The organism is Furfurilactobacillus entadae (genome assembly GCF_045862745.1).
In the GTDB taxonomy this organism is placed as follows: Bacteria; Bacillota; Bacilli; order Lactobacillales; family Lactobacillaceae; genus Furfurilactobacillus; species Furfurilactobacillus entadae.
Genome location: NZ_BQXN01000002.1, coordinates 56395 through 113910, shown reverse-complemented (window position 1 = coordinate 113910; position 57516 = coordinate 56395). Strand labels below are relative to the sequence as shown.

Annotated in this window: 60 protein-coding genes, 1 other RNA gene, 1 pseudogene and 1 other annotated feature (2 of these 63 cut by a window edge); of the genes and pseudogenes, 11 read left to right on the top strand and 51 right to left on the bottom strand. The window is 46.3% G+C overall.

Annotated features, from left to right (window positions below; genetic code table 11):
* Positions 1-1244, bottom strand: partial view of a DEAD/DEAH box helicase gene (locus ACKTR5_RS01725; protein ID WP_407878673.1) — the 5' portion only. It extends 97 nt beyond the left edge of the window; 1244 of the gene's 1341 nt are visible here — the first part of the coding sequence; its start codon is at positions 1242-1244; its stop codon lies beyond the left edge, outside the window.
* A 69-nt stretch (positions 1245-1313) separates the two neighbouring features.
* Here ACKTR5_RS01725 and ACKTR5_RS01720 point away from each other — a divergent pair, with 69 nt between their 5' ends.
* A complete protein-coding gene (locus tag ACKTR5_RS01720) occupies positions 1314-1961 on the top strand; it encodes an IMPACT family protein (RefSeq protein ID WP_407878672.1) in 648 nt (215 codons plus the stop codon).
* A 43-nt stretch (positions 1962-2004) separates the two neighbouring features.
* On the opposite strand, the gene ACKTR5_RS01715 is transcribed toward ACKTR5_RS01720, so the two are convergent.
* The 4 genes from ACKTR5_RS01715 to ACKTR5_RS01700 all read right to left on the bottom strand — a co-directional run bounded on the left by ACKTR5_RS01715 (position 2005) and on the right by ACKTR5_RS01700 (position 7082).
* The gene (locus ACKTR5_RS01715) at positions 2005-3840 is read right to left on the bottom strand and encodes an APC family permease (RefSeq protein WP_407878671.1); all 1836 of its coding nucleotides are present in this window, start codon (positions 3838-3840) and stop codon (positions 2005-2007) included.
* Between the two features lie 347 nt (positions 3841-4187).
* On the bottom strand, positions 4188-5822 hold the full coding sequence (gene groL, locus ACKTR5_RS01710) for a chaperonin GroEL (RefSeq protein ID WP_407878670.1): 1635 nt from the start codon (positions 5820-5822) through the stop codon (positions 4188-4190).
* Between the two features lie 69 nt (positions 5823-5891).
* A complete protein-coding gene (groES, locus tag ACKTR5_RS01705) occupies positions 5892-6176 on the bottom strand; it encodes a co-chaperone GroES (protein ID WP_407878669.1) in 285 nt (94 codons plus the stop codon).
* 246 nt (positions 6177-6422) lie between these two features.
* The gene (locus tag ACKTR5_RS01700; RefSeq protein ID WP_407878668.1) at positions 6423-7082 is read right to left on the bottom strand and encodes a redox-sensing transcriptional repressor Rex; all 660 of its coding nucleotides are present in this window, start codon (positions 7080-7082) and stop codon (positions 6423-6425) included.
* Positions 7083-7422: 340 nt separating this feature from the next.
* Here ACKTR5_RS01700 and abc-f point away from each other — a divergent pair, with 340 nt between their 5' ends.
* The gene (abc-f, locus tag ACKTR5_RS01695) at positions 7423-9369 is read left to right on the top strand and encodes a ribosomal protection-like ABC-F family protein (RefSeq protein ID WP_407878666.1); all 1947 of its coding nucleotides are present in this window, start codon (positions 7423-7425) and stop codon (positions 9367-9369) included.
* A 75-nt stretch (positions 9370-9444) separates the two neighbouring features.
* Here abc-f and tsaD read toward each other — a convergent pair whose 3' ends face one another.
* From tsaD to ACKTR5_RS01590, 21 genes are all read right to left on the bottom strand, one after another.
* Positions 9445-10485, bottom strand: coding sequence for a tRNA (adenosine(37)-N6)-threonylcarbamoyltransferase complex transferase subunit TsaD (tsaD, locus tag ACKTR5_RS01690; RefSeq protein WP_407878665.1), 1041 nt, complete (start codon positions 10483-10485; stop codon positions 9445-9447).
* A complete protein-coding gene (gene rimI, locus ACKTR5_RS01685; RefSeq protein ID WP_407878664.1) occupies positions 10469-10951 on the bottom strand; it encodes a ribosomal protein S18-alanine N-acetyltransferase in 483 nt (160 codons plus the stop codon). Before rimI (ACKTR5_RS01685) ends, tsaD begins: the two co-directional genes overlap by 17 nt.
* Positions 10944-11543: a ribosomal protein S18-alanine N-acetyltransferase gene (rimI, locus tag ACKTR5_RS01680; protein WP_407878663.1), complete on the bottom strand. Its 600-nt coding sequence runs from the start codon at positions 11541-11543 to the stop codon at positions 10944-10946. Before rimI (ACKTR5_RS01680) ends, rimI (ACKTR5_RS01685) begins: the two co-directional genes overlap by 8 nt.
* Positions 11527-12252: a tRNA (adenosine(37)-N6)-threonylcarbamoyltransferase complex dimerization subunit type 1 TsaB gene (tsaB, locus tag ACKTR5_RS01675; RefSeq protein ID WP_407878662.1), complete on the bottom strand. Its 726-nt coding sequence runs from the start codon at positions 12250-12252 to the stop codon at positions 11527-11529. Before tsaB ends, rimI (ACKTR5_RS01680) begins: the two co-directional genes overlap by 17 nt.
* Positions 12253-12441: 189 nt before the next feature.
* Entirely contained in the window at positions 12442-13434 is a 993-nt protein-coding gene (gene galE, locus ACKTR5_RS01670) for a UDP-glucose 4-epimerase GalE (protein WP_407878661.1), read from the bottom strand.
* A gap of 89 nt (positions 13435-13523) precedes the next feature.
* Entirely contained in the window at positions 13524-14291 is a 768-nt protein-coding gene (locus tag ACKTR5_RS01665) for an acyl-[acyl-carrier-protein] thioesterase (protein WP_407878659.1), read from the bottom strand.
* Entirely contained in the window at positions 14288-15172 is an 885-nt protein-coding gene (gene rsmI / locus ACKTR5_RS01660) for a 16S rRNA (cytidine(1402)-2'-O)-methyltransferase (protein WP_407878719.1), read from the bottom strand. Before rsmI ends, ACKTR5_RS01665 begins: the two co-directional genes overlap by 4 nt.
* A gap of 26 nt (positions 15173-15198) precedes the next feature.
* Entirely contained in the window at positions 15199-15549 is a 351-nt protein-coding gene (locus ACKTR5_RS01655; protein ID WP_407878658.1) for a DNA replication initiation control protein YabA, read from the bottom strand.
* A gap of 36 nt (positions 15550-15585) precedes the next feature.
* Positions 15586-16614 (bottom strand): DNA polymerase III subunit delta', encoded by a 1029-nt coding sequence (holB, locus tag ACKTR5_RS01650; RefSeq protein ID WP_407878657.1) that lies wholly within the window; start codon positions 16612-16614, stop codon positions 15586-15588.
* A gap of 34 nt (positions 16615-16648) precedes the next feature.
* A complete protein-coding gene (locus tag ACKTR5_RS01645) occupies positions 16649-16978 on the bottom strand; it encodes a cyclic-di-AMP receptor (RefSeq protein ID WP_407878655.1) in 330 nt (109 codons plus the stop codon).
* Between the two features lie 17 nt (positions 16979-16995).
* A complete protein-coding gene (tmk, locus tag ACKTR5_RS01640; protein ID WP_407878653.1) occupies positions 16996-17652 on the bottom strand; it encodes a dTMP kinase in 657 nt (218 codons plus the stop codon).
* A gap of 168 nt (positions 17653-17820) precedes the next feature.
* Positions 17821-18597, bottom strand: a complete 777-nt coding sequence (locus tag ACKTR5_RS01635) for a tyrosine-protein phosphatase (protein WP_407878651.1) — start codon at positions 18595-18597, stop codon at positions 17821-17823.
* A 2-nt stretch (positions 18598-18599) separates the two neighbouring features.
* Positions 18600-19358 (bottom strand): CpsD/CapB family tyrosine-protein kinase, encoded by a 759-nt coding sequence (locus ACKTR5_RS01630; protein WP_407878650.1) that lies wholly within the window; start codon positions 19356-19358, stop codon positions 18600-18602.
* A gap of 16 nt (positions 19359-19374) precedes the next feature.
* A complete protein-coding gene (locus ACKTR5_RS01625; protein ID WP_407878649.1) occupies positions 19375-20268 on the bottom strand; it encodes a YveK family protein in 894 nt (297 codons plus the stop codon).
* Between the two features lie 176 nt (positions 20269-20444).
* Complete coding sequence (locus ACKTR5_RS01620; RefSeq protein ID WP_407878648.1) at positions 20445-20690, bottom strand: YaaL family protein; 246 nt, start codon at positions 20688-20690, stop codon at positions 20445-20447.
* Positions 20691-20699: 9 nt separating this feature from the next.
* Positions 20700-21299 (bottom strand): recombination mediator RecR, encoded by a 600-nt coding sequence (gene recR / locus ACKTR5_RS01615; RefSeq protein ID WP_407878646.1) that lies wholly within the window; start codon positions 21297-21299, stop codon positions 20700-20702.
* Between the two features lie 21 nt (positions 21300-21320).
* Positions 21321-21626, bottom strand: coding sequence for a YbaB/EbfC family nucleoid-associated protein (locus tag ACKTR5_RS01610; RefSeq protein WP_407878644.1), 306 nt, complete (start codon positions 21624-21626; stop codon positions 21321-21323).
* A gap of 49 nt (positions 21627-21675) precedes the next feature.
* Entirely contained in the window at positions 21676-23502 is a 1827-nt protein-coding gene (gene dnaX / locus ACKTR5_RS01605) for a DNA polymerase III subunit gamma/tau (protein ID WP_407878642.1), read from the bottom strand.
* 111 nt (positions 23503-23613) lie between these two features.
* Positions 23614-23702, bottom strand: an RNA gene (gene ffs, locus ACKTR5_RS01600) — signal recognition particle sRNA small type.
* A 90-nt stretch (positions 23703-23792) separates the two neighbouring features.
* The gene (locus ACKTR5_RS01595; RefSeq protein ID WP_407878641.1) at positions 23793-24299 is read right to left on the bottom strand and encodes a nucleoside deaminase; all 507 of its coding nucleotides are present in this window, start codon (positions 24297-24299) and stop codon (positions 23793-23795) included.
* On the bottom strand, positions 24292-24903 hold the full coding sequence (locus ACKTR5_RS01590; protein WP_407878639.1) for a class I SAM-dependent methyltransferase: 612 nt from the start codon (positions 24901-24903) through the stop codon (positions 24292-24294). Before ACKTR5_RS01590 ends, ACKTR5_RS01595 begins: the two co-directional genes overlap by 8 nt.
* 228 nt (positions 24904-25131) lie before the next feature.
* Here ACKTR5_RS01590 and nrdH point away from each other — a divergent pair, with 228 nt between their 5' ends.
* The 4 genes from nrdH to ACKTR5_RS01570 all read left to right on the top strand — a co-directional run bounded on the left by nrdH (position 25132) and on the right by ACKTR5_RS01570 (position 29317).
* Complete coding sequence (nrdH, locus tag ACKTR5_RS01585; protein ID WP_407878637.1) at positions 25132-25356, top strand: glutaredoxin-like protein NrdH; 225 nt, start codon at positions 25132-25134, stop codon at positions 25354-25356.
* Positions 25357-25447: 91 nt separating this feature from the next.
* Positions 25448-27613, top strand: coding sequence for a class 1b ribonucleoside-diphosphate reductase subunit alpha (gene nrdE, locus ACKTR5_RS01580; protein WP_407878636.1), 2166 nt, complete (start codon positions 25448-25450; stop codon positions 27611-27613).
* A gap of 17 nt (positions 27614-27630) precedes the next feature.
* Positions 27631-28608 carry a class 1b ribonucleoside-diphosphate reductase subunit beta gene (gene nrdF, locus ACKTR5_RS01575; protein ID WP_407878634.1) on the top strand — a complete coding sequence of 326 codons (978 nt, stop codon included), beginning with the start codon at positions 27631-27633 and terminating at the stop codon, positions 28606-28608.
* Between the two features lie 133 nt (positions 28609-28741).
* Positions 28742-29317, top strand: a complete 576-nt coding sequence (locus tag ACKTR5_RS01570; protein WP_407878633.1) for an LOG family protein — start codon at positions 28742-28744, stop codon at positions 29315-29317.
* 169 nt (positions 29318-29486) lie between these two features.
* Here ACKTR5_RS01570 and ACKTR5_RS01565 read toward each other — a convergent pair whose 3' ends face one another.
* From ACKTR5_RS01565 to ACKTR5_RS01450, 24 genes and pseudogenes are all read right to left on the bottom strand, one after another.
* Positions 29487-31028 (bottom strand): lipopolysaccharide biosynthesis protein, encoded by a 1542-nt coding sequence (locus ACKTR5_RS01565; RefSeq protein ID WP_407878631.1) that lies wholly within the window; start codon positions 31026-31028, stop codon positions 29487-29489.
* A 6-nt stretch (positions 31029-31034) separates the two neighbouring features.
* On the bottom strand, positions 31035-32153 hold the full coding sequence (locus tag ACKTR5_RS01560) for a glycosyltransferase (protein ID WP_407878629.1): 1119 nt from the start codon (positions 32151-32153) through the stop codon (positions 31035-31037).
* A 5-nt stretch (positions 32154-32158) separates the two neighbouring features.
* Positions 32159-33301: a hypothetical protein gene (locus ACKTR5_RS01555; protein WP_407878627.1), complete on the bottom strand. Its 1143-nt coding sequence runs from the start codon at positions 33299-33301 to the stop codon at positions 32159-32161.
* A 19-nt stretch (positions 33302-33320) separates the two neighbouring features.
* Positions 33321-34313: a Stealth CR1 domain-containing protein gene (locus ACKTR5_RS01550; protein ID WP_407878626.1), complete on the bottom strand. Its 993-nt coding sequence runs from the start codon at positions 34311-34313 to the stop codon at positions 33321-33323.
* An 8-nt stretch (positions 34314-34321) separates the two neighbouring features.
* On the bottom strand, positions 34322-35137 hold the full coding sequence (locus ACKTR5_RS01545) for a GT-D fold domain-containing glycosyltransferase (protein WP_407878624.1): 816 nt from the start codon (positions 35135-35137) through the stop codon (positions 34322-34324).
* 254 nt (positions 35138-35391) lie between these two features.
* Positions 35392-36159 (bottom strand): glycosyltransferase family 2 protein, encoded by a 768-nt coding sequence (locus ACKTR5_RS01540; RefSeq protein ID WP_407878622.1) that lies wholly within the window; start codon positions 36157-36159, stop codon positions 35392-35394.
* A 125-nt stretch (positions 36160-36284) separates the two neighbouring features.
* Positions 36285-36708, bottom strand: a pseudogene (locus ACKTR5_RS01535) (sugar transferase).
* 186 nt (positions 36709-36894) lie between these two features.
* The gene (locus tag ACKTR5_RS01530) at positions 36895-37824 is read right to left on the bottom strand and encodes an NAD-dependent epimerase/dehydratase family protein (RefSeq protein WP_407878621.1); all 930 of its coding nucleotides are present in this window, start codon (positions 37822-37824) and stop codon (positions 36895-36897) included.
* Between the two features lie 538 nt (positions 37825-38362).
* Positions 38363-40960: a bifunctional lysylphosphatidylglycerol flippase/synthetase MprF gene (gene mprF, locus ACKTR5_RS01525; RefSeq protein WP_407878619.1), complete on the bottom strand. Its 2598-nt coding sequence runs from the start codon at positions 40958-40960 to the stop codon at positions 38363-38365.
* Between the two features lie 183 nt (positions 40961-41143).
* Entirely contained in the window at positions 41144-41509 is a 366-nt protein-coding gene (gene rplL / locus ACKTR5_RS01520; RefSeq protein ID WP_407878617.1) for a 50S ribosomal protein L7/L12, read from the bottom strand.
* A gap of 71 nt (positions 41510-41580) precedes the next feature.
* Positions 41581-42090: a 50S ribosomal protein L10 gene (gene rplJ, locus ACKTR5_RS01515; RefSeq protein ID WP_407878615.1), complete on the bottom strand. Its 510-nt coding sequence runs from the start codon at positions 42088-42090 to the stop codon at positions 41581-41583.
* A 23-nt stretch (positions 42091-42113) separates the two neighbouring features.
* Positions 42114-42243: a sequence feature (ribosomal protein L10 leader region), on the bottom strand.
* Between the two features lie 37 nt (positions 42244-42280).
* Positions 42281-42973 (bottom strand): 50S ribosomal protein L1, encoded by a 693-nt coding sequence (gene rplA, locus ACKTR5_RS01510; protein WP_407878613.1) that lies wholly within the window; start codon positions 42971-42973, stop codon positions 42281-42283.
* Positions 42974-43089: 116 nt separating this feature from the next.
* On the bottom strand, positions 43090-43515 hold the full coding sequence (gene rplK, locus ACKTR5_RS01505; RefSeq protein ID WP_407878612.1) for a 50S ribosomal protein L11: 426 nt from the start codon (positions 43513-43515) through the stop codon (positions 43090-43092).
* A 112-nt stretch (positions 43516-43627) separates the two neighbouring features.
* Positions 43628-44179 (bottom strand): transcription termination/antitermination protein NusG, encoded by a 552-nt coding sequence (gene nusG, locus ACKTR5_RS01500; protein WP_407878610.1) that lies wholly within the window; start codon positions 44177-44179, stop codon positions 43628-43630.
* A 119-nt stretch (positions 44180-44298) separates the two neighbouring features.
* Positions 44299-44475 (bottom strand): preprotein translocase subunit SecE, encoded by a 177-nt coding sequence (gene secE, locus ACKTR5_RS01495; RefSeq protein WP_407878608.1) that lies wholly within the window; start codon positions 44473-44475, stop codon positions 44299-44301.
* A gap of 11 nt (positions 44476-44486) precedes the next feature.
* Complete coding sequence (rpmG, locus tag ACKTR5_RS01490) at positions 44487-44636, bottom strand: 50S ribosomal protein L33 (protein ID WP_407878606.1); 150 nt, start codon at positions 44634-44636, stop codon at positions 44487-44489.
* Between the two features lie 104 nt (positions 44637-44740).
* Positions 44741-45334 carry an RNA polymerase sigma factor gene (locus ACKTR5_RS01485; RefSeq protein ID WP_407878604.1) on the bottom strand — a complete coding sequence of 198 codons (594 nt, stop codon included), beginning with the start codon at positions 45332-45334 and terminating at the stop codon, positions 44741-44743.
* 298 nt (positions 45335-45632) lie between these two features.
* On the bottom strand, positions 45633-46514 hold the full coding sequence (rlmB, locus tag ACKTR5_RS01480) for a 23S rRNA (guanosine(2251)-2'-O)-methyltransferase RlmB (protein WP_407878603.1): 882 nt from the start codon (positions 46512-46514) through the stop codon (positions 45633-45635).
* On the bottom strand, positions 46504-46926 hold the full coding sequence (locus ACKTR5_RS01475) for a Mini-ribonuclease 3 (protein ID WP_407878601.1): 423 nt from the start codon (positions 46924-46926) through the stop codon (positions 46504-46506). Before ACKTR5_RS01475 ends, rlmB begins: the two co-directional genes overlap by 11 nt.
* Positions 46919-48334 carry a cysteine--tRNA ligase gene (gene cysS / locus ACKTR5_RS01470; protein WP_407878599.1) on the bottom strand — a complete coding sequence of 472 codons (1416 nt, stop codon included), beginning with the start codon at positions 48332-48334 and terminating at the stop codon, positions 46919-46921. The genes ACKTR5_RS01475 and cysS overlap by 8 nt, the downstream gene beginning before the upstream one ends.
* A gap of 135 nt (positions 48335-48469) precedes the next feature.
* Positions 48470-49957 carry a glutamate--tRNA ligase gene (gltX, locus tag ACKTR5_RS01465; protein ID WP_407878597.1) on the bottom strand — a complete coding sequence of 496 codons (1488 nt, stop codon included), beginning with the start codon at positions 49955-49957 and terminating at the stop codon, positions 48470-48472.
* Positions 49958-50187: 230 nt separating this feature from the next.
* Positions 50188-51423 carry a PIN/TRAM domain-containing protein gene (locus ACKTR5_RS01460; RefSeq protein ID WP_407878596.1) on the bottom strand — a complete coding sequence of 412 codons (1236 nt, stop codon included), beginning with the start codon at positions 51421-51423 and terminating at the stop codon, positions 50188-50190.
* 48 nt (positions 51424-51471) lie between these two features.
* The gene (radA, locus tag ACKTR5_RS01455) at positions 51472-52842 is read right to left on the bottom strand and encodes a DNA repair protein RadA (protein ID WP_407878594.1); all 1371 of its coding nucleotides are present in this window, start codon (positions 52840-52842) and stop codon (positions 51472-51474) included.
* Between the two features lie 137 nt (positions 52843-52979).
* Positions 52980-53525, bottom strand: coding sequence for a dCTP deaminase/dUTPase family protein (locus ACKTR5_RS01450; protein ID WP_407878593.1), 546 nt, complete (start codon positions 53523-53525; stop codon positions 52980-52982).
* 153 nt (positions 53526-53678) lie between these two features.
* On the opposite strand from ACKTR5_RS01450, the gene ACKTR5_RS01445 reads away from it, so the two are divergent.
* Positions 53679-53948: an N-acetyltransferase gene (locus ACKTR5_RS01445; protein WP_407878591.1), complete on the top strand. Its 270-nt coding sequence runs from the start codon at positions 53679-53681 to the stop codon at positions 53946-53948.
* 28 nt (positions 53949-53976) lie between these two features.
* The gene (gene rpiA / locus ACKTR5_RS01440; protein WP_407878717.1) at positions 53977-54657 is read left to right on the top strand and encodes a ribose-5-phosphate isomerase RpiA; all 681 of its coding nucleotides are present in this window, start codon (positions 53977-53979) and stop codon (positions 54655-54657) included.
* A 78-nt stretch (positions 54658-54735) separates the two neighbouring features.
* On the opposite strand, the gene ACKTR5_RS01435 is transcribed toward rpiA, so the two are convergent.
* A complete protein-coding gene (locus ACKTR5_RS01435; protein WP_407878589.1) occupies positions 54736-55398 on the bottom strand; it encodes a phosphatase PAP2 family protein in 663 nt (220 codons plus the stop codon).
* A 252-nt stretch (positions 55399-55650) separates the two neighbouring features.
* Here ACKTR5_RS01435 and ACKTR5_RS01430 point away from each other — a divergent pair, with 252 nt between their 5' ends.
* The 3 genes in view from ACKTR5_RS01430 to ACKTR5_RS01420 are tightly spaced (at most 14 nt apart) and all read left to right on the top strand, a layout consistent with a single transcriptional unit that may run on beyond the window.
* On the top strand, positions 55651-56493 hold the full coding sequence (locus ACKTR5_RS01430) for a sulfite exporter TauE/SafE family protein (RefSeq protein WP_407878587.1): 843 nt from the start codon (positions 55651-55653) through the stop codon (positions 56491-56493).
* On the top strand, positions 56493-56876 hold the full coding sequence (locus tag ACKTR5_RS01425; RefSeq protein ID WP_407878586.1) for a DUF1634 domain-containing protein: 384 nt from the start codon (positions 56493-56495) through the stop codon (positions 56874-56876). Before ACKTR5_RS01430 ends, ACKTR5_RS01425 begins: the two co-directional genes overlap by 1 nt.
* 14 nt (positions 56877-56890) lie before the next feature.
* Positions 56891-57516: the 5' end (the start) of an LCP family glycopolymer transferase gene (locus ACKTR5_RS01420; protein WP_407878585.1), read on the top strand. Its footprint extends 709 nt past the window's final position; 626 of the gene's 1335 nt are visible here — the first part of the coding sequence; its start codon is at positions 56891-56893; its stop codon lies off the right edge, out of view.

Genomic DNA, 57516 nt, shown 5'->3' with positions numbered 1-57516 from the left:
CATGCGCAAACAAGGCCAGTCGGGCGGTCAGCACTTCGTCCCGCACGGCCTGCCATTTGGACTAACGCCGCACTTGAAAAGACCGGGTCATCCGCACCTAAAATCAACACATCAATGCCCGGTAACGTGACCCCCCGCTCTAAGATCGTAGTCGTGATCAACCCCTGAACTTGCCGTTCACGCATTGCTGTCACTTTTTCCAGTCGCTCAGGATCCGTTGCGTGGACCGTCGCAAACGTTAACTTTGGAAAGACACGGGTCAAGATTTTTGCCACGACCGCTAGTTGGGCCACATGTGGGACAAACAGTAAGAAACGTTGCTCACGCTTGATGAATTGGCTTAACACCCGTAACATCCCGGCTGGCAAGTGGTGCCGTGCTAGCTGGTGGCGCCAATTAATCGCCAACCGAACGGTCAATTCTGGCAGAACATGTCCGTGAAAACGTAAGGGTAAGTAACTCAACGTGAGCCGTCCGTGGTGAACATCACGCAATAGTGCCCGGCTTGGTGTTGCTGTCAGATACAACGTCGCGCCCGTTAGTTTTCTAGCGGTTGCGACTGCCACCGCCAAGCGCGGGTTGTGTGCAAATGGAAACGCATCGACTTCATCCACGACGATAACATCAAAGGCGTGGTAAAATCGATAGAGTTGGTGCGTCGTGCACACCGTCAGCTGGCGATACGCATACGGCTGTGTTTGCCGTCCATGCAACACTGCAATTGGGACGCCTGCAAACGCCCGTTTTAACCGTGGCGCAAGCTCCAAGCACACATCGACGCGGGGTGAGGCGACCGCAATTCGGTCACCACGCGCCAGGGCATCCGCCAACCCAGGAAACAACATCTCCGTTTTTCCAGCCCCGGTCACCGCCCACAACAAGTGCTGGCGGCGTTGCTGAAAGACGGTCACGATTACTTGAGCACACGCCGTTTGTAACCGGGTCAGTTCGCCCTGCCATGTTAACGGATGGACTGGCGGCTTAAACGCATTTTGTTCCGGTAACCCCACCAGTTGTTGCCGACTGGTGACCCGCCCAAGCGTTAAGCACGCGGGGCAAAAATAGGTTCCGGTCGGCAGGCGGACCTGGTCGCTTACATGCCACGTCTGGCACCGCTCACAACGAATCCGCCGGCCGTGCTGACTCATGGCCGGCCGTCGCTGCAAGGATGCCACTTGGCGCAGATCAACGTCACTCAATTCATCGGATAGTAACTGCCGTCCATATAATTGTTCTGGATTCATGGTTGCCCCCTTTTACATCTATCAGTACATACGTTAAGTCCCCTAAAAATATTTTCACGAGGTTATTTTATGTCAGTCCCCCCATTTTTATCCCTTGCTGAACCACACGAAGCAGAGCAAACCATTAAAAAATCACGGTTTATCGGTAACGCGGCACCAATCACCTCAGAAGAGGACGCGCAGGCCTTTCTGACCAGCGTTAGCGACGCCCTTCCAAAGGCCAACCACCATACGTTTGCTTACGTTATCGGCGACCACGATGAAATCACCCGCCAAAGTGACGGCGGTGAGCCCAGTGGCACGGCAGGATCGCCGCTCCTAAACGTCATTACCCGACTTGGCTTGCACAACGTGATCATTGTGGTCACCCGCTTCTTTGGTGGCATCAAGCTCGGTGCCGGCGGACTCATTCGGGCTTACGGCAGCACGGCCAGCCTGGCCGCAGCCGGTTCCGTGGTTGCCCGGCAACGGCTAGCACGTTACCAAATTACGCTCAGTTATCAACAGGCCGAACCACTCACACCGTGGCTCACCGACCGTGTCGTCACCGTCGTGGATACTGCTTACGCGGTCGCCGTGACGTTTACCGTGCTGGTTAACGCGGCAGACGCCACGTTTGTCACCGATCTCACCAGTAAAACCAACGGTCAAGCGCAAATCGTTGATACCGGGGAGACGTTTGCGTTTGTTCCTTATGATCCAGAAACGACCAAATAAAAGCAGCCCTCCATCACTGATGAAGGGCTGCTTTTATTAGACACTATTGTTTTAAGTGGTAATTGTACGTGGACACGATGATGTTTTCACGTGAATTCAACACCGTCCGTAACCGCAAACTGGTTTGGTTATGCAGAATGTTTTGCCATGGTCGCCGTGGAACGAACTGTGGAACCAGCACCGTAGTACTGTAATTTCGTTCCGCCGCCCGTTTCGCAATGACATCACAGAACCGCAGCACAGGTCCAGAAACTGACCGGTACGAGGAGTGGATGTCCACAAACCGAACGTTTGGGAAGTCCCGTTTGAACTCAGCAACGGTCTCCCGTTCCTTATTTGGGTTTTGGTCAAACGACACGTGCATCGCAATGACGTAATCCCCAATGGATTCCGCGTAGTCGATGGCACTTTTGGTCACCCGCGTCACGTTCGAAACCAACACGATTACCGTCGCCCCATCATAGTGATGTGGCTTGGCCTCTGCATTTTCAGCAACCCGCAATTGGGCAGCCACCGTTTTATAATGGGAGTGAATTTTATGGAACATCCACAGTAAGCCCACCATAACGATTGGGTAAGGCCACACGTTACTAAACCGGGTCATGAACAAGAAGATGGCAATGGCGGCGGAGATAAACGCCCCAATAAAGTTAATGAACGCTTTGCCTTGCCAGAACCCTTCCCGTTCACGCCGCCAGTGAATGATCATTCCTGATTGTGATAACGCAAACGGAACGAACACCCCGACAGCATACAGTGGGATCAGTAACGTTGTTTGGGCGTCAAAGATCACGATCAACGCAATCGCCCCTAATGCCAACGTGATGATCCCATTGGAATAACCCAACCGGTCCCCACGGTCCATGTAAGCATGGGGCAGGTTTTTATCCTTAGCCAGGTTGTACGCCAAGATTGGGAACGCTGAGAACCCGGTGTTGGCGGCAACAGCTAAGATCATGGCCGTCGACGTTTGCAACAGGTAGTACAGTAAGCCGTGGCCAAATACACCGGCCCCAATTTGAGAAAGGACCGTTTGTGTTGCCATTGGCTTGATACCCAACCAGTAGTTGATAAACGTAATGCCAGCAAAGAACAGGGCCAAAATTGTGGCCATGATGGCCAACGTTGCAGCGGCATTGTTTGTCTTTGGTTTTTTAAAATTCGGCACCGCATTACTGATGGCTTCGACCCCGGTCAGTGAAGATGATCCAGAACTAAACGCCTTGATGAACAGTAACGCCGTCATGCCCTTAACGGGCGCTCCAACGGCGGCAGTAGCGTGGTAGGCAACCTGTCCCGTAACGATGTTGTAAATCCCGACAATGATCATCAGTAAGATCATGCCGACGAAGAAGTACACCGGAATGGTCAGGAAGTTGGCTGACTCACTCATCCCCCGAAGGTTCAGGGTCATAACGAACAGCACGATGACAACGGAAATCAAGACCTGATGGTGATACAACGACGGAATCGCCGACGTGATTGCCTCGGTTCCTGACGTCACGGAAACCGCCACGGTCAACATGTAGTCAACTAACAGTGACCCCCCAGCAACAAGTCCCGCGGGCCGTCCCCAGTTAGTTGAAGCCACCACATAGGCGCCACCACCAGATGGATACGCGTGAATAATTTGTTGATAGGACAGCGTGATCGCCAATAACAGAATCAAAACGATTCCGGCAATCGGCAGTGAGAACCAAATGGCGGCTGCGGATAAGGTTACCAACACCGTCGTAATTTGTTCTGTCCCATACGCCACAGATGACAATGCATCTGAGGACAAGAGCGCCAAGGCTTTAAACTTCGTTAGGGCCTGGCCACCCTCATCCAATGTTTTTAGCGGCTTACCAATTAACAGTCGCTTTAAATAGCGCCACATAAAGAAACTCCTTTAATATCGCCCATTTCACTTAAAAATAGACGCTTTAATTATTTGAATTATCAGCCTGCTTAAGGATCAAAGCTGGCTAAAAACGGCAAAAAAGCCACAACATGGCCGCGGCTTTCTAGCTCACTCATTCTACACTACATTTTGAACAAACACCAAACAAACCTGCGTCTTTTCTCAATGAATTAGCTGATAAATAATTAATAAAAAGCTGTCACTTTTCACATTACTATCCATCATTACGGGCACTAAAAGTGGCGTAAAGCGCGATAAATAAGGGGCTAACACCCATTGGTGTCAGCCCCTTATTTATTAAACAATTTATTATGGTACTAAAACTACATCATTCCGCCCATTTGAGCAGCTTGTGCCGCAGCAGCGGCGTCAGCAGCACCGTTGTCTTGCTTTGGTTCTTCAGCAACAACTGCTTCTGTTGTCAGTAACAATGATGAAACTGAGGCAGCATTTTGCAGTGCTGACCGGGTAACCTTGGTTGGATCCACGATTCCGGCTTCAACCATGTCAACCCATTCATCAGTTGCAGCGTTGTAACCAACGCCTGGCTTTTGTGACTTCAGCTTTTCAACGATTACTGAGCCTTCCTTACCGGCATTAGCAGCAATCTGACGAACTGGTTCTTCCAGGGCACGCAACACAATGTTGATCCCTGTTTGAACATCGCCTTCTTCTGTCAATGCAGCAACGGCGGCAATCACGTTGACCAAGGCAGTCCCACCACCAGATACGAAACCTTCTTCAACAGCGGCCCGTGTTGCATTCAACGCGTCTTCGATCCGGTAACGGCGTTCCTTTAATTCCGTTTCCGTAGCGGCACCAACGTTGATCCGCGCAACACCACCGGATAATTTAGCCAACCGTTCTTGCAACTTTTCTTTATCAAAGTCAGACGTTGTGGCTTCCAGTTCGCTCTTGATGTTAGCAACCCGTTCTTCAACGGCCGCCTTGTTACCTGCACCTTCAACGATGGTCGTGTTGTCCTTAGTAACCGTAACCTTACCTGCTTGACCCAACTGTTCAACGGTTGTGTCCTTCAAGTTCAGGCCAAGGTCATCAGTCACAACGGTTCCGCCAGTCAAGGCAGCGATGTCTTCCAGTTGTGCCTTCCGCCGGTCACCAAAACCAGGCGCCTTAACGGCAACCACGTTGAACGTTCCCCGCATCTTGTTCAATACCAGCGTTGGGAGTGCTTCACCGGTAATGTCATCGGCGATGATCAACAAAGCACGGCCCTGTTCAACAACTGATTGCAGTAATGGCAAGATGTCTTGGATGTTCGCAATCTTCTTGTCGGTAATCAGGATGTATGGGTTGTCTAAGTCAGCTTCCATCTTGTCGTTGTCGGTAACCATGTATTGACTCATGTACCCACGATCAAACTGCATTCCTTCAACAACATCGGACGTTGTTTCGATTCCCTTAGATTCTTCAATGGTGATCACACCATCGTTACCAACCTTTTCCATTGCGTCGGCAATCAACGTCCCGACTTCTGGATCAGCGGCTGAAATGGACGCAATCTGGGCAATGTCAGACTTAGTCTTCACATCGTGGCTCATCTTGTGCAAGGCATCAACGGCGGCATTAGTTGCCTTTTCGATCCCGGTACGAATCCCAACAGGGTTTGCACCAGCCGTAACGTTCTTCATCCCTTCGTTAACGATGGATTGCGTCAACACCGTGGCGGTCGTTGTTCCGTCACCGGCGATGTCGTTTGTCTTGGAAGCAACTTCTGCCACCAACTTAGCACCCATGTTTTCGAAATGATCCTTTAATTCAACGGCCTTGGCAATCGTCACCCCATCATTTGTGATGGTTGGTGAACCATATGTTTGTTCCAAAACGACGTTCCGTCCCTTTGGTCCAAGTGTTGTCTTTACTGTGTTCGCTAATTTATCGACCCCAGCGAGCATTGCGCTCCGGGCGTCTTCTGAAAACTTCAAATCTTTAGCCATTTTTCTGCCACCTCAACTGTATTTTAGTGTGCTGACACATGCTTATTTCGGTTAGTTAACGCTGCGTTGTTATTCAACAACCGCAACGATGTCTTTTTCATGGAGAACCAGGTAGTCATTACCGTTATCTGAAACTTGGGTTCCCGCATACTTGTCAAACATCACAACGTCGCCCGCTTTAACAAGTGGGGCAACCGTCGTTCCGTTATCCAAAATCCGGCCAGTTCCAACTGAGATAACCTTCCCAGTTGTTGGCTTTTCCTGTGCATTACTTGCAAGGACAATGCCACCAATGGTCTGTTCTTCTTCTTCTGAAGCTTGTAAAATAACGCGATCTCCTAATGGTTTTAACACGTTGATTCCCTCCAATATCATTATTATAATCAGAGCTTTTAGCACTCTTATACGTTAAGTGCTAACAACATGCTCTATGATAACCATGCCGCTTTCTGAATGCAAGTGTTTTGGTCAAACTTAGTCAAAAAGTTTTTGCCCAAGCCACTGACGCCCCATTCACCAAGACATACGGCAACGTGAGCCAAATATTTTTTGACAATAAAAAAACATCTGGCTCATTGTCCAAATGTTATTAAACCGTGCTTATTCGTCGTCCTCTTCCCCATCGTCGCCACCTTCGTAATGGTCGATGAAGTAAATCAAGGTTTGTAATTCGTTTGTTAAATCGACGTTTTGAACCCGAATGTTGTCAGGAACCGTTAACCGCCGTGGCGTAAAGTTCAAAATTCCCTGAACACCAGCTTCAACCACTTGATTCGTCACGTCTTGCGCTGTGTCTTCTGGCACACTCACAATTGCAATTTCAATTTGTTGATCCCGCAACTGTTGTACCATCTCATCCAGTGGATAAATTGGCACACCACTTTGAACTGTATTAATGATGGCTTCGTTCACATCAAAAGCGGCACTGATCCGAACGTTACTGTTTTGGTGGAAGTTAAAGTTGAGCAATGCATGCCCAAGGTTCCCAACCCCGATCAACGCAACGTTAGTCAGTTGATCCTGATTTAAGATTCGTTTGAAGAATTCAAGTAATTTAGGCACGTCATAGCCGTAGCCCCGTTTTCCTAGTGCACCAAAATAGGAAAAGTCCCGCCGAATCGTGGCGGAATCCACCTTCACTGCTTCTGACAATTCTGTTGATGAGACGCGCATCTTATCTGCGTTGAGGAGAATGTTCAAGTATCGATAATAAATTGGCAACCGTTTTGCCGTTGCCCGTGGAATTCGTTGTTCAGCCACAGCAGTCACTCCTTTTCTTTCCGCACTTTGCGGGTTATCCTTGTGAAACTCGTTGTAAGGTAAATTATAGCATAGGGCCCCTTATTGTGAAGCATATTTCATATCAGCATTCGGGTATTTCATAAAATCACAAGGGCATTTCACCATTTTTCAATGCGCAAAAGTGGCTTAAACCGGCGTTTCTTTTACTGATTAATTTTTAGACCACTTCTCGAGTGGTTACACGCGTTTATCCACCAATCATTAGTTCATTTCACGAACTTTTTGTCCCTTTCGCAATCCCACCCCACAACATGCTAAAATAGAACAAAGACTTTTATGATGTAGGAGACCTCAATTTATGCAAGTGCTTCAGGTGCAACAAGTTGCGCGACGTTTCGGCGCTGATACTTTATTTCAACACGTTTCAATGACCATTAACGACCGCGACCGTGTCGGTTTGGTGGGCCGGAATGGTGCCGGAAAATCCACCCTGCTGAAAATGATTGCTGGCATTACGGAACCTGATGAGGGAACCATTTCTTCTTCAAAGGGCGCCACCATTGGCTACCTTCCTCAGGACGCCGGCTTAACCTCGAGCAACACCGTCTGGGACGAAATGCTCACCGTTTTTGCTCAGCAGCAGCGCCAGGAAGCCCAGTTGCATCAACTCGAAGCCCAAATTGCCGACCCCGCGGCTGATCATACCAGTGCAGATTACACCCACTTACTAACCGACTACGACCAGTTGCAGCACGACTTCACAGAAAATAACGGTTATGGCTATCAGGCCACGATTCGTGGTGTTCTCCATGCCTTTCATTTCGATGAAGACACGTACGACCGTAACGTCACCAGTTTTTCTGGTGGGCAAAAGACCCAGCTTGCACTTGCAAAACACCTTCTTCAACGCCCAGACTTGCTGATTTTGGATGAACCAACAAACCATTTGGACATCCAAACGCTAAGTTGGCTAGAGGATTACCTGAAAACGTACCCGGGAGCCGTCCTCGTCGTTTCCCATGACCGGTACTTTCTTGACCATGTCGTGACCACCGTCTACGACATGAACCAACACACGTTGACCCATTACACAGGAAACTACTCAGCTTATTTAAGCCAGAAGGCAACACGGCTCACCACTGAACAACGGGCGTACGACAAGCAGCAGACCCAAATCAACGCCCTTGAAGATTTCGTTAACCGTAACATCGTCCGTGCCTCAACCACCAAGCGGGCCCAAGCCCGGAGAAAACAGCTTGCAAGCATGGATCGGTTGGAGGCACCCAAAGATGACGATCGCTCCATCCGCATTCGGTTTGAACCATCTGGTGAAAGTGGCAAAGAGGTGCTCAAGGTCCAGGATGTCAGCATTGGCTACACGAGCGACCATCCGCTGGCCGAACACATTAATTTAGACGTCGTTAAACAACATGCGGTCGGCATCGTTGGTCCCAACGGGGTTGGTAAATCAACCCTCTTGAAATCCATTTTGGGCCAACTGCCACTGCTTGCTGGAACTGTCAAACTTGGTGCCAGCTTGAGCATTGGTTATTATGATCAAGAACAAGCAATCCTGCACGATGACAAGACGGTCCTTAGTGAAGTGTGGGATGAACACCCCACCATTCCCGAACGTGATGTGCGGACACTGCTTGGTAGTTTCCTCTTTACCGGAACCGACGTCGAAAAGCGTGTCAGCGCGTTGAGTGGTGGTGAACGCGCCCGGCTCTCACTCACAAAACTATCCTTAGATCACGACAACTTTTTAATCTTGGATGAACCCACTAACCATTTAGACATTGATGCTCGTGAAGTTTTAGAAGAAGCCCTGAACGCTTTTACCGGAACCATTCTCTTTGTCTCACATGACCGGTACTTCATCAACCAGGTGGCCACTGAAGTCGTCGAATTATCTGCGGCTAAGACACGCTGGTTTGACGGTGATTACGATGACTATCAGACCGCCATCGCAGCTGACCAAGCAACCCTGCCAACGACGGAAGCCACTCCGACCACAACGGCCGCGGCCTCTGCCTATCAAGCCAGTAAGGCAGACCTTCGTGAACAACGGAAATTCCAACGACAGGTAACTGCGCTTGAAGAACAAATTGACACGTTGGACGAACAGATCACCACCGTGACGGCGACCATGCAGCAACCAGAAAACGTTCGTGATATCGGTAAACTCACAGATCTTCAACACGAGCTGGATGCACTGAATGAACAAAACGACACCCTGTCACTTGAATGGGCAACCGCAAGTGAGGCGCTCGAAACGTTTAACACAGATCATAACTTAGCTTGATCCTGATTAAGCTAAAATTAAAATGACCACCTTCTCAAGAATTGGGAAGGTGGTCATTTTAATTTGTCATCATTGTTAGGCGTCCATTCCTGGCAACCAGGGAAACTCAAGACTTGGATTGGCGTTTAAATCTAACCCCGCAAAGTGTTGCTCAGCCAGCTCAATGTGGGCGGCTGCCCCGATCATGGCCGCATTGTCACCACAAAGTGCCAGTGGTGCTGCCACAAGCTTTGTCTCGGGAAAACGTGTCGTGAGTAACTCTTCCAACCCATCACGCAAGCCACGGTTAGCGGCAACCCCACCGGCTAGAACTAACTGGTGAACGGGGAAATCTTTCAGGGCCGCACTCACCTTCGCCACGAGAACATCAACCACGCTTGCCTGAAAACTTGCGGCTAAGTTCGCGCGGTTAAGTGTTTCACCCCGCTGATCAGCATTATGAACGGTGTTAATAAAGGCACTTTTCAACCCACTAAAGCTAAAGTCATAATTGGCTTCATGAATCATTGCCCGTGGAAAGTTAAACGTATCTGCGCCCTCATGAGCCAGGCGATCGAGTTCTTTTCCTGCCGGATACGGAATGCCAAGGACACGGCCGACCTTATCGTAAGCCTCACCCGCTGCGTCATCGCGTGTATCACCGATGATTTCAAACGAGTTGGCCGCCTTCATAAGAACAATCTGGGTATGCCCACCGGAGACTAACATCGCTAACAACGGAAACGTCAACGGTTCAACGTAACGGGCCGCGTAAATATGGCCCGCCATGTGATTCACCGGAACCAATGGTAACCCATGCGCAAACGCAAACGTTTTGGCCGCGGTTACACCAATAAGTAACGAACCAACCAGCCCTGGCCCATACGTGACCGCAACCGCCGTCACCTCAGCAGGCGTCACCTGTGCTTCTGTCAGCGCCTTCTTGATCCCAATGGTAATTTCTTCAATGTGATGACGGCTGGCCACTTCTGGCACCACGCCACCAAACCGTTGATGACTCTTAATTTGTGTTGCAACAAAGTTACTGAGAATGCGGTCACCATTTTCAACAACGGCAACACTCGTTTCATCACAACTGGTTTCAAAAGCTAAAATCAACTCACGTTCCTGCGTCACAATGTTCTCCTTTTACCTTTCGTTGCATGATTACAGCATTCTCACTGGGCGCGCTGTAGTAGTTCGGACGTACCGCAATGGCGTGAAACCCCAGGCGCTGGTACAACGCCCTGGCAGCGTCATTATGTTCGCGCACCTCAAGTGTGATTACCTGCGCCGATTCATGAGCATGTAGCCACACGGTCAACAGCTGACGCCCCAGCCCGCGGCCTTGCGCCTGAGCACTAACGCCAATGTTGGTGATTTCTGCCTCATCAAGCACCTGGCTCCCACTGATAAACCCCAGCGGTTCTCCGTCCTGCTCAATCAGCCAGTAATCACTCGTCGCTAACCCAAGGTCGCGTTCAATAACGGTCTGTGACCATGGTGCCCCTGTCGCGTACGCACTCGCAGCGAGCTGCTCAATCAGCTGGGCGCCCTTATGTTTGTCAACCGGTTCAAACGGCCGACACACAACGTTACTCATCTGCTGGGTGGCTATTGATTAGCGGAAGTAACATGTCAACGGCATCCTCATGGTCACCAAAGTAGTACCCACGTTTAATTCCCGTCTGCTTAAAGCCAAGCTTTTTATATAAACGTTGCGCGCCGGTATTGCTCAAACGCACCTCCAACGTCACCTGGTGCATCCCCATGTGTCGCGCTTTACGAACCAACGTCCGCAATAAAAATTCACCTAAGCCGGAATTCTGCCATTGTGGCAACACCGCAATGTTCGTCACGTGGGCATCCTTCCGCCGCCGGTCAAGGGAGCACCCCGCAAAGGCAATCAACTGGTCATCCTTACGAATAACGAGGTACAACCGATCTTGTTTCCGCTTTAATTCATTGGCAAATGCTTGGTCATCCCACGGTGTTTTGCCATCATAGACAGCCCGCTCCACGGCCACGATTTCTGGAATGTCTGGGAACTGTGCACGTCCTAAAAAGTACTGCACATCACGAATCATCAACCGATGATTTTTAATGTCCAGATCTTCCACTTGCTGTTGGCGGACGTCACTTGCAAAGTGCCGTTGATACCATTTTTGGACTGTTACCTTACACTTCTTCAACATAGTTCGTGTTCGTCTCTCCTGGATGTGCAGCCGCCCACTGTGCTTCAGCTGGGGATAACCGCAAATATTTCGGTACAAAATTATCAATATTCTCAACTGGTGCGATTGCTTGACCAAGCTGCCCTAAGACACCCGCATCGGGTAAATTATCAGCTGTTGGCGCAAACAACGCGTTGTCACCTAACTGGTTCACAATTTCATCATGGTAACGGGTTGTTTCCCCCACCAGTAAAACAGGTTCGTTCAGGTCAGCCAACAACGTTAACCATGAGGTCAGGTTCGTATGTTGGTCAGCAATGACATTCGTTAATTCGCCCTCTTTGACACGGTAGCCACCAGCATAAAGTTGGGTGTTCCGACCATCAAACACGGGAACAATCAACTGGTTGGACGCTTGCGCTACACCACCAGCGAGCACGGCAAGACTTGAAACACCAACCAATTCTAGGTTCAGCGTTGCCGCTAATGTTTTGGCCGTGGTGACGGCAATGCGGACCCCGGTGTAAGAACCAGGTCCTTGTGCCACAACAACACGATCAAGGTCCGTCGGTTGCCAGCCCTCGTCGGCCATTAAGGAAGCAATGGCTGACATCAGTTGAACGCTGTGATCAAGCTGTGTCGCCGTCGTTACTTTACCGACAACGGTCTCATCTTCTAATAATGCCACGCTTAGCGGCCGGTTTGATGTATCTAATGCAAGTACCTTCATGTCATGCCTGGCTTTCATTTTTTTCGTTCGTTTAGACGTCCATTATCTTAACACATCTTCACAAAAACCCCTAGGGCCATCCTCAATCCTAACGAGTTGTGTCACCGCTTTACGTTCAGTACATCGGCAATAAAAAAAGTTCACTGATCATCATAAATGATCAGTGAACTTGATTAATTGAATATTGGATTAACGATCTTCATAACCATGTGGATGGCTTTGGGTCCAAGCCCATGCTGTCTTGATGATGTCGTGCACATCATCGTATTGTGGTTGCCAGCCCAAAATTTCACGGGCATCCGTTGAATCAGCGACCAGTGAATCTGGGTCACCGGCACGCCGTGGTCCAATTTTAGCAGGAATTGGTTTGCCAGTTACTTCACGGGCAGCTTCCACCATTTGTTTCACTGAGAAACCAGTCGATGAACCAAGGTTAAATGCCCGGCTGGTGTTGCCGTCAGCCAAGTAGTCCAGCGCCAAGATGTGCGCATCCGCTAAGTCTAAAATGTGGACATAGTCACGAACGTTTGTCCCATCTGGTGTGTCGTAATCATCACCAAACATATCAATGTGGTCACGTTCGCCAAGTGCCGTTTGCAAAATGATGGGTAACAAGTGGGTTTCTGGGTGGTGATCTTCCCCAATTGAACCATCGGCCTTTGCACCAGCTGCGTTAAAGTAACGCAGTGCAACCCACTTAATACCGTAAGCTTCATCACACCAACGAATCATGTGTTCCATGATCAACTTACTTTCACCATATGGGTTGATTGGTTCCTTGTGGTCATCTTCATGAATTGGAATCCGCTCTGGCACACCATAGGTTGCCGCTGTGGATGAGAAGACCATTCGGGTACAGCCTTGTTCATGCATCACTTCAAGTAATGTGATCATGCCACTAACGTTGTTATCGAAGTACTTTAACGGATCCTTCATGGATTCTGGCACGATGGAAAATGCGTCCATGTGAATCACGCCATCAATTTGTTCTGTTTCAAAAACATGCGTTAAAAAGTCATGATCACGCGTGTCCCCTTCGTAAAAATGGGCCGCGTCATTTACGGCAGCACGGTGGCCTGTGGATAAGTTATCCACAGCAACCACGTCATGGCCCTTTTCAATCAACCGATCAACCATGTGTGAGCCGACATACCCGGCCCCACCAGCAACTAAAATTGACATTTTATTTCCTCCACAATTATGTTATCGCTTTCAAGCATAGCACAGCGACGCTTTCTCGCAACATTTTCGTTAATAATTGATACCGTTACTTAATCTTTGTTTACACCACGCCACGTAAACTCTGCCTCGGCGTAGCGCTCACCGTCACCTTCAATACGGTGAAGCGTCGTGATTGTGCCATCATCATGAACGACGGGCACTGTGACAACACTCTTAATTTCATGACCGTAGCGAACCTCATTTTCAAACCGAATCGCAACATGCGCTAACGCATGGGTGGTCAAAAAGTCCTCACCGAGGGGGTCCATCATCCAGTCAAAGTAATGGGCGTTATTCACATGATGGTTCGTGTCTAAATCAAAGTAGCGCACTTGGTAAGGCTGGCTTATCACGGCCATCTGCTCATCGATGCTTGTGGGCCGCGCCAATCGCGGAATCCGTTTCACCTCGTCAGACTCGTACGGCGCGATCGCTGCTGCCGGAATGGCAACCATCTTACGAGCCGCTTGATCCATAACAACACAGATCGACTTTACGTGAACCAGCAGTTCGCCAGCCTCGTCGCGCATAAAGAACTGCCGGTAAGCAAAGTACCGGTTATTAGACGTCGCTTCAGTCGCTAGTGTCACCCGTTCATGATCGCGTGGTAGTCGGGTGACGTCGATTTCGTACTGGGCAATGACCCAGCCCTGGCCGTTTTCCAACATGTAGTCCGTCCCAACGCCGAAATGATCGGCTTGATCATACGACGTGAGTACCAACATGTTGATCAACATGGCCAGCGTTGTCTGCCCCGTCAGGTCTGTTTCATAGTATTCAATTTTATGTGGTGCTTCGTACCACCGTGGTTCAGTCATTCATCCACCTCATTTAAATGATGATACGTTGCGTAGACGGCCTGCTTCTTTAACCCCCGTGTTTTTGCAACAGCTTTAATGGCATCATTTGGTTTTGCACCTTGATTGATCAACGCCGTGACGTGCGCATCAACGGTCAATGCCAGCAATGGATCAACTTCAACGGCTTCAACATGCTCCGCCCCGCCGATCAAAACGACAAATTCGCCACGAATCTGGTTGTCGCGGGCCCATGCCACCACTTCAGCAGCGGTGCCCCGAATAAATTCTTCAAACTTTTTCGTCAATTCCCGGCATAACACCAGTTGACGGTCAGGGCCCACCGCAGCTTCAATCGCAACGAGGGTTTTAAGGAGACGGTGCGGTGCTTCGTACAAGATCACCGTTTCTTCATGCTTCGCTAACGCGCTGAGCTCCTCACGCTGTTCCTTTAGTTTACGGTTCAAAAAGCCGTAAAAATAAAAGGGTTGGGGCACTAGGCCACTAGCAATCAACGCGGTCACACCGGCATTAGCGCCTGGTAGTGGCACGACCGGAATGCTTGCTTGAACAGCAGCGGCAACCAGCTCAGACCCGGGGTCACTAATGGATGGCATCCCGGCGTCACTGACCTGCGCGATGGTCGTACCTGCCTGCAATCGCGCCACTAATTCAGGAATGCGTTCCTGTGTGTTGTGCTCGTGAAAACTGATTTGCTTGGTGGTGATGTCAAAATTATTCAGTAATTTTTGTGTGTTGCGCGTGTCCTCCGCCGCAATTAGATCAACATCTTGTAGCGTTTGGACGGCGCGGTAGGTCATGTCCTGCAAATTGCCAATCGGCGTGGGCACTAAGTACAACGTCCCCACAGTGTGGTTTGCAAAACTTTGTTGGCTGGTAATCGTCATGATGTCTTCTTCACTCACCCTTAACTAGCTTTGTTAGTGCGCTCACGCTCACCGTAGATCAACTCTAAACAAAAGGCACACGAGTCATCCGCTTCACGGCGTTGGCCGTAAAATTCACGACACACGTGAAAGCCAGCGGCATACAAGCGTTCAAGGTTTTGAAGTGACTTTGATAACCGTTGTTCATCGTCGCCATCGATCCCATTTTCACTCAGTAATTCTCGTAGGTGTTGGTTTTCCACAGTTAGTTCAGCGTTTTCCTCAGACAACGCCGTCACCTGTGCCTTCAATGCCGTTAATTGTGCCAAAATGGCGTCTGTTTGTTCTTCTAAGTGATCGAAATCACTCAGCAGTGCTTGTCGTTTATCCACCACTACACCTCCACCAATTTTCAAACCATTGTTCATCTATTGCGCCACGGTCAAGCCATCAATAATTTGTAACGTTAGCGCCTCAACCGTGTTTTCAAAGCTAACGTTTCGTTCTAATTGCTGCTTTGATTGTAACCCCAAATCAGTCATTTCGACGAGTTGATTTTGCGTATAATTCGCCGTCAATGTCGCTAACTCCGCGCGGTGGCTGGGGAAACTCATCGTGACAGATTCCGTCACCGCTGGTTGGCTGATCAGCAGTGCGTCACGCAATGCCGCAATGATCATGTCCAATAATAACCGCTGGTGGCCCCGATCCTTTGCCAGTGGCATAATGTCGGTCGCCACCAGTGGAAACGCATGGAGATCTGGTTTTAAGACATGAGCCAGCCACTGCCAGGTCGCATTAGCCGCCTGACCAAGCCAATCATCCGTTAGCCATTTCTGGGCCTGTTCGGCACTGTTCGTTAACCGCATCGTCAACGGTAACAAACTAGGACTCACCCCGACCGCCGCTAACTGGGTCTGTAATTCCATCGGTGCGAGCGGTCGCATTTCCAACTCTTGGGTCCGAGAAACGACTGTCGGTAAAATGAGGTTCAAGTTGGTCGTCAGTAAAATTGCCGTAACGGTCCCACTTGGTTCCTCTAAAAATTTCAGTAAACTATTGGCTGCACTCGCCGTCATTGTTTCTGCGCCGGCAACGATAAACACCTTCTGATTACCTTCCACACCACTCTTTGTGAACTCCGTTTTGAGCAACCGGACCTGGTCAACCTTGATGGACTGACCGTCTGGTTCCACGACCAAAACGTCTGGGTGCTCATGTTGACTGATCCGCAGGCACTCTTCACATTCACCGCAAGGTTGTCCGTCCGTCACGCGGTTACAAAAAAGGCGCATCGCAATCCACATTGCGAGCTCCTCCTTACCACTTCCAGCTGGGCCAGCGAACAGATAAGCATGTGCAAGTTCGCCCTGTTCAATTACATGTTGAAAATGCTGAACAAACACCGGTTGTCGGTGCTCAGCATTTAATAAAAGTTCGTTTGTTGTTGCCATCATGCCTCACTGTCACCTTATTACTTCTGCGTTAACGTTAAAACTGGTGAAATGCGTCCACGGGTAGCACAAAACAGGTTGCGCCACCCACCGTGACTTCAACGGGATACGACGCCGTTTGGTCCATCGATACATCCATATTCACGGGCGGCGTCATGAACTGCTCGCGCGTGTGTGACGTTTCTTTAATTAAAGCCAGCACTTCATCCACCCGGTCATCATCGATCCCAATTAAAAAGGTGCTGTTACCAGAGCGTAAGAATCCCCCAGTTGATGATAACTTTGTTGCCCGAATGTTTTGTTCAATAAACTGATTACTCAGCCGGTTACTGTCCTTATCCTGAACAATCGCAACGATCATTTTCATGTGAACCACTCCCTTTTCTAGTCTTCAGATAAACCAAACTGTTGTGGCAAGCGTTGTGCCAACGTCTGCTTAACATCTTCAACAACTGCTTCTAATGGTTGATTTGCGTCAATCGTGACAATCCGCTCTGGTTCCTGCTGGGCAAGTTGCAAATATGCGGCTCGCACCCGGCGATGGAAGGATAGTGCTTCATTATCTAACCGGTTGACCTGGTCTGCACGATAATCGTGAATCCGGGCCAGCCCCACCTCTGACGGAATGTCGAAGTAAATGGTTAGGTCTGGCGTAAATCCCGCCGTGGCAAACAAGTTCATCTCGGCAACAGCCGTCGTTCCAATTTCACGGCCCGCCCCTTGATACGCAATGGAGCTATCAACATACCGATCTGAAAAAACAATCTTGCCTGACGCGAGCGCCGGTTGCACCGTCTGAACGAGGTGCTGGCGCCGTGCCGCTGCAAATAACAACGCTTCTGTCCGGGCGTCCATGTCCACATTTGTGGTGTCCATGATGATTGCCCGAATGGCTTCAGAAATTCGGTTGCCCCCAGGTTCACGCGTTGAGACCAACCGTGACCCCAATTGACTCGTGTATTCTTCAATCAGCGCACTCAAAACACTGGTTTTTCCAGCCCCATCGGGCCCCTCAAAAGTAATAAATGCGCCTGTCTCCACAATTCTTAACTCCCTTAGTTTCAATGAGTTAATTGTACTTTAGAACGCGAACCATGTCTAACGCAAAGCGAGCGCTTCATTAAAATAATTCACCGTAATTGCCTGTCACCACGCCCAAAATAAAAAGCTTACGGAAATTTTCCGTAAGCTTTTTATGGTGCGATCAATCTAAAACAAACCAAACAACCGCCGCTTTGTTTGAAGCGGTTTAATCCCCACCGTTTCAACGGGCGCACCGTTTAAAATGTTTTCGGCACTCTTTTCAAAGAGTTGGGCCCGGTTTTTGCCAAAGTCTTTTTCCAGTTGCTGAAAGGCTTGGCGCATTTCATACTTTCGCCCAGGCAAATGGTGGGCATCCGAAGCTAGGACATTCACCTGACCCGCCTCGATCAGTTGGCGACTGAACGTCGCAACCTTTTTGCCAAACGTCCCCACGTAACTGCTAGCCGTTAACTGGGCCAAACACCCCTGATTCACAAGGTCAAACAGTAACGTTGGGTTGGCCAAAATGGCTGCGTTGCGTTCGGGATGCACGATGACCGGCGTGATTCCCTGTTGTTGCACGTTATACAACAGTTCGCGAGTGTAGTGCGGCACATCATTGTCGGGAAATTCCAACATTAAATAGTGATTGCCCTCATCCGCATACAAGATGTCGTCGTTCTTAATCGCCGTTAGCAGGTCCCCGTTAATCCGCACTTCCTGACCAGCAAAAACTTTTAGGTCAATGCCGTTAAGCGCTAATTGATCTGCAAAAGCGCGCGTTGCTTGCTGCACGGCTGCTTTATGGTTTGTGTAAACGCCATTCATATGATGGGGCGTTAATAACGCATGCGTTACCCCGTTTTCCACAGCCGCCATAGCCAATTCCAATGAAATGGCCATGCTCTTAGAACCGTCATCTAACTGCGGTAATAAATGACAATGCAAGTCAACAACTGGCATCCTTAGCCCTCTTTCTCGTCCGTCTTACCATAACCGTAGCCATAGCCGTAACCATACCCATAACCGCTTCCTTCGGCGTCCCCATTGGCGTCATTCATCACGTAGCCCAAAATGTTTGCGTGGGCGAGGTCGAGCAGTTCCTTTGTTCGGGCTAATGCAATCTTGTTCGTTACCCCAAACCGGACAACCAGCACGACACCATCTAACTTGGCAGCTAAAAGCTGAGCGTCCGTTACGGTTACCATTGGTGGCACGTCGAAGACGACCATGTCGTAGTCACGTTTTGCCACCTCAATGAAATGATTCATTCGTTGTGAATTCAATAGTTCTGCGGGATTCGGTGGAATTGGCCCACTCGTGATCAAAAAGAGGTTCTGAATTGGGCTGGGTTGAACAAAGTCTGCAAATGTTTCAACCGAATTTTGCGTTAACAACGTCGTTAACCCCCGGTTATTTTGCAACCCAAACGTTGAGTGAACTGTTGGTCGGCGTAGATCAGCGTCCACAAAGAGAACCTTTCGCCCTTGTTGCGCCCACGTAACGGCCACGTTCACAGAAACGGTCGACTTTCCCTCACTGGCATCGGGTGATGTAAACATCAACGTCTTAATTGGCTGGTCAATCGAGGCAAACTCAATGTTCGTGCGAATGGTCCGAAACTGTTCTGAAACGACCGCCTTCGGATGAATGGCAGTGATCATTTTAGCCCCGTTGATCATGGTGTCTTCTGATAATTTTTTCCGTCGATGGAATAATGGCATTTTCAGTCCTCCTTATCTAAACCCGGCTCGAAAGGTGCTTCGGTTCAGCACTCTTGCCACCTGCTTCGCCGTCATTCCGGCTGCGAAATGCCCGTGCACTCGCTAACTGGCCGACATTTGAAATTTTTGAAACATGACCCAGATTGGTTAGGCCTAACGTTTCCGTCAATAAAGCATCGTCTTTAACCGTCCGGTCAGTCAGTTCACGAATGAACGCATAGATCAGACCAACCAATAGACCACAAATAACGCCTAGCACCGTTAAATAGCCAGTGCGTGGTGAGACTTTATGTGAATTAGTCGTTGCTTTAGAAACAATCGTCACGTTATTAACTGCCATGATCTTTTTAATGTGGGCCTTAAACACTTCCGCCGTTAAATTCGCAATCCGAGCTGCTTCGTGCGGATCCGTCGTCTTAACATTAATGGCGAAGACTTGCGAATTCTGTTGGTTAGAAATACTGATCATTTTTTGCAACTGGGTAGCGCTGGCAGAATAAGTTTTTTCCGAACTTGGCTTCGTTTGTGCCGGTTGGCCAGCCTTTAAAACGATCCGCTTTCCGTCTAAATCACGCCCATACTTTGTGGCCGTTGCTTCCTTAGTAACGACTGGCGCTGGGTGCGCAAGCTCATCACTAACCTTATTTAAAATTACTTGATTGGTAATTAATTCCTTATAGGTCGTGATCATTTGAACGTCCGCTTGTTGATCAGAATACTGGACGCCCGTGTTGTTATTGTCGGCTTTTCGACTAACCAATAACTGGGTCTGGGCTTGGTATTTTGGCGTCATGACAAACGTCGCTAGTGCCCACGCCGCAACGCCTAAGAGTGCACCCCAAATGACAATCACTAACAAATGTTTGCGGATAATTGTAACAGCACGACCAAGGCTAATACTTTGTTCCATTTATTCAAATCCTTCCGTCTAGGTCCTTTTTAAACTGAGTTAAATATGTAGTGAATAAATAGTTTAATAATTATCCACAAAAAAGCTGTGGATTATATAAAATCCACAGCTTACATCATATTTTTTATTGAGACCCTTTGTCAAGACTTATTCTTGTCGTGAGTTAAGTTTCCTCATCATGAATCCACTACGGATTGTTGTAACCGGCCGTGAACTTGACGATGCCGTGCCTCCCGAAAGAGTAAGAGGTACTTTTGCCGTGCTAATGCCGTTTGTGTTGAGAGCTCACGGCCATTCCCCTCGTCAACGACCGCGGTTTGCGTCTCCGCGGCCCGATCCCAAACGTGCTTCGCATGGTCGATGTCATCAAGCAACACGTTATCATAGTCTTCTTTAACTGACGCCCGTCGTCTAAAAAACATCTGGCCCTCCTACATTTCCGTTCGTCCTTCAACCGCCTTTAGCAGTGTGACTTCATCCGCATAGTCAATGTCTGAACCAACGGACAGCCCGTGTGCTAAGCGGGTCACTTTGATCCCAGCGGGTTTGATCAACCGAGAGAGGTACATCGCGGTTGCTTCACCTTCCGGCGTTGCATTTGTGGCGACGATCACTTCCTTGATCTCGGCGTGTTCTTGAAGCCGCTTCACCAAGCTGGTGATGTTAATGTCTTCTGGGCCCTTCCCCTCAATTGGGGACAACACCCCGTGGAGAACGTGGTACAAGCCGTGGTATTCACGCATACCTTCCATCGACATGATGTCCTTGGGTTCTTCAACAACCAGGATCGTGCTCTGATCACGACTTTTATCGGAACAGATTGCACACGGGTCCGTTTCGGTAATGTTTCCACAAATTGAACAAAAATGAAGGTCCCGCTTTGCTGAAATGAGTGACTTAGCAAATCCAGTCACATCATCACTTTCCATATCAATTGTATAAAACGCCAGTCTTGTCGCTGTTTTCGCGCCGATGCCTGGTAACTTCATGTAGCTATCAATCAACTGTGCAATTGGTTCTGGATAATCCATCTTGACCTCGTCTATTTAACCTTACATGCCCATGCCACGGCTGTATTTACCCATGGTATCGTTCGTTGCTTCATCAACCTTTGTCATAACGTCGTTAACGGCTGCCAAAACCATGTCAGATAACATGTCTGGGTCGTCTGGGTCGATGGCTTCTGGCTTGATGACAATGTCTGTCACCTTGTGTTCACCCGTTGCCGTTACCGTCACCATGTCATCAGGCGCAGCTCCCGTAAACGTTTGTGCGTTCAGTGCTTCCTGATCCGCCTTCATCTGCTTTTGCAATTTTTGCGCCTGACGCATCAAGCTTTGCATGTTACCACCCATCATAAGTTCGTACCTCCAAGTTTTTCTATATTATGTGTTAATTATACGCTAACTAGTCCTCTTTGACCGTTACATTGTCTGCACCAAAGATTGCCTGGGCTTTTGTCACCACAGCCGGTGCTTCTTCCAATGGCTCTGCTGCCTCAGGTGCTTCTTGGTCACCGATCGTAGCTGCCGGCGCTGACTCTTGATTACCGGTCGCCGGACTCCCCAGTTCATCCTTGTGGTCCTTTAAAAAGTCTTTTCTGATCTGCGGCCACTGTTCTTCCGGTACAAACAGCACATCCGTCAGCTCACCGGTTAACCGGTTCAAATTATCCTGCAGGGTTTGCCGCAACTGATCGTCACTCATTGCCTTATCAAAGAAGAACGCGTAACTAAACGACACGATCACGCCGTCGTGACTGGCTGCCACCGGTTTAGAAACGTTCATCATTGCTTTTTGGGTAATTGGCAGTGTGTCCAACAGATCCGTCCACACTTCCCGCATGCCATCCAAGTCACGCTTTGTGGCCGCCCGTAACACCGGATAAACTTTGGCTAAGCTAACGTTGGCACCACTAGTCGATGTTGCTTTAGGCGCTGCCTTCTTGGGCGCAGTCGGCGTAGTCGATGCCGCCGAAGTTGCTGATGCTTGTGCTGACTGACTTGTCACCGTAGCGACGGAGGCAACTGGTGTTGGCACTTTTGGTGCACTTGTTAGTTGCGCCAGTTGTTGCTTCAATTGACCAACCTGGGCTTGAAGTGCCGTTACGTCAGGTCCACCAGTTGCGGGCGCGTTAGTCCCCCCACGCGGTGTCGGATAGATCTGACCGAGTTTGACCGTCAGCACTTCCAAATAAACATCTGGATGAGTCGTAAACCGCAGTTGGGCCGCAACGTCGTTTAGCGCATTGATCATCTGGTAGAACACATCAGGGTCCGTCGACTGACTCAGCGTTTGGAACACGTCGTTTGTACTGTCACTTCCCGTCACCATTTCTGGTGCTTCCTTAAAGAGCAATAGGTCACGAACATAGCTGATGAGGTCTTCCACAAAGCGACCCGCATCCTTCCCGTCATCCAAAACCTTTTGTAGCGCTGCAAGCCCGGCCGTCGTTTCGTGGTTCACAACCTGGTTGACATAGTCTGCCAGCAGGCTTTCCGTCACGCTTCCGGTCACTAACAGGGCGTTTGCTAACGTCACGTCGTTATCGCCAAAGGAGATTGTCTGATCGAGAATACTCAGTGCATCACGCATCCCCCCCTCGGCAGCATTGGCAATGACGCGCAGTGCTGCTTCTTCAAACGGAACCGACTTTTGGTCTAGAATGTACACCATCCGGTCAAAACTTTCTTGGGCGGTAATTCGCTTAAAGTCAAAGCGTTGGGTCCGCGAAATGATCGTTGCCGGAATCTTTTGGGGTTCCGTTGTGGCTAAAATGAAGATAACGTTTGCTGGTGGTTCTTCCAACGTTTTCAACAACGCGTTGAACGCCCCTGTCGATAACATGTGCACTTCATCAATAATGTAAATTTTATAGGTCGCTTGTGTCGGCGCGTACTTTGCCTTATCACGAATGTCCCGAATTTCTTCAACCCCGTTATTCGAGGCCGCATCGATTTCAATGACATCATTTAATTGCCCCGCCGTAATGGCCTGACAAATGTCGCAGTGATTGCACGGTTCGCCATCCACCTGGTTGGGACAGTTAATCGCCTTAGCAAAAATCTTCGCCGCCGATGTCTTCCCGGTTCCCCGTGGACCACAGAAAAGGTAAGCATGACTGGTCTGATTTGTAATGATCGCATTTTTTAACGTTTGCGTAATGACGGATTGACCCACAAGGTCGTCGAACCGTTGGGGCCGCCACACCCGGTATAGCGCTTGATAGCTCATGCTTAACTCCTTTGATCTGCTTTACTGAACGATTAAAAACCTGGTAATAGTATACTGGTTTTAAAAACAAATAAAAAGCGCCTGGTCGGTTGACCAAGCGCATTAATTATCATTAAACATGAAGCACAAACCACCACGGACTTAGTGCTGCTACCTTCCGGTCCTGACACGATTCGTGAGGGTGACCTTGCCTCATGGCCTTTCGGCAATTAATTATAATACGCTTGTTGCACCATAATTGCCACCCTTTTGCTCAAAAAATGGTGGCTTTTTCATTACACATTGTCCGTTCATCGTTGCCCTGGTTTCGGCTTGCCCCGGCCGTTTCGAATCGCCCGGAAAAACTGTTTCATCTCATTAGCCGCTTCATCGGCAAGAAGGCCCTCATGAACCCGAACGCGATGATTGAACCGGTCGTCCTCCAACAGTTCATACAATGACCGAACGGTTCCAGCCTTGGGGTCCCGGGCACCAAAGTACACGTCAGGAATCCGTGAATTGATAATGGCACCACTACACATGGGACACGGTTCGATCGTCACAAACAATTGACAGTCCTCAAGCCGCCATGTGTTCAGCGTGTGGTTAGCTTCACTGATGGCCATCATTTCTGCATGTAAGGTGGCGTCCTGGGCGTGTTCACGTAAATTATAGCCCCGGCCAACGATTTCACCGTCATGAACCACAACGGCACCAATTGGCACCTCACCAACACTACCTGCAATCCTAGCTTGTTGGAGTGCCGCTTGCATCGCCCATTGTTGTTCCGCAGTCAAAACTTCTCTGGCACTACTCATGTGGCATCGTTGCTACCAAAATGTAGTAGCCCTTATCTTTTTTAACAATTTCACAGTTTCTAAAGGTCGCCGTCATTAGCTTCTTTGCCGATGGGGCCCCCTGCTTTTTTTGTAAGACCACCGTTAGTGTTCCCCCGGGAAGCAGATGGTCCTTGGCGCCACTCAACATGTCATCAACAATGGCTTTTCCTGCGCGCACTGGTGGGTTAGTCACAATCGCCGCGTACCGATCCGTCACGGCCGCATACCGATCAGACGCAAAGATCGTGACATTATCAATGCGGTTTTGCTGTGCGTTTTTTTGAGCTAACGCTAACGCACGTTCGTTGACATCAACCATCGTTACCGTTCGCTCTGGGTAAGTTGAAGCAAGGGCCAACCCAATTGGTCCGTAGCCACACCCCAAATCCAGCACACTGCCTGACGGAACGTGGTCTAGTGAAAACGCATCAAGTAAAACGCGTGATCCATAATCGACAGTTCGTTTAGAAAAGACGCCGTTATCGGTGGTAAAGGTTAATTCTCGCCCTAATAATCGGAAAGACCACGTCGTTTCGTCGTGGACAGCTTCCGGATTTGGCGTATAATAATGATCGTTACTCATGGTTTTAATCCTCATTTCTAGTTTTATGATAATGGAATCTCATGAAAAAGTAACGAAAAAAAATTAAAAAAATAAATCGTTGATAGAACACCACATCTTGTAGCCCTTTTTCAATTTTGGCACAAAATGTGGTGTTTTTAAGTTGCATTTCAATTTTCAGCCACTATACTAAAGTCATTAGCAATTGCTCAAATCAGTCGATTTGCGAGCGGAGAGGAAGTGGCCATTATGGCTAAAATTACTGTTTTTACGAAGGATAACTGTATTCAATGCAAGATGACGAAGCGTTTTTTAACCGCACACAACGTGGACTTTGAAGAACAAAATATCAATCAGCACCCCGAACTCATCGATTATTTAAAGGGCCGTGGTTTTCAAGCCATGCCCGTCGTCGATGCTGGAGAAGCTGTTGTCTCTGGTTTCCGTCCTGATGTATTAGCGACGTTAGCCTAAGCATTAACGCTTCATTCATTGGCATTCATGACGCACGTAACCGGCCTTGCGCGCGTCTTTTCTTTTATCAAAAATTCAGGGAGTGGAATTCATGGCACTAAACGAGTTAACCGACGTTTCTTATTACGATCTCAACAATCAAATCAACATTCCGGTCAACGGACAAATTCCGCTAAATAAAGACCAGGAAGCACTGGCTGCTTTTTTAACCGAAAATGTGGAACCCAACACCATGCGCTTTGACAGTCTCCGTGACCGGTTTGACTACTTACTGAATAATAATTACATCGAACGCGCCTTTTTTGAACAGTACGAGTTTGCCTTCGTTGAACGGCTCTACACCTACTTAGCAGAACAAGATTTTCACTTTAAAACGTTTATGGCTGCGTACAAATTCTACGCACAGTACGCATTGCGCACAAATGATAACCAGCTTTACCTTGAACGCTTTGCCGATCGTGTTGCCATGAACGCCCTGTTTTTTGCCGATGGTGACGAAGATCTCGCCATGGCCTTAGCCGATGAAATCATTCACCAACGTTACCAACCTGCTACTCCCAGTTTTCTTAACGCTGGCCGGGCCCGCCGTGGCGAATTGGTGTCCTGTTTTGTGCTTCAAATGACAGACGACATGAATGCCATTGGCCGTGGCATCAACTCTGCGCTTCAATTATCACGGATTGGTGGTGGGGTCGGGATCAACCTCTCCAACCTGCGTGAGGCCGGTGCACCAATTAAAGGCATTGCAAACGCCGCTTCCGGTGTCGTTCCCGTAATGAAGTTACTGGAGGACTCCTTCTCTTACTCAAACCAACTTGGCCAACGTCAAGGAGCCGGTGTCGTGTACTTATCCGTTTTCCATCCTGATATTGTCGCCTTTTTGAGTGCCAAAAAGGAAAATGCGGATGAAAAGATCCGGGTCAAGACCCTTTCACTTGGGATCACGATTCCCGACAAGTTTTATGAACTAGTCGCAGCAGATGCCGACATGTACCTCTTTTCACCACAAAGCGTGGAAAAAGTTTACGGCACCCCATTCTCCTACGTGGACATTACAAAAGAATATGACAACCTGGTGGCCAACCCTGCGATCGCCAAAAAAAAGATCCGGGCCCGCACATTAGAAACTGAAATCAGCAAGCTCCAACAAGAATCTGGTTATCCTTATGTTGTGAACATTGATACCGCCAACCTCAACAACCCAATTGCCGGTAAAATCATCATGAGTAATTTATGTTCAGAAATCCTCCAGGTGATGACACCCTCAAAGATCAACAATCGCCAAGAATATGATGTGTTGGGTAAAGATGTTAGTTGTAACCTTGGGTCGACAAACATCGTTAACTTGATGGCATCCCCTAACTTTGGACATTCCGTTGACGCCATGGTTCGTGCATTGACCTACGTAACCGACCACAGTAACATTGATGTTGTGCCAAGTGTGCAACATGGTAACGAAGAAAGCCACGCCATCGGTCTTGGTGCCATGGGATTGCACGCTTACTTTGCCAAGAATCACATGCATTATGGGGACGCTGATTCCTTAGACTTCACTAAAGTGTACTTCATGTTGCTGAATTACTGGTCATTAAAAGCCTCTAACGACATTGCTCGTGAACGCCACCAAACGTTTGTCGGGTTTGAAAACTCAACTTACGCGAGTGGCGCCTACTTTGACAAGTACACCACTAAGAATTGGGCCCCAACTAGTGCCAAAGTCGCTGAACAATTCGCCGGCATCTTCATTCCGACTAAGGAAGATTGGGCTGCGTTGAAGGCTGCTGTTATGGCCGATGGGTTGTATCACCAAAACCGGATGGCCATTGCGCCTAACGGATCGATCTCCTACATTAATGACACAACGGCAAGTTTGAACCCCATCGTTAACCGGATCGAAGAACGGCAAGAAAAGAAGATCGGAAAGATTTATTATCCAGCACCATACCTTTCAAACGACACCCTGCCTTATTATCAATCGGCCTACGACATTGATATGCGGAAAGTGGTTGATGTGTACGCAACGGCTCAAGAACACATTGATCAAGGGATGGCACTCACCTTCTTCATGCGGTCAACACTTCCTGAAGGACTGTACGAATGGAAAGATGGCCGTACGAACAAGATGACGACCCGTGATCTCAACATCCTGCGTTACTATGCATGGAAAAAGGGCTGTAAGTCTGTGTATTACGTCCGCACGTTTACAGATAATGATGGCGAAGTGGGCGCGAACGAATGTGAAAGCTGCAGTATTTAGGCCAGGAGGACAACATAATGGACAATGGCAACTACAAAGCCATCAATTGGAACCAGGTTTCCGATGAAATCGATAAAGCAACATGGGAAAAATTAACGGAGCAATTCTGGCTTGATACCCGGATCCCCGTTTCAAACGACCTCGATGACTGGCGCACTTTGGATGACGACCACAAATGGGTCGTTGGTCACGTCTTTGGTGGGTTGACCCTTTTAGACACCTTACAGTCACAGGACGGGATGGCGGCGCTTCGGCAGGATGTTCGGACAACCCACGAAACTGCTGTGTTGAATAACATTCAGTTCATGGAATCTGTGCACGCCAAAAGTTACTCCACCATCTTCGAGACCCTGAACACACCGGATGAAATTGACGAAATTTTTGACTGGAGTGATTCTGAGGACCTCCTGCAAAACAAGGCGAAGCGGATCTACACGCTGTACCATGACGATAGTAGCCCGCTAAAAAAGAAGATCTCAAGCGTCTTCCTAGAGACCTTCTTGTTCTACTCCGGTTTCTACACGCCCCTATACTACCTTGGTCACAACAAGCTGAACAACGTTGCAGAAATTATTAAACTGATTTTGCGGGATGAATCTGTCCACGGCACGTACATCGGTTACAAGTTCCAGCTGGCCATGAAGCAGCTTACTGAAAATGAACAACAAGGTTTAAAGGATTGGATGTACGACTTTCTTTATTACCTGTACGAAAACGAGGAGAAATACACCCACCTCGTTTACGACCGGGTTGGCTGGTCTGATGACGTTCTGAAGTTCATCCGCTATAACGCAAACAAAGCGCTGATGAACCTGGGCCAAGATCCCCTCTTCCCAGATACAGCCGACGATGTGAACCCTGTCGTTATGAACGGGATTTCCACCTCAACCTCAAACCATGACTTCTTCAGTCAGGTTGGTAACGGCTACCGCCTCGGAAACGTTGAAGCCATGAGCAACGACGATTACCAAATCGGTGGCCCAAAGAAGGCTTAACCACTTAACAACTAACCATTCAAAAAGCGACTGCTCCCCCTTTATCAGGGTGGGCAGTCGCTTTCGTTTACGCAGAATCAGCTGATAGCGGCCGTGGTATACTTAAGTGGATAACTCACAGGAGGCACCATTCATGACAGAAATCAATTCACTATGTGTTTTTTGCGGGTCCATGCCCGGTGACAACCCAGAGTATGCCGTTCAGGCCGCCTTGCTTGGTGGTTACCTGGCCGACCATAACATCCAACTCGTTTACGGTGGGTCCTCTGACGGCCTCATGGGGACCGTTGCGAATGCCACCATTGATGCCGGTGGTCAAGTGACCGGGATCATGCCCCGCTTTCTTAAGGAAATCAGTACTGAAAGCCACCACCTCACCCATTTAGTTGAGGTCCACACCATGGATGAACGTAAGGAACAAATGTTGGCCCGTTCCGATGCTTTCATTGTTTTGCCTGGTGGTTTTGGCACGTTTGAAGAACTGGGCACCATGCTTTCATGGAGTAAGATCGACATCCACACAAAGCCCATTGCCCTCTTCAACATTGATCATTTCTATGATTCACTGTGGCAGTGGTTCGTGGACGCTGCAGAGGTTGACTTTCTCCCCGTCAGTGACCTTGATTTAATGGTCAACGCAACGTCCATTGACCAGATTTTCGACTACTTTAAGACATTTAAACACGTGACGACGATGCCACATGCGTAAAAAATTTACTTGCTACTCTTTTATGATTAATTTAAAATCCATCCCTCATAACTTGAATTATGAGAGATGGATTTTATTGTGCGTGTATAAAGCGTCCGTTAAATAAACCCTGCCACCCATCTCATGTTCAAGGGTACTTTTACAGTTACGATTCGTCCTAATTTACTAATCAGTTCCGTTTGAATGTCATTAAACGACCACCTAATAAAAAGTAATATTTTTGCTCAACAGCATGAAAATTTGCAATTATATACACTAAAACAGTTAAAAGAACTACTCCAATAAGAATCAAAACATTTATTCCAAATGAATGCACCAGTAAATAATCAGATACATGTCCTATAGTTATTGCAGAACTCAATAACAAGTACAAACCAATTCCACGACCATAAAACAGGATTAATTTACTTTGAGAAATTGAACGAACTTTTTGTTTTACAATTAGTGGTTCCCACCATAGAGAAATCGCCACTACAGATGTCAATGTTCCAATGACAACCGAATTAACGCCTAATGAAGTCGTACTAATTAATAATAGACTTATTCCTAAATTAACTAGTGCCTCTAGTATTGACTTCCACTTTGTTTCCCAATACAGCCCATGCGCTGTAATAAACCCTTGAACTCCATACCTACAAACATTAAAAAACCATATTGTAACCATCAAAAAGACGGTTACTTTTGGCAACAAATAATATTTTCCAATCCATAGAACAACAAAGTATTGTACAACAATTTGGAGAGAGATAGCGCCAACTAACGCAATCCCAAATACCAAGTATAGATATCGAAAAAAAATTGTCTCTTCTTTTTCCATCTTTCTATCAACTGAAAAATTTGCAATACTTGATATAACGGCAGAAAAAGCCTGATTTAAAATGTTTTGTGAACTATTAAAAATTAGCATGTAACTGGTATATTTACCGACAATACTTAGCCCGATAAAAGATGATAAAAGCAGATTGTCCGTACCATTGGATACAACAATTCCAAATCTCGATGCAATTGCTCCAACAACATTAAGCCTAATTTGTGCCAAAGACTCTTTCGAAATTTTTGTTTTAAGGTGTCTATTACGTAAATATGGGAACCATCTAAACGTTTTCCTTGTGAGGGCTAAATTTGAAGTCACCGTAAAGAAGATTTGTAACAGTAAGAAAATAATGTACTGCCTAAACATTGCTAAAAAAGTTATTTGTAAAACAGCCTGCATAAAAGTAAAACCAACACGGTTTAAAGTATCTACATATCCTTGTTGGTTGGCAACTAATAGCGATCTTAAATATGCAAAAAAGTAACTTGCCGCAGAGTTAATAACAAACAAGATAAACATCATCTGTACATGCGGTATTGTTGAACTGTTATTAATAAAATGATCTATAAACAAAGAAAAAAACAATCCCATAAGAAGAATTGCAGTTCCAATGGCATGATATGTTTTCCTAAATAGAGCCATAATGGCTTGAATATTATCAATATCTCCTTTTGCCAGAGGCTCATATAGTGCAAAGGTAATTGCACCTCCTAAACCTAAATCAGCAAAAGATAATAATGTTAATAAATTTGAGAACAACCCATTTGCGCCGACATACTGTGCGCCTAAAAATTTGACAAACGCAGTTTGAGTTGCAAATTGAGTAATTAATACTATTATTTGTCCCCAAAAAGCAATCGTTGAATTCTTTATTGAATTTTGTGTTCTTGATTTCAAAATAGCTTATACTCCATATAACCTTAAAATTTCTCGTCGAAAGCGTTCCTTTGAGAATTCAGATTTTTCAACCATATTATTACTATCTACTCGATTCCAAATTAAATGCTCTTGCTTAATTCTTTGAATTTCTTTAATCCATTTTTCTTCCGTCTGATCAAGTCCCATAAAGAACACTTGTCCGGTTATATTCGTTACCTTAGGAATGCCTTCTGATACTAATACTGGTAATCCAGAAGCCTGCGCCTCAATAACACTAATAGATAAACCTTCGGAATAAGACGTAAGCAAAAATAAATCTGCAGCAAAAAGGAATTTTTGAACATCCTTTTGTTCACCTAAAAGAACAACCTTCTCTTGTAAACCATTTTCCTTTATTAAAGCACTCAAATTTTCTCTTTCGGGACCTTCGCCAACAATTAATAATTTTTGTAGTACATTCTGATTTGCATTCGCCATGATCGAAATTAACCACTGAATATTTTTAATTGGCATTAACCGAGCAACCACAATTCCTACATAGTCGTTTTCCTTCAATTCCAGAGAAACTCGCATTTGAGTTCTTTCTCTATCGTCAAAACAATATTTATCTGTCGAAATACCGTTAACGATAACTTTTACTTTTTTTGCTAATTCAGTTCCAAAGACCTTTTCAGCAGCCTCATCACTAACCGATACTAATTGAATTTCGGGATGTTTAAGTAAATAATAACGTGCAATATTTTTATTTATACTTGTTAACAATTTCTCAAAATAGCTATACCCAGACGGTGCAGTATTATGAACCTGATAAACAACACTAACTCCTTGTTTAAGTGCTGCCCGCGCCATATACACAGTATTTAACGTTGTCGCATTAATATGAAGAACATCAAAATTATGACCTCGTAAAAACTCACTAAATATTTTTGATCGACGTAAAGCATTTTTCAGTCCAAAAATATTTTTAAGCTTATATACAGGGATGTTGAACGCATTCCAATGTGACTCTTTGACCACAGTATCGTTTGTCGCCGATAAAATAGCCCATTCAATGTTGTCTTTATTGTTGTCTATTAAGGTATCTATAAATGATTCAGTGCCACCTAATTGATGGCCCATGCCTGTAAGAAGCACTTTTTTCATTGTTTTTATACTTTTCTTTCTTTACGTTGAAATAGCGATTTTAGACCAATTCCCAGTGCCACAACAGCAACCGGTGATTGATAAAAAGATAATATTAAGCTTTCTGAAAAACCTAATATTACAAATATAATCCCGACAATTGCTAAGCCACTATTTTTCTTCATATATATGTATATATAGAGAGAAAAGGTAACCAAGCATAGTATTGATAGGAACCATCCAATGCTTAGCGGATAGGCCACGTAGGCTCCATCGAATGTTGATGCTGAAAAAACGTTCATATTGATTTGCTTCATACTTAATTGTTTATATGCCGGTAACCAATGCGCCGGATAAGTGATTAAATAATAGTTCCAAATAAAAACTCGGTTTGTTAAGAAGTGGTTGACTTTAAGGCTGAAGGCCGTTGTTCCAAAATCATTGGCCAATGAAAAAGCGGTATATCCTAATATAAATGGCAAGATCGAAAAAGGTGCTCGCACAAGCTTGTTTTTAAAAAGTGCCGGCTTAACTCTATCTACAGAAACCAACAAAGCAAAAGCAATCATAACTCCTACAATCGTCTTATCACCAAACAGCAAGTATTCAACCATTAACCCTATTCCATATGTTATCCAGTACAAAAAATGTACACGTTTTGGGTTTACAGCTGCATATTCAATTAATAATATTCCGATATAAAAGCCGGTTGTATTAACGTTTCGGAACCCTAATGTTAACGCCCCACCTAACGAATCATGAAGTGGCAACACCGATGTTAAGCTTAATAATATAACTATTGCAACCGCAGTAATTGTAGCCCAATAGTAAACTTCAAATATTTTTTCGGGATTGTATAACAAAGCAATAATCGCAAACAAAAAAGTTGTTCCAACAGTCAAATTTCCAAACCAGATTAAATAGATTCCTAGGAATACTAAAATAAAGGCAGGAATCATTATTTCAATTTTGGATACATATCTCAACAAATTAATTACTACAACTACCATTAATAAAGCAATTAAACTATAGCCAACATACTTTCCAACATCTCCAGAAAATCGTTCACGCCATGAACTATTAAAGAATACTTGATAAAAAACATTAGTCCAAAGTAACACCATCACAGGGTTAATATTGATTTTTCCTTTTTGAACTCCGTCGTGCATAACTTAAGGTACCTCTTATTCATTTTTCATATTTACTTTTTTCAAAAAGGTGCTTCTCAAACGCTAACGTAATACTTGAAATGGCCGTTGTATATTCATCACTAGTTAAATTATCAGCATCATTTATATTAATCAAAGCATGTTTCCCATTTAAGATATCTTTTTCAATCTGCTGATATTCATTTAATGCATAATGTTGGCCAAACTTAATGGCTCGTGGCGCGAACTTGCCCATAAGCATTGCATAATAACGGTATATCCAAATTGAAAAATCAGAAGTTGATCGAAAGCGGTTTTCTTTAGTGTTTTCAATAATCTCTGGGTAGCGTCTATTCAAGTCATTTATTTGAGACTTTTTAAATGAAATTGGCGTGTGCGGATCGCAAAAGCGCGAAAACCGTGGGATCCACATTAACAACAAGGACACAAAGTTCCATTTTCCATATTTAATATTAAACAGTAATCGCCAATTTTCTTTTAAAAACGCCTTTTTCTTAAAGGCGTCATTAATTACCGCCATATTATTCACATAAGTATGATCAAATATTCCCGTAGGCATGATCACATTCAAGCCTAATATATCTCTGGCATTGCCATTATCATCAAAAAAGTCGGTAATGTTAGTAGCTTTATTTAAAAACATATCATCATTGAAATAAACAAAATGTTCCGAAAGATTTGGGATTTTCGCTAAAAATAAATCAATTACATTCGAATTAAACGTCGGCAAGACATCGGCATCAATTATTTCTTTATGATCAATGATAGTTACGCCTTCATAATCTTCCTTTAAAAAATCCGGCACTTGGCAATCAGTAACTACATAGACATGATGTACCCAAGGGGCATACTTTTGTATGGACCGAAACAAGTACTTTAAAGTCCCGTAATCCCTATACCGAATTGTGCTTTCTGGATCTTTGTTACGTTGAGAATATTTATTGTACTTTTTCTGCCACTCTTGATCATTTTGATTGACCCAAGTAATAACAAAATCTACAGGAAAATCCATACTATACCTCATTCAAAACCACGTTCTACATCAGCAAATATTTCTGATTCATATTGGTTATCTTTTTTTACATTTGTGCTTAAGGGATTTATCAACTCATTATTATATTTTCCGTCAATCCGAATCTTCTTAAATCTGTTCTTCATTAAATATTCGTATTGCAAATCAAAATGACCAATATCAACTGCTTGAAGGCCTTCATTGCTAAATCTTGCTGCTAAGACTGTTGCAGTAGGCCCCAATGCCAATAATATTAATGGATTATCTAAACACTCACTTACATTGCTTACTTGTTTTTCGATTTCATCAATAACTGAAAAGGCGTTTATAACGGGGCAAATAATTCGTTCAACTTTAAGTGCTCCGTCTAAAAGATCATTTCCCACACCAAATTTAGTACCTTTTCCTTCGACAATAACGACGTTTCGTCCTGCCCAAATGCTTTTTGTTAATTCAACATGTTTCCGAACATATTCATGATTAGATAGTTCGGAAACCGTTCTACTAAAGTTTGTATCTAGGTACTCATTATTGTTAAAGGCCCTAGCTAAAGCAAATCCATTTTTCACAGTGTAATTCCACCAAAAAAATTTAACCGAAGGCTTGTCTAAACGGGTATTAACCAACGCATGAGGGAGTGCTAATCGTAGTTTTCCATTTTTTGTATGTCTCATATTTTCGGCCAAATCTATTAGCTCTTTTGACAGTTCCGCATCATATTCTTGGAAATTAATGCCATGTTTTCTAAACATTAAATTAAATTCACCATCACCAAAACGTGCTACAGAAAGTCCTTCGTCTCTGATGCTTTCAGCAGTTTCCATTGGCAATAAAATTTTGAAATGAAAATGTTTTTTTGAATTAAGTAAAATGGATACATCATTACTCGAACATTTTTAATTAATTCTACAAGCTTGAGTTTCCTAAAATTCATAATTACAAGTTCCTATTCCTTACTTTGCTAATAAAAAAGTCCCGTGGAGTGTCTTTGACATGATTTCAAAGCATTTAAATTACCGCATCCTTGATATCCATAACGCGTTACAATAATCGTCGATGAAAATATTTACACGTAACTTTAAATCCTTTTGCTGATTTGAGTTGCTAAATACCTTGTAAAACAGAAAAGAGATTTTACAAGACCAAGATTTAAATACCCTTTGTATATTTTAAAAGTCCAATACGCAGATTTAAATTTATTTGAAGTATGTGAACCATGCACCAAATAGTTTGCCTGCGGATCATGTGAATAGTTATTAAAAATGACGTCTCTATCTCTAGCAAGGGTTAACCACAAAGCGTAATCCTCATGAGAAACTTGAGGGAAAACGATTGCCTCCTTTGGAATGCGCTTAGAATCTAGCATAACGGTTAACATCCCAATTGGATTACCACCTAGAAGCTCTTTAAAACCATAGGCGTCTCTTTTCGCATCCACTTTTTCCTTAGCTGTTACTTGTCCATTACTTTTCAAGCGAATATAGGCTGAAAAAGATGCGCTCACATTTAAACGCTGCATCTGTCGAACTTGTAATGTTAGTTTTGTCTTATTCCATGTATCATCACTATCCAGGAAAGCAATGTATCGACCATCAGAAGCCTTAATGGCAACATTTCTTGCTTCAGCTATTCCAGCATTTGTCTTTAACCGAATGTATTTCACCCGTGGCTCATTTAGGTAATGTCGAACAATAGTCTCAGTTTGATCTGTCGAGGCGTCATCTACGATTATTAGTTCTGTATTTGAATATAATTGATTAAGAACCGATATAATTGACTTTTCAATCGTCCCTTCAGCATTATATGCAGGCATAATTACTGAGACTAACTCATTTTTGTCTTTCATTTTAACCTTTCAAAATAGTTGTCTGAAATCTATTAATATATACCGATTGCTCATGCTAAGGGCCATCGAATCAAAAAAGTGGGACCCGATTTCTGGTTCCACTAACAAACCTCTTTATAAAACACTTATCTAGCACCATCGCCTGTAAGAACCACACGAATTGTATCAAATATTATTTCAAAATCCATTTTCAGACTGAAATGATTTATATAATGTTCATCTAAATTTGCTTTTTCACCAGGTGTTACATCATAGCCTCCATGTACCTGTGCATAGCCGCTAAGACCTGGCATAACTCGTAGTCGTTGTTCGAAATTTTTGTATTGTTCACTGAACTCTTGAGTGAGTTCCGGTCTCTCAGGACGCGGACCAATAAAACTCATATCTCCCTTGATTACATTCCAGATTTGTGGGAGTTCATCTATCCGCATCTTCAGCCATTGATCGCAATTTTGTTATTTTAATTAAGCGCCCCATGTAACCCACACGCTGCTGAGAGTAAAAGGCACCACCCTTAGAATCAATTTTTACAAATAAGGCAAAAAGCAAAATTATTGGTAATACAACAATGCCCAAAATTAAAGCAAACAGAACGTCAAAAACTCGCTTAACTCTAGAGTATCGCGATTGAATTGGAGAACCAATTTTCTCAACGAAGGGAAGACTGCTCAAGTCATCTGTCTTTTTAAAAGTATTTTCTGAAATTTGCAAGTTAATTCCTCACTCTCACTTTTCCTAAAGAGATTTCCAATATTTATTTAGACCTTCGCTAATTACAACTTTGGGAACAAAACCGAGTTTGCATATCTTATCTATATTTGCTACCGAGTGCTTTACATCACCCGCCCGTTCTGGCATTTTTTGTACATCAATCGTCAGACCGGTAACGTCCTCCATGGTCTTAATAACATTTTTCAAAGACGTCTCGCTTCCAGTTGCGATGTTATAAACATCGCCCCTTACATCAGATTCAAAAGTCAGTAGATTTAGCGCGTCAACAACATCATCTATATACACAAAATCGCGAGACTGTTCACCATCGCCAAAGATACTAAAGGTCTTATTTTCTTTCATTGCGCTCGTCAAAATGGACAGAACGCCAGAATAAGGTGAGTTAGGATTCTGCTTTGGTCCGTAAACATTAAAAAATCTAACCGCAACCGCATTTATGCTATATAACTTTGCGTAGGAAATCATAAATCTTTCCGCCGAAAATTTATCAATTGCATAAGGTGTCATGGGTCTAATGGGCGAATTTTCTTGCTTTGGTAACTCAGGATCATTTCCATATACCGCAGCTGAAGAAGAAAACAAAACTTTTTCCGGTGCTAAATGGTTTTTTCGAATTGTTTCTAGAATAAAGATATCGGCTTCTTGATTAATTTCATGAGTTTGAAAGGGACGTTCAACTGAATCTGCAACACTTGCCACAGCCGCCAATAAGAAAATGTAATCGAATTTCTCATTAATTAGTAGTTCCGCCATAAATGCTTCATCCGTAATGGAATGCTCGTAAAATGTGATGTTGCTTAAATCCGCAAGATTCGATCTCAATCCCATTGACAAATCATCCACGATTACAACGTCGTCCCCGTTTTCAACCAGACGATGCGCTAAATTGGAACCAATAAAGCCAGCGCCGCCAGTGATCAAAACTTTACTCATAAAATTTTCCCTCTCTCATTCGAAATGAATTAACCCCATTGAAATTTGAATCCTCACTGCAATATATGTAACTAATACCCAAGCCATTTTAATAAATTGTTTTTGAAAAAATCACATTATCAGTCTATCAAAAAAATCGCATCATAATTATTACCGTTTAGGAACAATTCGCCTTTTAACTTTTATCTAAAGTTATTTCTTGATTATTTTAAGCTTAATAAAGTGACATTGATACATTAATCAAATGAATAATAATTCAACAAACCCTAATATAATTTCCTCCAGAAAATGTCTTTATGCTTAGAAATGCCGTAAAAAAGGCAAATGTATCCATTGCGTAAGAATCTTCACTCACTGGTTTGAGTTATTATTCATTTATTTCTTTTCGTTAAACCAGTTATGCTTTAACTCAGTTTTCTATTAATAACTAAACAAATAGCGAATATCTATTAGTTATTTGTATTAACTTATTTTACTTTCAAGCGCACAAAAAAACAACACGCAAATAATTGGTGTTGTTTTTTCTACGCGATTGAGCTTACCTGACCGAACCAGGCTTTTCAACATTCCGCTTTAAGAGCAAAATTTCTTTGGCCTTTTTCGAACGTTTTTCATTCACTACAAACGTTATTTGCATCATGGTAAAGATAAGTGAGCTCCGGCGCCGGTACGCGATGTACTTGGGGTGCCAACTGGTTACGTATTTGTCTTTATAGTTACGGAGCCCCTGGAAACCATAAAAGCGGTAACCGTACTCATAAATTAGGTGGGCAATCCGTTCCTCAATAAAGCTAAACCGGGAGACACCGACGTTAGATAACGGCGCCATCCCCATGTTGAATTCTTGGAACCCGTCGGCAGCATTCTGTTGCAAAAGGTGAATGAACATTACGTCCATGGTCCCTGATGGTGCCGTCTTGGCGTAACGCATCAGGTCAATGGACGCGACCGCCGTCTGCGTTGGCATATCGGTGGTAAACGCCACGATGTGTTGCTCCGCGTCCTTTAACACATAAATGGCCGCTTGGTTTAAGTAGTACTCATCAAAAAAGCCAAGGGAGAAGCCACTTTCGTTTTGTCCATCCAACCAATCATCCGAAATGGCCCGTAACTCCGCAATCGTTGCCGCAGAAAACGGTGGCTTTAGTGTTTCAAAGGTAAAACCATCGCGATCAAACTTACTCATCAAGTTTCGATCTGACTTTCGTTTCTTCCCTTCCATACTAAACGACGGCAGGTTGACGTAACCTTCTTCACCAAACTTAAAGAAGTCGTACCCCATTTCGTGTAAGCACATGGTTAGGTCTTCATCGATCTCGTAGAAGACAATCGAGTAGCCCTCCTTGTCAGCGACGTTCATAAACGCACTAATTGCTGCATCCCGATACTGTTGATCCCCAACCGGTTCGCCCATCACGATCAGGCGATCAGCCTTTTTCCGGTACATAAAGAAGATTTTGTCTTCCCCATCGACTTGATAAAAGTACAGGAGCTTATCCTTCAGGTACGCGAGGTGGCTCACCTCATTTCCACCATACCGATTCATCACGTTGGCGACCCGCTTTTCATCAAACGGCATCTGGAAGATGGATGACTTTCCGTTGTGTAAATACCAGTAAACGGCGGTCAAAATCAGCATCGCGATCGCAATGGCAATCAGCCCGCTCAGCCACATTCGTTCGGTAGGAAACAGCGCGGCCCGTGGCACATGGTGTAAGCGTTGATAATTCGGTGTGTTATACACTCCAACAATTATATAGGTCACAAAGATTCCCACAAAGCTGATGCCATCAACGAGCATGGCCCCCCAGGAATACTCAAAGTGCTCCCGGTAGAATTCCTTGTGCGATAACCACAGGGCAAGCAACACCAGCACGAGGAACACACTCATCTTAATTGAGGGGTCTTTCCACAGCGTATTGAGCGCTGCCATGATCAATACCACAGTCGTCGGCCAAAACGCTCGTTTAACCCGGGAATTAACCCCGCGCGCCAGCCCAATCAACAGAAAGCCCATGATGATGTTTGTTGTCTGGTTTGCAAAGTAAACGACGTACCCATAGAACGCCCCATAAATCTTGTTATACTCCTGCAAATGCGGGAACGTGGAAATCAGAATGATCATGACTCCAGAAAACCACAGGAAGACCGTCAAGAAGATGTGGGCCATCCGCCGGAACAGTTGCATCGGGAGGCCTTCAAACGCGTTGTTGATCTTGACGCCAGTGTCCTGAATGAAGAAAAAGACGCCGACCAAAAATGGCAAGATGTAATAGAAAATTCGGTACAACAGTAACCAAACCAGCGCGTCTGCCTTCCCCACACCAATGAAGCCAAGGCCCGTTATCATAAACGTATCAAATGAACCGAGGCCACCAGGAATCATCGAAACGACCCCTGCGACGGACGCCACGGCAAACATTGGCAAGACAGCAGCCAGGTCAACATGAATGCCCATTAACGCACCGATAAGGATGAAGAACAACGCACAGCCGATCCATTCGAAGCTTGAGCCAGCCATCAGTGATAGCTGGCGCCGGATGGTCAAATCGTTAAAGAATTCAGCGTCAGTAAAGTGGGTGACCAGCATGATGACGGGGAAATAAAGGGCCCCGCCAGCAAGCCAGATCCAGTACCGGGCAAAGACCAGCCCAAAATGGAACACGAAGATTTGAATGAGTGAAATCCAACAGACGAGTGACAAGCCCGTTACTAAAAAGAGGGCAATCTTGGAGATGGCAAACAGAATTTCCTTCCGTGTTGCCCCCTTACTGTAAAAGTTCGCCCGTAAGCTCGCGCCAAGGAGGCCCCCGAACCCGGCAATGTTAGTGAATGTGTTAACGGTCCACCCCGACCGAATCACATACCCCCGTTTAAACGTACCTGGTAAAAACTTAACGATATTAAAATCGTAATTTAGCATTGGTGTCACCGCAATGAACCCCACCACTAACATGATGAGTAACGTTGTCGGTGTCTGTTGCGCAAACGTCTCAGCGACCTGATCGCCACTAATCTGTTGAAGATCCCGTCCCACTTCATGGATAACATAGAGCAGCACGGAAAAGACAAACAGTAATCGTAATAGCGTCATGTGGCGATTAATTGCCGCCCACATGTTGCGTAAAATGTGCATAATTGTTCCCCCTGTTAAAATCTTCTCTAGTTTACCATGTTCCACTAATTCAGGTGGTCGATTGCGTTCTTTTTAAACAATCCCTTACATGCACGCCCACTTTGCCATTTTTACACGTTGCTCATTGAAACCACAAAAAAAGCAGTCCCACAATGGGGACTGCTTTTTAAAACGGTCTCTAAATTACTTCAAAGTAACTGAAGCGCCGGCTTCTTCCAACTTAGCCTTCAAGTCGTTGGCTTCGTCTTCTGACAAGCCTTCCTTAACGTTCTTAGGAGCGCCATCAACTAAGTCCTTGGCATCCTTCAAACCTAAACCAGTTGCTTCACGGACAGCCTTGATAACCTTGATCTTAGCTGAACCAGCACTAGTCAATTCAACGTCGAATTCAGTCTTGGCAGCGGCGTCTCCACCAGCAGCACCAGCAGCGGCAACAGGAGCAGCTGCGCTAACACCAAATTCTTCTTCGATTGCTTTAACCAAGTCGTTTAATTCAACGATGGTTGCTTCTTTTAATTGATCAACAATGCTTTGAGTATCTAAAGCCATGATTGTATTCCTCCAATATTGGGTTTTACCGGTCACGCCGGTTAATGTTAGTAGTTACGATTTAAGCTACATTAAGCAGCAGGTTCGTCGTCCTTATTGTCGGCAACTTGCTTAACAGCAAATGCGAAGCTGCGAATTGGTGATTGCAATTCGGAAGCAAGCATTGAAAGCAGGTCTTCGCGACTTGGTAACGTTGCGTAAGTGTTGATTTCATCAACAGAGACAACCTTACCTTCCATCATTCCACCCTTGATTTCAAGGACATCGTGATCCTTAGCAAACTTGGCTAAGATCCGCGCTGCAGCGATGGCGTCTTCACCGTTACCAAAGGCAACAGCGGTTGGGCCAGCGAATGTTGGGTTTAAGTCAGCAACACCAGCTTTATCAGCGGCACGAGTTAAGATCTTGTTCTTGATAACTTCCATAGCAACGTCTGCGTCACGTAATTGCTTACGCAAATCCGTAACTTCTTCAACCGTTAAACCACGGTAGTCAACAACAACGACAGAGTTGGCGTCAGTCAACTTTTTAGCGACTTCGTCAACGATGGCAGCTTTAACTGCAATTGTTTCTTTACTCACGTTTTACACCTCCATGATTGATTTTTTACCTAAAAAATCCCGTTGTCCTAAGTCTAAGACAACGGGCTCAAAGTCATTCACACGAATTGCTTTGCCTCGGCAGGATATTAAGGTCGAAACCACCTGAGTCTTAGGTAAATTAAATTACTTGACTATCTTAGCAAAGCAACGTCAATCCGTCAACGGCTAATTAGAAACTAGCAACGTCAACTGTTACGGCTGGGCCGAACGTTGAAGCGATTGACAAGTGCTGAACGTACGTGCCACGAACTGCGGCTGGACGTGCGCGAACAACGACTTCTTCGATAGCCTTAAAGTTACCGACCAATTGGTCTTCACTAAATGAAACCTTACCAATTTGAACGTGAACGTTTCCGTCACGGTCAGTCCGGTAAGTCACTTGGCCACCCTTTGCATCCTTAACGGCTTGGGTAACGTTCATCGTTACAGTCCCCGTCTTAGGGTTAGGCATCAAGCCCTTAGGTCCTAATTGGCGACCCAAACGACCAACCTTGGCCATCATGTCAGGCGTTGCAATGGCAACGTCAAAGTCTAACCAACCATCGGAAATGCGTTGAACCAAATCGTCGTCACCGACTTCATCAGCACCGGCATCCTTAGCGGCTTGTGCTTGTTCACCACGTGCAAAAACGATTACACGTTGTGTCTTACCAGTTCCGTTAGGCAAAACCATTGCCCCACGTAACTGTTGGTCTGCTTGCTTGGTGTCCAAGTTGAGGTTGAAAGCAACTTCAACCGTAGCATCGAACTTCGCGAAGTCGATCTTCTTCACCAAGGCAACAGCGTCTTCTACACCGTAAGCTTTTGTCTTGTCGACTTGCTTAGCGGCGTCTTGGTACTTCTTGCCCTTTTTTGTGGCCATTGTGTTTTCCTCCTTGCAAATGTGGTATGACGATAGCACCAACCATTACTGGCCGTCCTACCTTCCACCTGATACATTCAGCTTTTGCTGAGTATCCGTACTCAAACAGATGTGGCTTAGCCTTCTACAGTAAAGCCCATGCTCCGTGCGGTACCTTCGACCATGCGCATTGCGGCTTCGACGTCGGCAGCGTTTAGATCTTGCATCTTAGTCTTGGCGATTTCTTCAACTTGCGCCTTGGTTACAGTAGCAACCTTCTTCGTGTTGGGTTCGCCAGAACCGTGTTCAACACCAGCAGCCTTCTTCAATAAAACAGAAGCTGGCGGTGTCTTTGTAATGAAGTCGAATGAACGATCCTCATAAACAGTGATCACAACTGGAATCAACAAGCCTGCTTGGTCAGCAGTCCGTGCATTGAATTCCTTTGTGAATCCCATGATGTTAATCCCTGCTTGACCTAAAGCAGGACCAACCGGCGGAGCAGGTGTTGCTTTACCGGCAGGAATTTGTAACTTAACAACATTAGCTACTTTTTTAGCCATGTTCAATTCCTCCTTGATGTGGTAGTTGATGGCGCGCTAAGATTACGCCTCCCACGGTACACTAAATTGCATACCGTAGTAGTTTACCATGTTCAGCTAGGGCTGACAAGGTTTATTGGATTTTATCAATTTGGTTGAAGTCTAATTCAGCTGACGTTTCACGACCAAACATGTCAACGTTAACCTTCAGCTTTTCGTGTTCAGCGTCAACTTCGGTAACTTTCCCTTCCATGTCAGAAAAGGCCCCGTCAACGATCCGGACAGATTCGCCCACTTCAACTTCAAAGTCACTTTGATGACGTGCATCGACACCCATTCGGTTCAAAATCAGGGCAACTTCATCAGGCAATAGTGGCGTTGGCTTTGAACCACCACCATGAGAACCAACGAAACCAGTGACACCAGGCGTGTTCCGAACAATGTACCAGCCTTGATCCGTCATGATCATTTCAACCAAAACGTATCCCGGAAAGTCGTTTTCAACAACAGTCTTGGCCTTACCATCCTTGACTTGTTCACTTTCCTCTTCAGGCACGACAACCCGAAAAATGTAATCTGACATGCCCATGGATTGAACACGTGATTCCAAGTTCGCCTTCACCTTATTTTCATAACCTGAGTACGTGTGCAAAACGTACCATAATTTTTCAGCGGTTTCCGCCATGATGATTTCCTCCAAAACAAAATGAGTTGCAAAATAAAAAAACTCCGTCGCAATAACGAAGTTTTTCTGTTGAGTCAAAGTATAGCAAATTTTCAGTTATATTGCCACTGGTGACGCGATTACGCCAACCAGGTAATGAGGGATTGAACACCCCAGTCGATCAAAGCAAAGAACATTGCAAACGCAACTGAAACTAAGATAACAATGGATGAGTCACGCCGATTTTCCTTTGCTGTTGGCCAGCGCACAACTTTAAGCTCCGCGCCAACACTCTTTAAAAACCGCCATAAATGCATGATCAGACCTCCTACTTAGTCTCTTGGTGCAATGTGTATTGCCCACAGTGCTTACAGAATTTTTTAACCTCTAACCGTTGGGTTCGGTTAGGGTTTGAAGTGATCGTGTAGTTCCGCGATCCGCAAACTGAACATGCCAGTGCGACTTTGCGATTGGCCATTACTGGCACCTCCTGTGATTGTCGATCGGTGTGATATGACTCTAGTATAGCCAATTTTATCGACAATAATCAAGTATCAGAGTAGCACTCGCACGCAACAACTGTCAACGATTCTCACTAACAAAGACCTGTTGGAGCTTTCCGTGGCACCGATTCACTGCGTTGCGAATTTGGTTATCCGAACAGGCCCACCGTGACGCCATCCACTCTGGCGACTGCCCGTGAATCAACGCCACCCAGACCTGGTGTTCAAACGGTGACAACGCTTGGCTCATCTGTGCGAGGTACTCGTGCAATTGTGTTAACCCCAGACCATCTGGTTGTTGGGCAGGGACGTCAAATGCCCCCATCTCACCGGGGCCATCATCCAACGATTCTGCCAGCCGCTCTAAGCGTCGTTTTAACGCATTTTGCTGGCGTTTTAAATCGAAGCCACGGTTGCACACATTTCGTTTAAAGTAGGTCCCAAACTCGCCGGCACTTCGCCCCCGGTAGCGTGTTAGGGTGGTCACCAACACCAGCCGGCATTCTTGTTGCCAATCATCATAATCCAGCGCTGGGGCCGAAAAGTTCAACCGGTGATACCAGCGCCCAACTAACGGCATGTACTGTTGAAACAGCTGTTCAAACGCGCGTTCATCGCCACTTGTTGCTGCGGCGATCACCTCATCTTCTTGCTCCCGAGTCCAACAGTTCACACGGCGCTCCTCTCTGTCCAATTGCAGCATGACATCCCCTTAGTTCCAGCAAGCTTAATCAACTGCTTATTGGCTCGCAAGCAAACGTCCGTTCCGCCATTTTCTCGCATTAGCATCTTTATGCGTAACCACGTTCGGAACTTTCAGCGATTTCGGTCGTTTTGCCATACTAATATGTTACCGACACGCTGCCTGGTTCAATCACCCTGTGAAACGTTCGAGCTTTTCGCCCCAATTAAAAAGTGTTCCCCCGCGGCAATCACCACCAGGAGAACACTAAATTACTAAATAAATTTTTCTATAACGGGTGCCGTGAATTAAACCCGGCGTAAATCAGGAGTGACGCCGCAACCGAGGCGTTAAGACTCTGCACGTGGCCAACCATGGGAATGGTCAGCATTTCATCAACGTTCTTCTTGAGTAACGGCGCAATGCCCTTACCCTCGTTTCCAATGATCAATGCAGTTGGTCCCTTAGCGTCCCACTGACGGTAATCGGTGCCGTTCATGTCCGTTCCAAAAACCCACAGGCCACGGTCCTTCAATTCCTTCACCGTGGCCACCAAGTTCGTGACCCGGGCAACCGGAACGTGTTCAATGGCCCCGGTTGACGTTTTTGCAACCGTCGCGGTCAACCCAACGGCCCGGCGTTTAGGAATGATCAGGCCGTGAACGCCAGCCGCATCCGCCGTCCGTAAAATCGACCCCAGATTATGTGGATCCTCGATGGAATCCAGGATCAAAAAGAACGGTGGCTCGCCAGCCGCATCCGCACGGGCAAACAAATCATCGAGCTCCGCGTATTCAAACGGTGGAATCGCCAAGACGACCCCCTGGTGATTTTGCCCATCCGTCACGAGGTCCAGTTTTTGCTTTGGCGCCGTCGTCACAATGAGGTGTTGTTCTTTTGCCAGCGCCTCGATGTTTTTAATGGCATCCGCACGCAATCCTTCTTGAATAAAGACCTTATTGACCTGTTGCTGTGATTGTAAGGCCATTTCAACCGGGTGCCGGCCGATAATAAAGTCAGTCTGTGCTGTCGCTTCTGTTGAAACATCGGCTACAGCCCGTGACTGATCATTTCGCTTGTCTGGTCGCGCCTGCTGTGGTTTACGCCGGCGTGGGCCGTTGTTACCACCATCACGCCGATCAAACGGCTTTTGGTTTCGCTTATTTGGCATGTGCTTGTTCCTCCGTTCGTCCTGCTTCCACCTGTTCAATGCACCAGTTTGCTAACCAATCCGTCCGGTCCTTTTGACCAGTCAGCTGCAAATAGCCAAAAATGGCCTCGAACCCTGTCGAAATTCGGTACGTGACGATGTTTGTATTTTTGGCACTGTGGTGGGTCGTGGCATTTCGCCCATGCTTAAACATGGTCGTTTCTTCATCCGTCAAAATGTCATCTGCCTGCATCAACCCAATGAGGGCCGCCTGCGCCTTGGCTGAAACAAAGTGGGTCGCATGGTGGTGCAACTTTGTTGGGACCGTGTAGCCTTGCATCAGCAGGTGTTGCCGAACGTACACTTCATACACAGCGTCACCCATGTAAGCCAGCGCCATCCCGTTTAATTGTCGATAGTTAAACTCAGTCATTTGCGTCCTTCCGCCACCGCGTACCGTGTGGTGTGTCCTCTAAAATAATGCCCCGTGACCGTAATTCATCACGAATTTCATCGCTTCGTGCAAAGTCTTTGTTAGCGCGTGCTGCCAACCGTTCGTCCACTAACACCTGAATGTCAGCGTCAGCTTCCTGCGTCACCGTCAGTTCAACCCCAAAGACTGCTAACAGTTGCGTTAATTCGTCACGTAACAGGAGCAGCGTGTCTTTTGCGACCACGGTCTGTTCCAGGTAAACGTTGATTGTCTTGGCCAATTCGTAAACGGCCGCGATCCCATTTTGTGCGTTAAAGTCATCATCCATCGCCGCTTCAAACGCCGCCTTCTGTGCGGCCGCCGTTGTTTCAACCGCTTCGTCACGCCCAATTCCAGCATCCTTCAACCGGTAATCGAGGTTTGTTAACGTTGTTTGTAACCGATCAAGATTATTTTGCGCGTCAGCTAGATTAGCCGGCGTGTACTGAATCGGCCGCCGGTACTGCGTTGTTGCCATGAAGAACCGGAGGGCCTGGGGATTTTCGTGCTGGTTTAAATCATGCAACGTCACGAAGTTTCCGAGTGATTTACTCATCTTTTCGTTATCGTCACCAACCGTGACAAACCCATTATGCATCCAGTAACGGGCAAACTGCTTCCCGGTGTGCGCTTCACTTTGGGCAATTTCATTGGTGTGGTGTGGGAAAATCAGGTCCTGACCACCACCATGAATATCAAACGTATCGCCCAAGTACTTCGTCGACATCACGGAACATTCAATGTGCCAACCTGGCCGCCCGGCGCCCCATGGGGATGGCCAGGAAATTTCCCCCGGCTTAGCTGCCTTCCACAACGCAAAGTCGATGGGGTCCTCTTTTTTAGCGTTGTCCCCGTCATCAACCCGCTCACTGGCGCCGTTTTCTAAGTCAGCCAGTGATTCATGAACCAGCTGCGTGTAGTGGTCAAAGTGCCGTGCCCGGTAATAAACGTCACCGGCAGATTCGTAGGCGTACCCCTTGGCAATTAAATCAGCCACAAAGGCCACGATATCGTCAATGTTTTCCGTAGCCCGTGGGTTGATGGTGGCCCGTTCAACGTTCAATGGCTTGGTGTCTTCAAAGTACGCATTGATGAACTTATCACCCAGTTCAGGAACAGTGATTCCCTCTTTGGCCGCTTCCTTGATCATCTTATCGTCAACATCAGTAAAGTTTGAAACGTACGTCACCTTATACCCACGGTATTCAAAGTACCGCCGGATCGTATCAAAGGCGATGACTGACCGTGCATTCCCAATGTGAATGTAGTTATAGACGGTTGGTCCACACACGTACATGGAGACTTCACCCTCATGTAACGGTTTAAATGCTTCTTTGCTGCGCGTCAACGTGTTAAAGATTTCAATCATGACGATGCTCCCTTCAAAAAGATTAAGTTACAGTGATTTTACCATACTTTCTAACGGCGCCCGCATTCCCACAACGCAAAACATCGTGCTCAAACTGACAATGTCAATTCGAGCACGATGCAGATTTAGCCTAATTTACAGTGTTTCAATGGTCGCTTGAATGTTCCGAAGGGTTGCTTTTCTGCCCAACAGTTCCATTGATTCTGGTAATTGTGGTCCGTGCATTTCGTGCGTTGCAGCGATCCGCAGTGGCATGTACAGTGCCCGTCCACGAATCTTCGTGTCCTTTTGGATTGCCTTGATGGTTGCCTGAATTTGATAAGCATCAAAAATCGGCAGCTTTTCGGCACGGCTAACGAATTCTTCCAACACTGTCTTCGCTGTTTCAGCAGCCAACTCGGCCTTTGCCTCATCATCGATTTCAGCAGGTTCTTGGAAGAAGACATCCTTACTCATGTCAACGATCTGTGCCGTGTAAGACATTTGTTGCTTGTACAAGCTGACCAACTTCCGGGCCCATTCCAAGTGTAACTGGTTAGGATCGTTTTCGATCAACCCGGCATTGATCAACTCACGCAGGCTACTATCGAAGATTTCATCTTCAGGCGCTGCCTTCACGTACTGGTTGTTGATCCATTCCAACTTCTTACCATCAAACTTAGCGGGTGACTTCGATAACCGCTTTTCATCAAACATCTTGATCAATTCTTGACGGCTAAAGATTTCGTCTTCACCAACTGGTGACCACCCCAACAGAGTGATGAAGTTTAACATGGCGTCTGGCAAGTAGCCCAGTTCACGGTACTGTTCAATAAACTGAAGCACCGTTTCGTCACGCTTGGACAACTTCTTACCAGTCTCCGTGTTGATGATCAACGTCATGTGGCCAAAGATTGGGGCGTCCCAACCAAAGGCTTCGTAGATCATCAATTGCTTTGGTGTGTTGGCAATGTGGTCATCCCCACGTAAAACGTGGCTGATTTCCATCATGTGATCGTCCACAACAACGGCAAAGTTGTACGTTGGCATACCGTCACGTTTTTGGATGACCCAGTCACCACCAACCGTGCTGGAGTTGATCGAGATCTTGCCCTTAACGATGTCATCCCATTCGTACTCACGGTTCTTAGGAACCCGGAACCGAACAACGGGATCGATCCCAGCAGCCACAGCCTTTTCCTGGGCAGCCTTGATCTCATCGTCATTCATGCCTTCATATTCGTAAACGTAATGAGGCGCTTCCTTGTTGGCCTTTTGGCGCTCACGGTCAGCAGCCAGTTCCTCTTCAGTCCGGTATGACTTGTATGCCAAACCACGGTCCAATAGGTCCTGAATCAACTTCAGGTAAATGTCTTTCCGTTCTGACTGACGGTAAGGCCCCACTTCGCCAGGCTTGTCGGGACCTTCATCCCAGTCAATGCCAAGCCACTTCAGGTTGTCTAACTGACTTTTTTCGCCATCAGCCACGTTCCGTTTCGTATCGGTATCTTCAATCCGAATCACAAACGTTCCCTTGTTGTGACGCGCAAACAGGTAGTTAAATAACGCAGTCCGGGCATTTCCAATGTGTAAATGTCCAGTTGGTGATGGTGCGTACCGCACCCGAATTTTGTTCTTGGCCAAAATCAGCGCCTCTTTCTTTATCTAAATTGTGTCTGCTCTTATGTTACAGTTTTGCCGGCGGTTTTTCAATCATGGACCCCGACCAACCTGGGTGTCATTTCTAAAATCACTAACTCCACCTGCCGTTTCAACCAAAATAAAGCGCCCCACCTTCCAAATAATTGGAAAATGAGGCGCTCGAGTTAAGGTCCATTCAGAAACTAGCCCGTTATGACCAAGCTAGTGTACAACTACTTGTTCTTGCCATCGGCATTGTTACTACCGGTGGCCCGGGATTTTGCCTTCCCGTCGGCCTTTCGCTGACCATTCTTACTTGCAACGCTGTTGGCGCCGGAACCAGCCTTGTCGCCGATTCCCCGCGTTGAATGCGTTGGTTTCGCAAAAATCATTCGCCCAGCATCTGTTTGTAAGGCACTCGTAACCGTGACATCAATGTGATCATTGATGAAGTAACGCCCCTCTTCAACCACGACCATCGTTCCGTCGTCAAGGTAAGCAACCCCCTGCTGACGTTCCGTCCCGTTTTTCACAACCATAACGTTCAGTTGTTCACCGGGGATGACCCGTGGTTTTAGTGACTTCGCCAATGCGTTGATGTTCATGATTTGAACATTTTGGAATTGGCTCACCTTGTTCAGGTTAAAGTCGTTCGTTACGACAACAGCTTGTAACTGTTTTGCCAGTTCAATCAGTTTGTCATCCACTTCAGGAATGCTTTCAAAATCGCCCTCGTACATCTCGATCGGCATGATGTTTTCACTTTGAAGTTTGTTCAAAATGTCCAATCCACGGCGACCACGGACACGTTTGATGCTGTCACTTGAATCCGCAATGTACTGCAATTCGTGCAACACAAAGTTTGGCACCAGTAACGTTCCTTCAAGAAAGCCCGTCTTGATGATGTCGTAAATCCGCCCATCGATCAAAATGTTGGTGTCCAAAATCTTATAGTGATGGTAATTCGGTTCACCATTGTCTAAGATTTCACCGTTATCGTCTTCCGTCTGCTTGTTATTTCGACGGAAATTAACCGAAAACAAGCGGCGCCACTCATCCGTCCGCGTTGTCCCCAACCGGAAACCAAGATACCCCAATAAGAGCATCAAGACGACCGGAACCAGGGTATTCGTTAGAAACATGTGTGTCCGGAAAAAGACTGTCGAAATCAGGATCGCAAACACCAGCCCGACAATCGTTCCCAAACTACCAAACAACAAATACAGTGGACTTTGCTTTGCCAAATACTTTTCCAAACGGTTAACCATTTTTTCAAGTGAACCGACAAAGAGGAACGACAACCCATACAGAATAATTGCACCAAGTACGATGTTCGTTAAAAAATTATTAATGAGGTGGTTAGACGTCACGCCGAGCCCCAACCACAGTGACGGCAAAAACCGAAACCCTAGTCCAACACCCGCGATGACGAAGAGCAATTGAATCACAAATCGTTTTGTCATTTTCATTTAAATTCACCTCCTTTCAATATTTATCGTACCACTAGCGTAGCAGACCTACCCTAATGCTAGCTTAAGCGCTTCGCTTAATGTTGTAACCCCAACAACCTCGATCCCAGTCGGCGGATTCCACCCCTGAAGGTTGTTTTTAGGGACATAAATACGTTTGAAACCCAGTTTTTGCGCTTCGGCAACCCGTTGTTCAATGCGGTTTACCCGTCTGATTTCACCGGTCAATCCCACTTCACCCACAAACGTCACGCCGGGGTCTGTCTCCTTATCCCGGTAGCTAGACGCAATGGCGACAGCAATGGCTAAATCAATGGCTGGTTCGTCCAACTTAACGCCACCGGCCGCCTTCAAGTAGGCGTCTTGGTTTTGAAGCATTAGGTTAGCGCGTTTTTCCAACACAGCCATAATCAATGATACCCGATTACGATCCAGCCCCTGCGACGTCCGTTGCGCGTTACCAAACACTGACGGTGTCACTAACGCTTGAACTTCAACCAAAATCGGCCGTGTCCCTTCCATGGAGACAACAATTGCCGATCCCGTTGCACCAGCTAAGCGTTCCTCTAAGAAAATCTCTGATGGATTGGCGACTTCTTGTAAGCCATCCTCCCGCATTTCAAAGATGCCAAGCTCATTGGTGGACCCAAACCGGTTCTTCACGGCCCGCAAAATCCGGTAGGTGTGGTGAAGATCCCCTTCAAAATAGAGCACCGTGTCCACCATGTGTTCCAAGATTTTTGGCCCCGCGATGGCACCACCCTTGGTCACATGACCAACAATGAAGATGGTAATTTGGTTCGTTTTCGCAATTTGCATCAGTTCCGCGGTAATTTCACGAATCTGTGAAACAGAGCCAACGGCGGACGTAATGTCTGGTTCTTGCATCGTTTGAACCGAATCGATGATCACAAATGCTGGGTCAAGCTCCGTAATTTGCTCCCGGATGCTACTCATGTCTGTCTCTGGGTAAAGGTAGAGGTTATCTCCACCAACCCCCAACCGGTCGGCACGCATTTTGATCTGGGTTGCGCTTTCTTCACCAGACACATACAGCACACGGCCACCAGTTGCATTGAGTTGGCCAGACACCTGTGTGAGTAACGTGGATTTCCCAATTCCGGGGTCCCCACCGATCAACACGAGTGAGCCTGGGACAACCCCGCCACCAAGCACCCGGTTAAACTCCGTCAGGCCCGTATCGACCCGGGGAACTTCTGCTAAACTGACGTCTTTAATTAACTCGGCTTTTGCCGTCTTCCCGGTAAAGCTAACCCTGGCTTTACGGTTCGGCACGTCATCGGCCATTTTTTCTTCAACCAGGGTATTCCATTCCCCACAGTTTGGGCAGCGGCCCAGATAGCGGGGGGAATTATACCCACAGTTTTGACACACAAACTGTGTTTTTGTCTTGGCCACAGTGGCCTCCTTTTCTTCATTCAAAACAACATCTTTTCATGTTTGACCAATGTTAACCAAACGTTAGTTACAGTCTAACACATGATCATCAAACCACAATTGTTTAGGCACTGCTTTTAACATTCTTAAGGGTTCGATCAATGCTGACCAGAAGAACCAAACCCACCGTCACGTTCTTTTGTCGGAACCACTTCGTCATCGGCCTTCAAGTACGGCACAAACACGGCCTGGGCGATGCGATCCCCCTTTTTAATGTGCACATCCGTTAAACCGTAATTGATCAATTGCGCAAACAACTCGCCGTCGTTAGCGGCATTGCCGTAGTAATCAGCGTCAATAATGCCGACCCCGTTTGGTAAAATCAGGCGGCGTTTTAGCGGTCCAGATGACCGGTTGACTAGAATCAACACTTCATCCGGTTGCATGTACGCCTTCACGCCTGTCGGCACCAAAAATGGTTTTAGGTCAGCATCCCCGGCCGTTAGCATGTCTGCCGTCAGTTGCTTTTGATGCCGCAAACGCCACAGCGCCTTTAAAAAATGGCGGCGCCAAATGGATGGAACCGTAAAATCCTCGGCCGCTGCTAGATCATACCCAGCGGCCGCTTTCGTTTGTCGTTTTGGTAAAGCGACTGGTGTCTCCGCCAAACGTGCTACCACTTCAAACCCACGCGTTTTTGTCATCGTTTTTCCTCCTGAATTCTGTGCGCTTGCTTATTAATGATTATAGATGAAGTGTCTGGACTTTAGTAGTCGCTAAAAGTCTGCTCGGTCCCGGAGGAAAAACTATGATAGGATATGAAGGTAATCCAATTCATTTTTGTTAGGAGGGCGCTCATGACGTTCACCCGTGATCAGCAACGGCTGTTTTTAATGGAAAACGATCAGCTACAGGCTGAGATAACGTTCCCGGTCATTGACGACACAACGTGGTTGATCGAACACATCTGGGTTCGCAATCAACCGACCAAACGGCAGTTAGCAGCCAGCATTCTTGACGCGGCCATGACCATCGTGCAGACTGAGCACAAACGCGTCGTGGTGCTTGATCCGTTTGCACGACAAGTTTTTGCGACGACCCCCGCCTATCAGACACTGATGCGATAATCTTTTTAAGGAGCTTTAAAAAATGGCAATGACACAAGATGAACTAAAACAACAGGTTGGGCAACGTGCCGTCGACTTTATCGAAGACGGGATGGTTGTTGGCCTTGGAACCGGCTCAACGGTTAAATACATGGTTGATGCACTGGGCAAACGCGTTAGCGAAGATGGCTTAAACGTTATCGGTGTCCCAACCTCCGACCGGACTCGCAATCAAGCCCGTGCGTTAGGCATCACCGTTAAGGGTGTGGACGATGTCGACCACATCGACTTGACCATTGACGGAGCAGACGAAATCAGTGACGACTTCCAAGGAATCAAGGGCGGCGGTGCCGCTCACTTATGGGAAAAGATCGTTGCCGTTAACTCCACTAAGAACATGTGGATCGTTGACGAAAGCAAACTTTCCCACGACTTAGGTAGTTTCCCATTGCCTGTTGAAGTGATTCCATACGGTTCTTCACAGGTCTTCAAAAAGCTTCAGGCGAAGGGCTACAATCCAGAAATGCGGATGCGTGATGGCAAGCACGTCATGACGGATTCAAAAAACTACGTTATCGACCTTCACTTAGGCCACATCGAACACCCCCACGAATTAGCCAATGAACTTATTCAGATGGTTGGCGTCGTGGAACAGGGCCTGTTCCTCGACACGGTGAACACCGTGATCGTTGGGCGCCCCGATGGTCCAGAAGTATTATCTGCCCGTTAGTTTACCGCAGTCACCACGTTAAAAAGGCACGTCGCAGAAACGCTTGCGACGTGCCTTTTCTATATGAATGACTATTTTTTAAACCTTAGAATTGCTAAGGAACCGCACCTTTTGTAACTTCGGTGCTAACCAGACGTACAAGTATTCCGCACATTGTAGCCAACTGTAAGCCAGTAAGACCGCTCCAATCGTATCCGTTGGGAAATGAGCTTGGAGGTAAACCCGGCTAAACATCACCAGAACCATCCAGATACACAGCAACGTTTGAACCAACAAGCGTTGCAAATTGTTTGCCATTAATGGTAAGACGACCACGAACAAAATCGCGGCCACCATGAACATTCCTAAAACGTGTCCCGATGGAAAACTGTAACCATCATCGCTGGCCATGTGACCAACTGGTCGTTGCCGAGCAACGATCTTCTTAATGATGGTTCCCAAGACATCACCACCCAGACCGTAACCAAGCGCCCATAATGCTGGGATCTTATATTTAAAGCCCCATAGCGCCCCGGCAATGATAAACATATAAATCAGGTCTAAGCTCGGACTTGCTAACTTTGTAATCAAAGAAAACAGACCCGTTAGCACGCCACTATTATGGGGAATGTGATTCACAATTTCAGAATCAATCAGGGATAAAATCTGTGACTGCCGCAATGCTGCAATCGCCAAAAAGAGGAATAAAATGGTGGTAATGGTCAAAATTAGTCCACGACCACGTTCCTTTTCAATTAGCATATCTGTGCCTCCACCGCTCACTGCGGTATGTATTCGGCCATCCGTGTGACCATTGCCAAAGTATAGCACACTCATTTATTCACACTCATCAGTTTTGTGTTGGTTTTAGCGTCTCTTAACCCCTTAATGTTTTCTTAACATTTATGACGGAATTTAAACAAGCCATAATGAGCACGCTTACAAATGGTGCAATCCCCATTCCGTTCCTGATCCATGCTATTCTTAATGACATCAATTAAAGGAGCCCTTATTATGACACAAGTAATTATTATGTTGGCCGTTGGCCTCATCGCCGGAATTGCCGGCGCCATCCTCGGTCTGGGTGGTGGGATCATCGTTACACCCATCCTCACGTTAGGAATGGGTATCTCCATCAAATACGCCATTGGTGCAAGCATCATTGCCGTGATTGCAACGAGTTCCGGCTCAACCATTGCGTACCTTCGGGATAACGTCCTTAATTTACGGGTCGCAATGTTTCTTGAAATCTTCACCACGGTTGGTGCCATCTTAGGTGCCGTCCTAAACGGCATTCTCAGTCCCATCGTTTTGTACGTCACGTTTGGTTTGCTACTCCTGTATTCCGGGTATAACATGGTGCGCAAACTCCGTGCTGGAACAGAAGTGCTGCAACGTGCCGAACCAGACGCCCTTGCTAAGAAGCTAAAGTTAAACGGGAGCTACTACGACAAGGCTGCTGATAAGACCATCGGCTACCAAGTCGAACACGTCCCTGCTGGTGCTGCCGTCATGTTTGGTGCTGGGATCGCCAGTGGGTTACTTGGTATTGGTTCCGGTGCTTTTAAAGTCATGGCTCTAGACACGTTCATGAAGATGCCGTTGAAGCCCTCCACATCAACCAGTAATTTAATGATGGGGGTCACCGCTGCTGCTTCAGCCACTGTCTACTTTTTCAACGGGTCCATTCGGCCACTGATTGCCGTTCCCCTTGCGCTCGGAATCCTCGTGGGCGCTACTGCTGGGGCGCGCATCATGCAACGCCTTCCTTCACGTTGGATTCGGATTATTTTTGTCCCAATCATTCTCTACATCGGATTACAAATGTTGCTTAAAGGATTCGGGGTGAACATCTAATGGACAACAAAACGGCCGAACAGGAAAAAATTTCTAAAGAAATGACTCAAGTTGAGATAATGATTGGTGAAATCCTCCGTATTGGGGTTATAATTTCTGCAGTTATTATGCTTGTAGGTTTCATCACCTATGGCATTCAGGGATCAACTGGGTTTACCAATAACGGTTTCCCAACCACAATGACCGCCATCTTTACTGGCTTGCTATCATTTAAATCCGGCTCCATCATGATGTTTGGCCTCTTTTGCCTCATCTTGACGCCCATTTTGCGTGTGATTGTTTCAATCTACGCTTTTTACGTTGAAAAAGATCATCTATATGTTTGGATTACAACTGCTGTGCTGATCATTTTGCTCATTGCACTGTTTATTGGCCACAGTTAACCTCGGAGGATTCCATGAACAATCACAACAATGACAACGACACTGATATTCCATCACGGGTCGACCGTTTTGATCGCCGCGCTTCTGGGAACTACTTGAAGTCAGGTGCTCACGAAAAGGCGGCTGCACCGCAACCACCGCGTAAGCATAAGCACCCCATTCGGAACACCTTTTTTGCGATCCTCGGTGTCATTCTCATCGTTGGTGGTGGCCTTGGGTATAAACTCTATAGTAACGTCAGAAACTCTAGTAACGAGATGTTTAGCGCTGCAAACGGTGCGAAGGCACGCAACGTTAGTAAGCTGATCAAGGAAGGGAAGCCAATTTCCATCCTGCTCATGGGGACTGACGTTGGGGCCCTCGGTCGTGATTCCAAAGCGTGGTCTGGTGGCCGGACTGATTCCATGATGTTAGTCACCGTTAATCCTAAGAAGAAGACCACAACAATGGTCAGTATCCCACGTGACTCACTGGTTTCGATCACTGGTCACGAAGATGAATTCCCAACAAAGATCAACGCGGCGTACTACTTTGGTCAAACAAAGGCCGCCATTTCGACAACAGAACGGATGTTTAACGTCCCCATCGATTATTACGCACTCCTCAACATGGGTGGGTTAGAAAAGGTGATCGACAAGGT

Excerpts from the sequence above, each read along its gene's own strand:
- ACKTR5_RS01720 (WP_407878672.1), top strand. The coding sequence starts at position 1,314 with ATGTCAGTCCCCCCATTTTTATCCCTTGCTGAACCACACGAAGCAGAG.
- ACKTR5_RS01715 (WP_407878671.1), bottom strand. The coding sequence starts at position 3,840 with ATGTGGCGCTATTTAAAGCGACTGTTAATTGGTAAGCCGCTAAAAACA.
- groL (WP_407878670.1), bottom strand. The coding sequence starts at position 5,822 with ATGGCTAAAGATTTGAAGTTTTCAGAAGACGCCCGGAGCGCAATGCTC.
- abc-f (WP_407878666.1), top strand. The coding sequence starts at position 7,423 with ATGCAAGTGCTTCAGGTGCAACAAGTTGCGCGACGTTTCGGCGCTGAT.
- rimI (WP_407878664.1), bottom strand. The coding sequence starts at position 10,951 with ATGAGTAACGTTGTGTGTCGGCCGTTTGAACCGGTTGACAAACATAAG.
- rimI (WP_407878663.1), bottom strand. The coding sequence starts at position 11,543 with ATGTTGAAGAAGTGTAAGGTAACAGTCCAAAAATGGTATCAACGGCAC.
- tsaB (WP_407878662.1), bottom strand. The coding sequence starts at position 12,252 with ATGAAGGTACTTGCATTAGATACATCAAACCGGCCGCTAAGCGTGGCA.
- galE (WP_407878661.1), bottom strand. The coding sequence starts at position 13,434 with ATGTCAATTTTAGTTGCTGGTGGGGCCGGGTATGTCGGCTCACACATG.
- ACKTR5_RS01665 (WP_407878659.1), bottom strand. The coding sequence starts at position 14,291 with ATGACTGAACCACGGTGGTACGAAGCACCACATAAAATTGAATACTAT.
- holB (WP_407878657.1), bottom strand. The coding sequence starts at position 16,614 with ATGATGGCAACAACAAACGAACTTTTATTAAATGCTGAGCACCGACAA.
- ACKTR5_RS01645 (WP_407878655.1), bottom strand. The coding sequence starts at position 16,978 with ATGAAAATGATCGTTGCGATTGTTCAGGATAAGGACAGTAACCGGCTG.
- ACKTR5_RS01635 (WP_407878651.1), bottom strand. The coding sequence starts at position 18,597 with ATGCCAGTTGTTGACTTGCATTGTCATTTATTACCGCAGTTAGATGAC.
- ACKTR5_RS01630 (WP_407878650.1), bottom strand. The coding sequence starts at position 19,358 with ATGCCATTATTCCATCGACGGAAAAAATTATCAGAAGACACCATGATC.
- ACKTR5_RS01625 (WP_407878649.1), bottom strand. The coding sequence starts at position 20,268 with ATGGAACAAAGTATTAGCCTTGGTCGTGCTGTTACAATTATCCGCAAA.
- ACKTR5_RS01620 (WP_407878648.1), bottom strand. The coding sequence starts at position 20,690 with ATGTTTTTTAGACGACGGGCGTCAGTTAAAGAAGACTATGATAACGTG.
- recR (WP_407878646.1), bottom strand. The coding sequence starts at position 21,299 with ATGGATTATCCAGAACCAATTGCACAGTTGATTGATAGCTACATGAAG.
- ACKTR5_RS01610 (WP_407878644.1), bottom strand. The coding sequence starts at position 21,626 with ATGATGGGTGGTAACATGCAAAGCTTGATGCGTCAGGCGCAAAAATTG.
- dnaX (WP_407878642.1), bottom strand. The coding sequence starts at position 23,502 with ATGAGCTATCAAGCGCTATACCGGGTGTGGCGGCCCCAACGGTTCGAC.
- ACKTR5_RS01595 (WP_407878641.1), bottom strand. The coding sequence starts at position 24,299 with ATGAGTAGTGCCAGAGAAGTTTTGACTGCGGAACAACAATGGGCGATG.
- ACKTR5_RS01590 (WP_407878639.1), bottom strand. The coding sequence starts at position 24,903 with ATGAGTAACGATCATTATTATACGCCAAATCCGGAAGCTGTCCACGAC.
- nrdH (WP_407878637.1), top strand. The coding sequence starts at position 25,132 with ATGGCTAAAATTACTGTTTTTACGAAGGATAACTGTATTCAATGCAAG.
- nrdE (WP_407878636.1), top strand. The coding sequence starts at position 25,448 with ATGGCACTAAACGAGTTAACCGACGTTTCTTATTACGATCTCAACAAT.
- nrdF (WP_407878634.1), top strand. The coding sequence starts at position 27,631 with ATGGACAATGGCAACTACAAAGCCATCAATTGGAACCAGGTTTCCGAT.
- ACKTR5_RS01570 (WP_407878633.1), top strand. The coding sequence starts at position 28,742 with ATGACAGAAATCAATTCACTATGTGTTTTTTGCGGGTCCATGCCCGGT.
- ACKTR5_RS01560 (WP_407878629.1), bottom strand. The coding sequence starts at position 32,153 with ATGAAAAAAGTGCTTCTTACAGGCATGGGCCATCAATTAGGTGGCACT.
- ACKTR5_RS01555 (WP_407878627.1), bottom strand. The coding sequence starts at position 33,301 with ATGCACGACGGAGTTCAAAAAGGAAAAATCAATATTAACCCTGTGATG.
- ACKTR5_RS01550 (WP_407878626.1), bottom strand. The coding sequence starts at position 34,313 with ATGGATTTTCCTGTAGATTTTGTTATTACTTGGGTCAATCAAAATGAT.
- ACKTR5_RS01545 (WP_407878624.1), bottom strand. The coding sequence starts at position 35,137 with ATGGAAACTGCTGAAAGCATCAGAGACGAAGGACTTTCTGTAGCACGT.
- ACKTR5_RS01540 (WP_407878622.1), bottom strand. The coding sequence starts at position 36,159 with ATGAAAGACAAAAATGAGTTAGTCTCAGTAATTATGCCTGCATATAAT.
- ACKTR5_RS01530 (WP_407878621.1), bottom strand. The coding sequence starts at position 37,824 with ATGAGTAAAGTTTTGATCACTGGCGGCGCTGGCTTTATTGGTTCCAAT.
- mprF (WP_407878619.1), bottom strand. The coding sequence starts at position 40,960 with ATGCACATTTTACGCAACATGTGGGCGGCAATTAATCGCCACATGACG.
- rplL (WP_407878617.1), bottom strand. The coding sequence starts at position 41,509 with ATGGCTTTAGATACTCAAAGCATTGTTGATCAATTAAAAGAAGCAACC.
- rplA (WP_407878613.1), bottom strand. The coding sequence starts at position 42,973 with ATGGCCACAAAAAAGGGCAAGAAGTACCAAGACGCCGCTAAGCAAGTC.
- rplK (WP_407878612.1), bottom strand. The coding sequence starts at position 43,515 with ATGGCTAAAAAAGTAGCTAATGTTGTTAAGTTACAAATTCCTGCCGGT.
- nusG (WP_407878610.1), bottom strand. The coding sequence starts at position 44,179 with ATGGCGGAAACCGCTGAAAAATTATGGTACGTTTTGCACACGTACTCA.
- secE (WP_407878608.1), bottom strand. The coding sequence starts at position 44,475 with ATGCATTTATGGCGGTTTTTAAAGAGTGTTGGCGCGGAGCTTAAAGTT.
- rpmG (WP_407878606.1), bottom strand. The coding sequence starts at position 44,636 with ATGGCCAATCGCAAAGTCGCACTGGCATGTTCAGTTTGCGGATCGCGG.
- rlmB (WP_407878603.1), bottom strand. The coding sequence starts at position 46,514 with ATGCCAAATAAGCGAAACCAAAAGCCGTTTGATCGGCGTGATGGTGGT.
- ACKTR5_RS01475 (WP_407878601.1), bottom strand. The coding sequence starts at position 46,926 with ATGACTGAGTTTAACTATCGACAATTAAACGGGATGGCGCTGGCTTAC.
- cysS (WP_407878599.1), bottom strand. The coding sequence starts at position 48,334 with ATGATTGAAATCTTTAACACGTTGACGCGCAGCAAAGAAGCATTTAAA.
- ACKTR5_RS01460 (WP_407878596.1), bottom strand. The coding sequence starts at position 51,423 with ATGAAAATGACAAAACGATTTGTGATTCAATTGCTCTTCGTCATCGCG.
- ACKTR5_RS01450 (WP_407878593.1), bottom strand. The coding sequence starts at position 53,525 with ATGACAAAAACGCGTGGGTTTGAAGTGGTAGCACGTTTGGCGGAGACA.
- ACKTR5_RS01445 (WP_407878591.1), top strand. The coding sequence starts at position 53,679 with ATGACGTTCACCCGTGATCAGCAACGGCTGTTTTTAATGGAAAACGAT.
- rpiA (WP_407878717.1), top strand. The coding sequence starts at position 53,977 with ATGACACAAGATGAACTAAAACAACAGGTTGGGCAACGTGCCGTCGAC.
- ACKTR5_RS01435 (WP_407878589.1), bottom strand. The coding sequence starts at position 55,398 with ATGCTAATTGAAAAGGAACGTGGTCGTGGACTAATTTTGACCATTACC.
- ACKTR5_RS01430 (WP_407878587.1), top strand. The coding sequence starts at position 55,651 with ATGACACAAGTAATTATTATGTTGGCCGTTGGCCTCATCGCCGGAATT.
- ACKTR5_RS01425 (WP_407878586.1), top strand. The coding sequence starts at position 56,493 with ATGGACAACAAAACGGCCGAACAGGAAAAAATTTCTAAAGAAATGACT.